Source organism: Streptomyces sp. NPDC104371 (genome assembly GCF_055583785.1).
Genome location: NZ_JBVJNF010000007.1, coordinates 229,077 through 285,911 on the forward strand (window position 1 = coordinate 229,077; position 56,835 = coordinate 285,911).

The 56,835-nt window shown below is 70.6% G+C and carries 54 protein-coding genes and 1 tRNA gene (2 of these 55 running past the window's edge); 35 read left to right on the forward strand and 20 right to left on the reverse strand.

Annotation, left to right across the window (positions count from 1 at the left end; translation table 11 throughout):
• The 3 genes from ACZ60T_RS22855 to ACZ60T_RS22865 all read left to right on the forward strand — a co-directional run.
• Positions 1–539, forward strand: partial view of a LysR family transcriptional regulator gene (locus ACZ60T_RS22855; RefSeq protein ID WP_469667527.1) — the 3' portion only. It extends 379 nt beyond the left edge of the window; 539 of the gene's 918 nt are visible here — the last part of the coding sequence; its start codon lies beyond the left edge, outside the window; its stop codon occupies positions 537–539.
• Positions 540–974: 435 nt separating this feature from the next.
• On the forward strand, positions 975–2,822 hold the full coding sequence (locus ACZ60T_RS22860) for a glycoside hydrolase family 3 protein (protein ID WP_469667528.1): 1,848 nt from the start codon (positions 975–977) through the stop codon (positions 2,820–2,822).
• 121 nt (positions 2,823–2,943) lie between these two features.
• The gene (locus tag ACZ60T_RS22865) at positions 2,944–3,561 is read left to right on the forward strand and encodes a hypothetical protein (RefSeq protein WP_469667529.1); all 618 of its coding nucleotides are present in this window, start codon (positions 2,944–2,946) and stop codon (positions 3,559–3,561) included.
• A gap of 12 nt (positions 3,562–3,573) precedes the next feature.
• Here ACZ60T_RS22865 and ACZ60T_RS22870 read toward each other — a convergent pair whose 3' ends face one another.
• The 7 genes from ACZ60T_RS22870 to tgmA form a co-directional block, all read right to left on the reverse strand.
• A complete protein-coding gene (locus ACZ60T_RS22870) occupies positions 3,574–4,998 on the reverse strand; it encodes a S28 family serine protease (protein ID WP_469667530.1) in 1,425 nt (474 codons plus the stop codon).
• 124 nt (positions 4,999–5,122) lie between these two features.
• A complete protein-coding gene (locus ACZ60T_RS22875) occupies positions 5,123–5,518 on the reverse strand; it encodes a hypothetical protein (protein WP_469667531.1) in 396 nt (131 codons plus the stop codon).
• An 86-nt stretch (positions 5,519–5,604) separates the two neighbouring features.
• Positions 5,605–9,372 (reverse strand): ABC transporter ATP-binding protein, encoded by a 3,768-nt coding sequence (locus ACZ60T_RS22880; RefSeq protein WP_469667532.1) that lies wholly within the window; start codon positions 9,370–9,372, stop codon positions 5,605–5,607.
• A 74-nt stretch (positions 9,373–9,446) separates the two neighbouring features.
• Complete coding sequence (locus tag ACZ60T_RS22885; protein WP_365618848.1) at positions 9,447–9,755, reverse strand: hypothetical protein; 309 nt, start codon at positions 9,753–9,755, stop codon at positions 9,447–9,449.
• 74 nt (positions 9,756–9,829) lie between these two features.
• Positions 9,830–10,975, reverse strand: coding sequence for an ATP-grasp peptide maturase system methyltransferase (gene tgmC / locus ACZ60T_RS22890; protein ID WP_469667533.1), 1,146 nt, complete (start codon positions 10,973–10,975; stop codon positions 9,830–9,832).
• Entirely contained in the window at positions 10,972–11,934 is a 963-nt protein-coding gene (gene tgmB, locus ACZ60T_RS22895; protein ID WP_469667534.1) for an ATP-grasp ribosomal peptide maturase, read from the reverse strand. Before tgmB ends, tgmC begins: the two co-directional genes overlap by 4 nt.
• Positions 11,934–12,206, reverse strand: coding sequence for a putative ATP-grasp-modified RiPP (gene tgmA, locus ACZ60T_RS22900; protein WP_469667536.1), 273 nt, complete (start codon positions 12,204–12,206; stop codon positions 11,934–11,936). Before tgmA ends, tgmB begins: the two co-directional genes overlap by 1 nt.
• Positions 12,207–12,439: 233 nt before the next feature.
• On the opposite strand from tgmA, the gene ACZ60T_RS22905 reads away from it, so the two are divergent.
• From ACZ60T_RS22905 to ACZ60T_RS22935, 7 genes are all read left to right on the forward strand, one after another.
• Positions 12,440–12,691, forward strand: coding sequence for a hypothetical protein (locus tag ACZ60T_RS22905; RefSeq protein WP_469667537.1), 252 nt, complete (start codon positions 12,440–12,442; stop codon positions 12,689–12,691).
• Entirely contained in the window at positions 12,666–13,181 is a 516-nt protein-coding gene (locus ACZ60T_RS22910) for a DUF6879 family protein (RefSeq protein WP_469667538.1), read from the forward strand. Before ACZ60T_RS22905 ends, ACZ60T_RS22910 begins: the two co-directional genes overlap by 26 nt.
• A gap of 8 nt (positions 13,182–13,189) precedes the next feature.
• The gene (locus ACZ60T_RS22915) at positions 13,190–14,047 is read left to right on the forward strand and encodes a helix-turn-helix domain-containing protein (protein ID WP_469667539.1); all 858 of its coding nucleotides are present in this window, start codon (positions 13,190–13,192) and stop codon (positions 14,045–14,047) included.
• Positions 14,048–14,128: 81 nt separating this feature from the next.
• Positions 14,129–14,455 carry a PadR family transcriptional regulator gene (locus ACZ60T_RS22920; protein ID WP_365618839.1) on the forward strand — a complete coding sequence of 109 codons (327 nt, stop codon included), beginning with the start codon at positions 14,129–14,131 and terminating at the stop codon, positions 14,453–14,455.
• Positions 14,452–14,808, forward strand: a complete 357-nt coding sequence (locus tag ACZ60T_RS22925; protein WP_469667540.1) for a DUF1048 domain-containing protein — start codon at positions 14,452–14,454, stop codon at positions 14,806–14,808. Before ACZ60T_RS22920 ends, ACZ60T_RS22925 begins: the two co-directional genes overlap by 4 nt.
• Before the next feature lies 1 nt (position 14,809).
• The gene (locus tag ACZ60T_RS22930; RefSeq protein ID WP_469667541.1) at positions 14,810–15,124 is read left to right on the forward strand and encodes a DUF1048 domain-containing protein; all 315 of its coding nucleotides are present in this window, start codon (positions 14,810–14,812) and stop codon (positions 15,122–15,124) included.
• A gap of 80 nt (positions 15,125–15,204) precedes the next feature.
• Positions 15,205–16,425, forward strand: coding sequence for an MFS transporter (locus ACZ60T_RS22935; protein WP_469667542.1), 1,221 nt, complete (start codon positions 15,205–15,207; stop codon positions 16,423–16,425).
• Positions 16,426–16,471: 46 nt separating this feature from the next.
• On the opposite strand, the gene ACZ60T_RS22940 is transcribed toward ACZ60T_RS22935, so the two are convergent.
• Both ACZ60T_RS22940 and ACZ60T_RS22945 read right to left on the reverse strand, forming a co-directional pair.
• Positions 16,472–16,693: a DUF397 domain-containing protein gene (locus ACZ60T_RS22940; protein ID WP_469667544.1), complete on the reverse strand. Its 222-nt coding sequence runs from the start codon at positions 16,691–16,693 to the stop codon at positions 16,472–16,474.
• Entirely contained in the window at positions 16,686–17,483 is a 798-nt protein-coding gene (locus ACZ60T_RS22945) for a helix-turn-helix domain-containing protein (RefSeq protein ID WP_469667545.1), read from the reverse strand. Before ACZ60T_RS22945 ends, ACZ60T_RS22940 begins: the two co-directional genes overlap by 8 nt.
• A gap of 128 nt (positions 17,484–17,611) precedes the next feature.
• Here ACZ60T_RS22945 and ACZ60T_RS22950 point away from each other — a divergent pair, with 128 nt between their 5' ends.
• Complete coding sequence (locus ACZ60T_RS22950; protein WP_469667546.1) at positions 17,612–17,959, forward strand: hypothetical protein; 348 nt, start codon at positions 17,612–17,614, stop codon at positions 17,957–17,959.
• Positions 17,960–18,021: 62 nt separating this feature from the next.
• A complete protein-coding gene (locus ACZ60T_RS22955) occupies positions 18,022–18,942 on the forward strand; it encodes a serine hydrolase (RefSeq protein ID WP_469667547.1) in 921 nt (306 codons plus the stop codon).
• A 14-nt stretch (positions 18,943–18,956) separates the two neighbouring features.
• Here the strand turns inward: ACZ60T_RS22955 and speB are convergent, their stop codons facing one another.
• Positions 18,957–19,958, reverse strand: coding sequence for an agmatinase (speB, locus tag ACZ60T_RS22960; protein ID WP_469667548.1), 1,002 nt, complete (start codon positions 19,956–19,958; stop codon positions 18,957–18,959).
• 111 nt (positions 19,959–20,069) lie between these two features.
• Here speB and ACZ60T_RS22965 point away from each other — a divergent pair, with 111 nt between their 5' ends.
• Both ACZ60T_RS22965 and ACZ60T_RS22970 read left to right on the forward strand, forming a co-directional pair.
• Entirely contained in the window at positions 20,070–21,620 is a 1,551-nt protein-coding gene (locus ACZ60T_RS22965) for a PucR family transcriptional regulator ligand-binding domain-containing protein (protein ID WP_469667549.1), read from the forward strand.
• A gap of 83 nt (positions 21,621–21,703) precedes the next feature.
• The gene (locus tag ACZ60T_RS22970; RefSeq protein ID WP_469667550.1) at positions 21,704–22,501 is read left to right on the forward strand and encodes a phosphatase; all 798 of its coding nucleotides are present in this window, start codon (positions 21,704–21,706) and stop codon (positions 22,499–22,501) included.
• Positions 22,502–22,567: 66 nt separating this feature from the next.
• Here the strand turns inward: ACZ60T_RS22970 and ACZ60T_RS22975 are convergent, their stop codons facing one another.
• The 3 genes from ACZ60T_RS22975 to ACZ60T_RS22985 all read right to left on the reverse strand — a co-directional run bounded on the left by ACZ60T_RS22975 (position 22,568) and on the right by ACZ60T_RS22985 (position 25,457).
• Positions 22,568–23,449: an acyl-CoA thioesterase gene (locus ACZ60T_RS22975; protein ID WP_365618809.1), complete on the reverse strand. Its 882-nt coding sequence runs from the start codon at positions 23,447–23,449 to the stop codon at positions 22,568–22,570.
• A 74-nt stretch (positions 23,450–23,523) separates the two neighbouring features.
• Entirely contained in the window at positions 23,524–24,681 is a 1,158-nt protein-coding gene (locus ACZ60T_RS22980) for an acyl-CoA dehydrogenase family protein (protein ID WP_365618806.1), read from the reverse strand.
• 164 nt (positions 24,682–24,845) lie between these two features.
• A complete protein-coding gene (locus ACZ60T_RS22985; RefSeq protein WP_365618803.1) occupies positions 24,846–25,457 on the reverse strand; it encodes an SACE_7040 family transcriptional regulator in 612 nt (203 codons plus the stop codon).
• 86 nt (positions 25,458–25,543) lie between these two features.
• Between ACZ60T_RS22985 and ACZ60T_RS22990 the strand changes: the two genes are divergently transcribed.
• The 11 genes from ACZ60T_RS22990 (at position 25,544) to ACZ60T_RS23040 (ending at position 39,608) form a co-directional block, all read left to right on the forward strand.
• Complete coding sequence (locus ACZ60T_RS22990; protein WP_365618800.1) at positions 25,544–27,160, forward strand: carboxyl transferase domain-containing protein; 1,617 nt, start codon at positions 25,544–25,546, stop codon at positions 27,158–27,160.
• Positions 27,161–27,170: 10 nt separating this feature from the next.
• Entirely contained in the window at positions 27,171–29,222 is a 2,052-nt protein-coding gene (locus tag ACZ60T_RS22995) for an acetyl/propionyl/methylcrotonyl-CoA carboxylase subunit alpha (protein WP_469667551.1), read from the forward strand.
• A complete protein-coding gene (locus ACZ60T_RS23000; RefSeq protein WP_469667552.1) occupies positions 29,219–30,157 on the forward strand; it encodes a hydroxymethylglutaryl-CoA lyase in 939 nt (312 codons plus the stop codon). Before ACZ60T_RS22995 ends, ACZ60T_RS23000 begins: the two co-directional genes overlap by 4 nt.
• Positions 30,158–30,162: 5 nt before the next feature.
• Positions 30,163–31,323, forward strand: a complete 1,161-nt coding sequence (locus ACZ60T_RS23005; protein WP_252421416.1) for an acyl-CoA dehydrogenase family protein — start codon at positions 30,163–30,165, stop codon at positions 31,321–31,323.
• 175 nt (positions 31,324–31,498) lie between these two features.
• Positions 31,499–32,545 carry an ABC transporter substrate-binding protein gene (locus ACZ60T_RS23010; RefSeq protein WP_469667554.1) on the forward strand — a complete coding sequence of 349 codons (1,047 nt, stop codon included), beginning with the start codon at positions 31,499–31,501 and terminating at the stop codon, positions 32,543–32,545.
• Between the two features lie 78 nt (positions 32,546–32,623).
• Entirely contained in the window at positions 32,624–33,466 is an 843-nt protein-coding gene (locus ACZ60T_RS23015; RefSeq protein ID WP_469667555.1) for a siderophore-interacting protein, read from the forward strand.
• A 118-nt stretch (positions 33,467–33,584) separates the two neighbouring features.
• Complete coding sequence (locus tag ACZ60T_RS23020; RefSeq protein ID WP_469667556.1) at positions 33,585–35,042, forward strand: pyridoxal phosphate-dependent decarboxylase family protein; 1,458 nt, start codon at positions 33,585–33,587, stop codon at positions 35,040–35,042.
• Positions 35,026–36,303 carry a lysine N(6)-hydroxylase/L-ornithine N(5)-oxygenase family protein gene (locus tag ACZ60T_RS23025; protein WP_469667558.1) on the forward strand — a complete coding sequence of 426 codons (1,278 nt, stop codon included), beginning with the start codon at positions 35,026–35,028 and terminating at the stop codon, positions 36,301–36,303. Before ACZ60T_RS23020 ends, ACZ60T_RS23025 begins: the two co-directional genes overlap by 17 nt.
• Positions 36,300–36,848, forward strand: a complete 549-nt coding sequence (locus ACZ60T_RS23030) for a GNAT family N-acetyltransferase (protein WP_365618780.1) — start codon at positions 36,300–36,302, stop codon at positions 36,846–36,848. The genes ACZ60T_RS23025 and ACZ60T_RS23030 overlap by 4 nt, the downstream gene beginning before the upstream one ends.
• Positions 36,845–38,635 (forward strand): IucA/IucC family protein, encoded by a 1,791-nt coding sequence (locus tag ACZ60T_RS23035; RefSeq protein WP_469667559.1) that lies wholly within the window; start codon positions 36,845–36,847, stop codon positions 38,633–38,635. The genes ACZ60T_RS23030 and ACZ60T_RS23035 overlap by 4 nt, the downstream gene beginning before the upstream one ends.
• Before the next feature lie 85 nt (positions 38,636–38,720).
• Positions 38,721–39,608 (forward strand): DUF4429 domain-containing protein, encoded by an 888-nt coding sequence (locus ACZ60T_RS23040; protein ID WP_469667560.1) that lies wholly within the window; start codon positions 38,721–38,723, stop codon positions 39,606–39,608.
• Between the two features lie 80 nt (positions 39,609–39,688).
• Here the strand turns inward: ACZ60T_RS23040 and ACZ60T_RS23045 are convergent, their stop codons facing one another.
• Positions 39,689–41,257, reverse strand: a complete 1,569-nt coding sequence (locus tag ACZ60T_RS23045; RefSeq protein WP_365618772.1) for a purple acid phosphatase family protein — start codon at positions 41,255–41,257, stop codon at positions 39,689–39,691.
• Positions 41,258–41,422: 165 nt separating this feature from the next.
• Between ACZ60T_RS23045 and ACZ60T_RS23050 the strand changes: the two genes are divergently transcribed.
• Complete coding sequence (locus tag ACZ60T_RS23050) at positions 41,423–41,680, forward strand: hypothetical protein (RefSeq protein ID WP_252421405.1); 258 nt, start codon at positions 41,423–41,425, stop codon at positions 41,678–41,680.
• A 54-nt stretch (positions 41,681–41,734) separates the two neighbouring features.
• Positions 41,735–43,552: a glutamine--fructose-6-phosphate transaminase (isomerizing) gene (gene glmS, locus ACZ60T_RS23055; RefSeq protein WP_469667562.1), complete on the forward strand. Its 1,818-nt coding sequence runs from the start codon at positions 41,735–41,737 to the stop codon at positions 43,550–43,552.
• On the opposite strand, the gene ACZ60T_RS23060 is transcribed toward glmS, so the two are convergent.
• Together ACZ60T_RS23060 and ACZ60T_RS23065 are read right to left on the reverse strand one after the other, a co-directional pair.
• A complete protein-coding gene (locus ACZ60T_RS23060) occupies positions 43,553–44,038 on the reverse strand; it encodes an NUDIX domain-containing protein (RefSeq protein WP_469667563.1) in 486 nt (161 codons plus the stop codon).
• Between the two features lie 2 nt (positions 44,039–44,040).
• Positions 44,041–44,568, reverse strand: a complete 528-nt coding sequence (locus ACZ60T_RS23065) for a universal stress protein (protein ID WP_365618741.1) — start codon at positions 44,566–44,568, stop codon at positions 44,041–44,043.
• Between the two features lie 330 nt (positions 44,569–44,898).
• On the opposite strand from ACZ60T_RS23065, the gene ACZ60T_RS23070 reads away from it, so the two are divergent.
• The 4 genes from ACZ60T_RS23070 to ACZ60T_RS23085 all read left to right on the forward strand — a co-directional run bounded on the left by ACZ60T_RS23070 (position 44,899) and on the right by ACZ60T_RS23085 (position 47,787).
• A complete protein-coding gene (locus ACZ60T_RS23070; RefSeq protein WP_469667565.1) occupies positions 44,899–45,222 on the forward strand; it encodes a hypothetical protein in 324 nt (107 codons plus the stop codon).
• Between the two features lie 378 nt (positions 45,223–45,600).
• Entirely contained in the window at positions 45,601–46,836 is a 1,236-nt protein-coding gene (locus tag ACZ60T_RS23075; protein WP_365618735.1) for a helix-turn-helix domain-containing protein, read from the forward strand.
• Positions 46,837–47,000: 164 nt separating this feature from the next.
• Positions 47,001–47,603 carry an oligoribonuclease gene (gene orn, locus ACZ60T_RS23080; RefSeq protein WP_365618732.1) on the forward strand — a complete coding sequence of 201 codons (603 nt, stop codon included), beginning with the start codon at positions 47,001–47,003 and terminating at the stop codon, positions 47,601–47,603.
• Between the two features lie 111 nt (positions 47,604–47,714).
• Positions 47,715–47,787: transfer RNA gene (locus ACZ60T_RS23085), tRNA-His, on the forward strand.
• Positions 47,788–47,848: 61 nt separating this feature from the next.
• On the opposite strand, the gene ACZ60T_RS23090 is transcribed toward ACZ60T_RS23085, so the two are convergent.
• Together ACZ60T_RS23090 and ACZ60T_RS23095 are read right to left on the reverse strand one after the other, a co-directional pair.
• On the reverse strand, positions 47,849–48,664 hold the full coding sequence (locus ACZ60T_RS23090) for an SAM-dependent methyltransferase (RefSeq protein ID WP_469667567.1): 816 nt from the start codon (positions 48,662–48,664) through the stop codon (positions 47,849–47,851).
• Positions 48,665–48,785: 121 nt separating this feature from the next.
• Positions 48,786–49,841 (reverse strand): LacI family DNA-binding transcriptional regulator, encoded by a 1,056-nt coding sequence (locus ACZ60T_RS23095; protein WP_469667569.1) that lies wholly within the window; start codon positions 49,839–49,841, stop codon positions 48,786–48,788.
• 371 nt (positions 49,842–50,212) lie between these two features.
• Between ACZ60T_RS23095 and ACZ60T_RS23100 the strand changes: the two genes are divergently transcribed.
• From ACZ60T_RS23100 to ACZ60T_RS23115, 4 genes are all read left to right on the forward strand, one after another.
• Positions 50,213–51,532, forward strand: coding sequence for an ABC transporter substrate-binding protein (locus ACZ60T_RS23100; protein ID WP_469667571.1), 1,320 nt, complete (start codon positions 50,213–50,215; stop codon positions 51,530–51,532).
• Positions 51,533–51,537: 5 nt separating this feature from the next.
• Entirely contained in the window at positions 51,538–52,560 is a 1,023-nt protein-coding gene (locus ACZ60T_RS23105) for a carbohydrate ABC transporter permease (protein ID WP_469667701.1), read from the forward strand.
• Positions 52,557–53,474, forward strand: coding sequence for a carbohydrate ABC transporter permease (locus tag ACZ60T_RS23110; protein WP_469667573.1), 918 nt, complete (start codon positions 52,557–52,559; stop codon positions 53,472–53,474). The genes ACZ60T_RS23105 and ACZ60T_RS23110 overlap by 4 nt, the downstream gene beginning before the upstream one ends.
• Positions 53,475–53,623: 149 nt before the next feature.
• Positions 53,624–55,051 carry a GH1 family beta-glucosidase gene (locus ACZ60T_RS23115; protein WP_469667574.1) on the forward strand — a complete coding sequence of 476 codons (1,428 nt, stop codon included), beginning with the start codon at positions 53,624–53,626 and terminating at the stop codon, positions 55,049–55,051.
• A 212-nt stretch (positions 55,052–55,263) separates the two neighbouring features.
• On the opposite strand, the gene ACZ60T_RS23120 is transcribed toward ACZ60T_RS23115, so the two are convergent.
• Both ACZ60T_RS23120 and ACZ60T_RS23125 read right to left on the reverse strand, forming a co-directional pair.
• Positions 55,264–56,130 (reverse strand): spermidine synthase, encoded by an 867-nt coding sequence (locus ACZ60T_RS23120; RefSeq protein WP_365618718.1) that lies wholly within the window; start codon positions 56,128–56,130, stop codon positions 55,264–55,266.
• 42 nt (positions 56,131–56,172) lie between these two features.
• On the reverse strand, positions 56,173–56,835 hold the 3' portion of the coding sequence (locus tag ACZ60T_RS23125) for a hypothetical protein (protein ID WP_469667576.1). The gene runs 312 nt beyond the window's last position; 663 of the gene's 975 nt are visible here — the last part of the coding sequence; its start codon lies beyond the right edge, outside the window — the gene reads right to left on this strand; the stop codon is at positions 56,173–56,175.

Sequence of the window (56,835 nt, forward strand, 5' to 3'; positions counted from 1 at the left end):
AGGTCGACCCGCATCTGTCCGTCGACCTCGTCGCCAAGGGCATGGTGGACCTCGCCGTGGTCCACGACTGGGACATCGTGCCGCTGCCCGCGCCGCCGGGGATCGAGCAGGCGGTCATCGGCGACGACCTGTGCGACCTGATCGTCCCCGAGGGGCATCCCTTCGCGGGCCGCTCCTCCGTGCGCCGCGAGGAGCTGAGCGGCGAGCGGTGGGTCTGCCAGCCGCCGGGCCGGGTCTGCCACGACTGGCTCGTACGGACCCTGCGCGCCGACGGCCACGAGCCGGACCTCGTCCACCAGGCCGAGGAGAACCCGACCCTGGTCGCGCTGGTCGCCGCCGGGCTCGGCGTCGCGCTCATCCCCCGCCTCGGCCGGGGTCCGCTGCCCGAGGGCGCCGTCGAGGTCCCGCTCGACCCAATGCCCGTACGACGGCTGTACGCGCTGTGGCGCACGGGCGCGGCCCGGCGTCCCGCGATCGCGGAGACCGTCCGCACACTCCAGGAGTTCTGGCCCAAGGCAGCGGCGCACGAGCCCCGTTGAACCGCGGCGCACGAGCCCCGTCGAACCGCGGCACACGAGCCCCGTCGAACCGCGGTAGACGAGCCCCGTCGAGCGGCGCGCAAGCCCGGCCCCGTCGCGCGGCACATGAGCCCCGCTGACCCGAGGCGTCCCGACTTCCGGCGGCGGGCCGGTTCCCGGGAACCCCGCCGGGTGCCTGTTCGTCCCACCGGCAAGCTGCCGGAGGAGTCTCCGCGCTGCGGTGTCGGCCTCGCCGCTGGCTGCGAACGCTGACCACCCTCTCCGCCGCACGCGGCCGGCAGCACACCGCCATCGGCGCGCCCCCTCCGACAGCGCCGATGGCGGTCCCTCGTCGGCGCTTCGATTGCCGCGCGATGCCTTGACTGGCAGAAACTTTCCGGATATTCGTGGCCCCTCGGAAGTTTCCTTCAGCGATCTCCTCCGGAAGGAGCGCATGTGCACGACTCCGGCACGGGAAGCACCAGACAGCCCAGACATCCCTCCAGACGCACCGTTCTCGCCGCCACCGCGGGCGTGACCGCGGCTCTCGCCCTCGCCCCGGACACCGCCCTGGCCGCCGGGAACGCCGCCGGGCACGACGACAAGCGGCTGACGGCCCTTCTCTCCCGTATGACGCTGGAGGAGAAGGTCGGCCAGCTCTTCGTCATGCGGGTCTACGGGCATTCGGCCACCGCCCCCGACCAGGCCGACATCGACGCCAACCTCCAGGAGATCGGCGTACGGACGGCCGCCGAACTCGTCGCCAAGTACCGCGTGGGCGGCATCATCTACTTCGCCTGGGCGCACAACACCCGTGATCCGCACCAGATCGCGGACCTGTCCAACGGCATCCAGCGCGCCTCCCTCGGCCTGCCCCGCGGCCTGCCCGTGCTCATCGCCACGGACCAGGAGCACGGGATAGTCGCGCGCGTGGGCAAGCCCGCCACCCTCTTCCCGGGCGCGATGGCCATCGGCGCCGCGGGCTCGCGCGCCCATGCCCGTACGGTCGGCCGGATCGCCGGGGCCGAGCTGCGCGCCCTCGGCATCCTCCAGGACTACGGCACGGACGCCGACGTGAACGTCAACCCGGCCAACCCGGTGATCGGCGTACGGTCCTTCGGTGCCGACCCGGACGCGGTGGCGGGCCTGGTCGCGGCGGAGGTCTCCGGGTACCAGAACTCGGGCGTCGCGGCGACCGCCAAGCACTTCCCGGGCCATGGCGACACGGCCGTCGACAGCCACTACGGCTTCCCGGTCATCACCCACAGCCGCGAGGTGTGGGACAAGCTCGACGCGGTGCCGTTCCGGGCGGCGATCCGCGCCGGGATCGACTCGATCATGACCGCGCACATCATGGTCCCCGCGCTGGACGACTCCGGCGACCCGGCGACGCTGTCGCACCCGATCCTCACCGGCATCCTGCGCGGGGAACTGGGCTACGACGGCGCCGTGGTGACGGACTCGCTGGGCATGCAGGGCGTCCGCGAGAAGTACGGCGACGACCGGGTGGCGGTGCTCGCGCTCAAGGCCGGTGTCGACCAACTGCTCAACCCACCGTCCCTGGACGTCGCGTGGAACGCCGTGCTGAACGCCGTGAAGAGCGGCGAGTTGACCGAGGCCCGCCTCGACGAGTCGGTACTGCGCGTCCTCCGGCTGAAGGCGAAGCGGGGGCTGCTCGACCAGCCCTACGTCAGCGCCAAGGGCGTCGACAAGACCGTCGGCATCCCCGCGCATCTGCGCGCCGCGGACCGGGTCGCGGACGACTCGACCACGCTGCTGGTCAACAAGCGGCACCTGCTGCCGCTCTCCCGCCGTACGCATCGCAGGCTGCTGATCCTCGGCGCGGACCCGGCTTCCCCTTCCGGCACCGACGGCCCGCCCACGACCGTACTGGCCAACTCCCTCACGGCACTGGGCTTCACGGCCACCGCGCTGTCCACGGGCACGGCCCCCTCGGCGGCGACGATCGCGAGCGCGGTCGCGGCGGCGAAGGACGCGGACGCGGTCGTCGTGGGCACGTACAACGTGAGCGCGGCCAACTCCCAGCGCACGCTGGTGGATCAACTGGTCGCCACCGGGAAGCCGGTGATCGCGGTCGCCGTCCGCAACCCGTACGACGTGGCCCAACTCCCGGACGTGGCCGCCTGCTTGGCCACGTACTCCTGGACGGACGTCGAACTGCGCGCGGCGGCACGGGTGATCGCGGGACAGGTGAAGCCGCAGGGACGGCTGCCGGTCCCGGTCCAGCGGGCGGACGACCCGGAGCAGGTGCTGTATCCCCTCGGGTACGGCCTGTCGTACTAGGCGTACGGCCGAAGCGGGACACCCCGCGCCCCCGGGCAACCGAACCACCCCGTACGTCTGGCGTGGACCGCCGCTCGCGGCCCACGCTGGACGGGGGTTTCACGGGGGCGGGGGGCTCGCGATGCGGGGAACACGTGCGCTGCCGGGTGCGCTGCTGACGGCCACGCTGGCGGTGGCGGGACTCACCGGATGCCAGGCGGCGTCCGGCGCGCCGAAGGCCCCGCCGCCGGGCGGGACGGCGACCTGGACGCGGCCCGACGGGGCGAGGTTCCTCGCGGTCGGCGCGTGCAGTTCCTTCGGGACCACGCACTTCGGCGAGGTGCCGTGCACGAGCGAGCGGGCGGCGGCGCGGGTCCTCGCGCGGCACGACGGGCGGCCCTCGGGCGGACCCGACTGCCCGGACACCACGGACTTCGTGCTCCACATCGGCAAGGACGGGCCGACGCCGCAGGGCTACGCCTGCATGCGCAACCTGGAGCGGCCCCACCCGGGCGACCCCGGAGGCGGCGGCGGACCGCGCACGATCGTCGGGGACTGCGTGTACGCGGCGGGGCAGGGGGAGGTCCGCGAGACGGCCTGCGACGGGACGGGCAAGCACGCCCCGGAGTACCAGGTCACCTCGGCGGTGACCCACCGCGCGCAGTGCCCGCCGTCGACGGAGCTGTACGTCCGGCTGGGCGGCGACAAGCCGGTGGGCTGTGCCCGGCCGAGACAAGCGGCGGCCGGGCACAGCCCATAGCTCAGCGGTGCGTCACGGACGCAGTGCGGGCTCGCGCGTCACGTCGCGGCGGTCCAGCTTCGCGTCGTAGGTCGCCAGCGGCTTCGCCACCGACGGGTTCGACGCGACCGCCGGGGACGCGACGCCCGCCCACTCCAGGATGCGGGCCGTGGCCAGGGACTTCTCGTCGGACACCAGACCCGCGACGTTCGCCCCGTGGTTCATCCCCGGCGCCGTGAAGACGTAGGAGTCATGGGCGCCCGCGCCGGGCCGGAAGCGCTCCGAGCCCCACGGGTCGTTCTGCCCGTACACGAACATCATCTGGTCCGCGTGCTTCCGGACCCAGGTGTCCACGTCCCGCATCACCGACGGCTGGAACTTCATCGGGATGGCGCGCGGCACGTAGTTCCGCGGCGGCTGGTAGCCGTAACGGATGTACTTCTTCTCGATGGTGGGGAAGTGGATCGTCGGCGCGCCCAACTGCGTACCCGCCTGGTAGTAGTACGGCGTGTACGGCTCCAGGCCCTGGTCGGTGTAGGCGGAGAAGCCGGAGATCGTGTCGATCGAGTCCCAGATCGCGTCGTCCGTGGCGTGCTTGGCGTCCGCGGGGATCGTGCCGCAGTCCGACAGCAGGCTGTACTGCCAGAAGCCCCACACGTAGTCCAGGACCACGGCCTCGTACGCGCGGTCGAGGCTGCCGACGGTGTCGAAGGTGTAGCCGTTGTCGGCCGCGTACGCCTGGTACTTCTTCTCCAACGGCTGGCGGCGCACCAGCGCTTCGCGCTGCACCGCGTTCAGCCGGTCGCGGCAGTCCTTGGTGCCGACCTGTGCGAAGAAGCGGTCGTAGGCGGAGTCCTCCTTGTCGACGACGTCGTTCGGGGCGACGTAGGCGACCACGCCGTCCATGTCCCGCGGGTAGAACCGCTTGTAGTACGTGGCCGTCATCCCGCCCTTCGAGCCGCCCGTCGCGAGCCAGTTGGCGCCGTAGATCGGCTTGAGGGCCTCGTAGATGCGGTGCTGGTCGCTCGCGGCCTGCCAGATGTCGAGCTTGGACCAGTCGGCCGGGGCGGGGCGGGAGGGCGTGAAGTAGCGGTACTCCATGGAGACTTGGTTGCCGTCCACGATCTGCGTCGGCTCGCGGCGGCTCGGGGTCGTGGAGACGCTGTAGCCGCCGGTGTAGAAGACCGTGGGGCGCGAGACGTCCTTGTGCAGCACGGTGATCCGCTGCTGGAACGTGCCCCGGTCCGGATGCCGGTGGTCCGTCGGCTGCGTGTAGTTGAGCACGAAGAAGCGATAGCCGGTGTAGGGCTTCTCCTCGATCAGGCTCATGCCCGGTATCGCGAGCAGCCGGTCCTTGATGTCGCTCGGCTCCTGCTGGACCGCGGTGGCCGTCCCGGCTGTGCCTACGGTGCCGATGAGCACCATGAGCGCGAGCAGCCATCTGAGCGCCTTGCGCATGCAACCTCCCCTTGAACACGGATGTCCGCCGGAACCTAGCGGAGCAAGTCCCGTCGCACCAGGGGAGATCGGTGATTCGCGGCGCGTCGGCCGGGGTTTCGTCCGCGCTTCGGCCGACGCCGCGTCAGCAGAGGATCCAGCCGGAGTCGGCCGACGCCTTCCCCACCGAGCCGCGTACCCGGACACAGCGGTGCCCGGCGTGGACGGTCACCGGTCCGGCGTGATGGCGGTAGCGCCCCTTGTCCACGCCGGGGCGGCTGCCGCGCGCCTGCACGCTGACCGCCATCGGCCGGGCGGCGCCCGCCTTCTTCGCGAACGTCACCGCGCAGACATAGCCGTTGCCCTTGAAGACCCACACGGAGCCGGCGGAGAACGGGAGCGTACGGACCTTCCGCCCGGCGCAGTAGCCGGCGCCGGTCGCCGCCTCGGCGCTCCGCGGGTTCACCGTCGCGAGGAGCCCGGCCACCGTGAGTACGACCAGGCCCACCAGCAGGCGCCGCCCCAACCCCAGATTGTCCACGGTTGTCCCTCCAGACCACAGGCGTACTGATGTACGACGCACGGGACGCGCCTGCGGTTGCGGCGTACGGCCGGATGAGTACGGCGTCACACCACGGAGCCGACGGGCTCCTCCGGCTCCGGTGCGCCCACGAAGGTGCGCCACAGGCGCGCGTACCGGCCGTTCCTGGCGAGCAGTTCCTCGTGGGTGCCGTCCTCGGCGACGCGGCCGTGGTCCATGACGACGACCCGGTCCGCGCGGGCGGCCGTCGTCAGGCGGTGGGCGACCACGAGTGTCGTACGGCGTCCGGCGAGGCGGTCCGTCGCCTGGTTGACCTGCGCCTCGGTGGCCAGATCGAGCGCGGCGGTCGCCTCGTCGAGCAGCAGGACGTCGGGGTCGACCAGTTCCGCGCGGGCCAGGGCGATCAACTGCCGCTGCCCGGCGGACAGATTGCGGCCGCGCTCGGCGACCTCGTGCAGATAGCCGCCCTCCAGACCGGCGATCATCTCGTGCGCGCCGACCGCCCGCGCGGCGGCCTCCACCTCGGCGTCGCTCGCGTCCGGGCGCCCGTAGGCGATGGCGTCCCGGACGGTGCCGGGGAAGAGGTACGCCTCCTGCGGGACGACACCGAGCCGGTGCCGGTACGAGGTCAGGTCGAGGGAGCGGATGTCGGCGCCGTCGACCAGCACCCGGCCGCGCGTCGGGTCGTAGAACCGGGCGACCAGCTTCACCAGGGTCGACTTGCCCGCGCCCGTCTCGCCGACGAAGGCGACGGTCTGCCCGGCGGGGATGCGCAGGTCGACCCCGGTGAGGGCCTCCTCGTCGTCGCCGTACGCGAAGCCGACGTCCTCGAAGTCGATCTCGCCGCGCACGGACGCCACCTTCACGGGCTCCTTCGCCGCCTTCGTGCCGGTCGGCTCCCTGAGCAGTTCCTGGATACGGCCCAGCGACACGGTGGCCTGCTGGTATCCGTCGAAGACCTGGGAGAGCTGCTGCACGGGCGCGAAGAACAGGTCGATGTAGAGCAGGTAGGCGACCAGCGCGCCCGCGGTCAGGGTCCCGGCCTCCACCCGGTGCGCGCCCACCATCAGCACGGCCGCCGCGGCCACCGAGGACAGGAGCTGCACGAAGGGGAAGTACACGGAGATCAGCCACTGGCCGCGGATCCGCGCCCGGCGGTAGCCGTCGCTGCCCTCCGCGAACCGGCGCGCGCCGTCCCGCTCGCGCCGGAAGGCCTGGAGGATACGCAGCCCGGACACCGACTCCTGGAGGTCCGCGTTGACGCCCGACACCCGCTCACGGGCGAGTTCGTACGCCTTCACGCTGGCCCGGCGGAAGAAGAAGGTCCCGATGACCAGCGGGGGCAGCGTGGCGAAGACGACGAGGGCAAGCTGGACGTCGAGGACCAGCAGCGCGGCCATGATGCCGAAGAACGTGACGACGGAGACGAAGGCGGTGACGAGGCCGGTCTGCAGGAACGTGGACAGCGCGTCGACGTCGGTCGTCATCCGCGTCATGATCTTGCCGGTCAACTCCCGCTCGTAGTAGTCGAGTCCGAGCCGCTGGAGCTGGGCGAAGATCTTCAACCGCAGGGAGTACAGGACGCGTTCACCGGTCCGTCCCGTCATCCGGGTCTCGCCGACCTGCGCCGCCCACTGGACGAGGACGGTGGCGAGGCCGAGCAGGGACGCGGCCCAGACCGCGCCGAGGGCCATCCGGGAGACGCCCTGGTCGATGCCGTGCCGGATCAGGATCGGCAGCAGCAGGCCCGCGCCCGCGTCGACGGTGACGAGGGCGAGGCTGGCCAGCAGGGGCGCGCCGAAGCCGCGCAGCAGCCGGGTGAGTCCGTACGACTCCTCGGGGCGGGCCGCGCGGGCCTCGTCTATGTCGGGGGTGTCGGTGGCAGGGGGCAACTGCTCGACCTGGGCGAGGAGTTCGGGGGTGGCCGGGGTGCCGGTCAGCGCGTGGTCGCGGGGCTCGCGGTCGCCGGTCCACAGATGCGGGGTGACGCCGCGCTCGGCGTCGAACTCGGCGTCCAGCTCCTCCCGGACGCTCGTGTCCTCCTGCTCCGCCGCGGGCAGGACGTGGCCCGGGGAGACGGCGCCCAGCTCGTCCGGGTCGGTGAGCAGCCGCCGGTAGAGGGCGGAGCGCTCCTGGAGTTCCTCGTGGGTGCCGATGTCGGCGAGGCGGCCCGCGTCGAGGACGGCGATGCGGTCGGCGAGGTTGAGCGTGGAGCGCCGGTGGGCGATCAGCAGGGTCGTACGGCCCTCCATGACCTGCTTCAGCGCCTCGTGGATCTCGTGCTCGACCTGGGCGTCCACCGCCGAGGTGGCGTCGTCGAGGACCAGCAGCCGGGGGTCGGTGAGGATCGCGCGGGCCAGGGCGATGCGCTGGCGCTGGCCGCCGGAGAGGGTGAGGCCGTGCTCGCCGACCTTGGTGGCGTAGCCGTCGGGCAGTTCCGCGATGAAGCGGTCGGCCTGGGCGGCGCGGGCGGCCCGTTCGATCTGCTCGTCGCTCGCGTCGGGGCGGCCGTAGGCGATGTTGGCGCGGACCGTGTCGGAGAAGAGGAAGGAGTCCTCGGGGACCAGGCCGATCGCGGCGCGCAGCGAGGAGAGGGTCAGCTCGCGCACATCGTGGCCACCGATGAGGACGGCGCCGTGCGTGACGTCGTAGAAGCGGGGCAGCAGCAGCGAGACCGTCGACTTGCCGGAGCCGGAGGAGCCGACGACGGCGAGGGTCTCGCCGGGGCGTATCTCGAAGGTGAGTCCGTCGAGGACCGGGGTGCTCTTCTTCGTCGCGCCGCTGCCTTGGTACGCGAAGGAGACGTCGTCGAACTCGACGGTCGCGGGGGCGTCGGCGGGCAGGTCGAGGGTGCCGTCCTGGAGCGAGGGCTCGGTGTCGATCAGCTCCAGGACGCGCTCGACGCCCGCGCGGGCCTGCTGGCCGACGGTGAGGACCACGGCGAGCATGCGGACCGGGCCGACGAGCTGGGCGAGGTAGGAGGAGAAGGCGACGAACGTACCGAGCGTGATGTGCCCGCGCACCGCGAGCCAGCCGCCGAGCGCGAGCATGGCGACCTGGCCGAGGGCCGGTACGGCCTGGAGGGCGGGGGTGAAGCGGGAGTTCATCCGTATGGTGCGCAGCCGCCCGGCGAAGAGCCGACGCCCGACCTCGCGGAGCTTGCCGGTCTCCTGCTCCTCCTGCCCGAAGCCCTTGACCACGCGGACGCCGCTGACGGCGCCATCGACCACGCCCGCCACGGCGGCGGCCTGGGCCTGGGCGTACCAGGTGGCCGGGTGCAGCTTGGAGCGGCTGCGTCGGGCGATGAGCCACAGCGCGGGCGCGACGGCCAGCGCGACCAGGGTCAGCGGGATCGACAGCCAGGCCATGACGACGAGGGAGACCAGGAACAGCAGGACGTTCCCGATGGTCATCGGGAGCATGAAGAGCAGGCCCTGGATGAGCTGGAGGTCACTGGTGGCCCGGCCGACGACCTGCCCGGTGGAGAGCTGGTCCTGACGCCGCCCGTCGAGCCGGGTGATCGTCTCGTACATCTCCGTACGCAGATCGTGCTGGACGTCGAGCGCGAGCCTGCCGCCGTAGTAGCGCCGGATGTAGGTGAGGACGTAGACGACGACGGCCGCGCCGATGAGCGCGGCGGCCCAGGGCGCCATGGACCGGCTGTGATCGCCGATGACGTCATCGATGATCACCTTGGTGATCAGCGGCACGAGCGCCATGACGGCCATACCGCCGAGCGAGGACCCGAGCGCGAGGACCACGTTCTTGGGATACCGCCAGGCATACCCCACGAGCCGATGCGCCCAGCCGCGCGTCTCCTCCTCGTTCGCCACCACACCGGTCCCTTCCACCACGCCGATCTTCCCGCCGTCTCTCCCCAACACGGGCGGGGGCGGAATTCATCCCTCGGTGGCGGAAGGTGAGGCGCTCAACCGTGCTCGGCGGCTCCGTCCGGCGATTCCGGCGGCCTGGCGTTGCGGCGTTCCTCGGGAACCAGCCGCTCGTACAGAGCGAGAATCGGCTCCTTCCCCTCCCGGAGTGCGAAGCGGGTACCACGGTCCCCGGGGTAGGGCATCCGGTGGTCCACACCGCCGAGGTAGATGTCGGGCGGAATACCGTCGGGGAAGGCCTCGCAGTAAGGGATCCACTGGTCGCGCGACGTCCTCCCCTCGGGGTTGTGGCGCGTCGCCTTCTCCCTGGCGCACGAGTCACAGATGTTGGCGATCCGGCGTCGCACGGCTCATCGCCTCCTGTCGGCTTGCCCCGTGTGGGCCTACTGGCCTGGCGGACCGCCGTGTGTCGGATCGTCTGTCAGACCGGCAGGTCCCAGCCGGGCCCGTCCTCGGTGCCGGACCATACCCGCTGACCGGCCGCCGAGACCGTGATGCCGAATGCCTCCTGGTGGGGCTCGCCCATGTCCTGCCAGCTCCGCACCGCCCGCTCGACCCGGTCCCACAGGCGGACGGGTCCCCGCTGTACTACGACCCACCCGCCGCCCGGGGCAGGGGCCGTCCGGGCCTGCGAACCGGTGGACACGTCCCAGAGGATCTGTTCCGCTCCCGTCCCCATGCGTTCGGCCGCGGGCACCGCGAGCTGCGCGACCCAGCCGCCGGTCCAGTCGTCGAGCTTCGCGGGGTCGATCAGGCTCGGGCGTTCGTCGCCGGGCAGCAGGGTCAACGTCGGGCGGGGCGGCCGGTCGTGCGGCCGGGCGATCATGAAGCTGGTGTACCCGGGCAGGAATCGGCCCGTGGCCTCCCCGGGGGCGGTCACGTCCAGCAGCGCAAGGGCGTTGGCGTAGCTCCAGCCGGACAGGGTGACCAGGATCTTGCCGCCCGGCCGCACCTGGTGCAGCCACGGCAGAGGGATGTACCGGACCGAGCACGTGGCGATCAGCCGGTCGTACCGGGCGCCCCCGTCCGGGTCGCCCCGCAGCCCGTCACCGATGATCAGCCGGGGCGCGAACCCGGCCGCTGCGAGCGCGGTGGCAGCGGCCCTGCCCACCACGGGGTCGTGCTCGATGCTGGTGACGTCGGCGTCCCCGAGACGGTGCGCGCCGAGCGCGGTCGAGTACCCGGTCCCGGTGCCGATCTCCAGCACCCGGTGCCCGGCCTCGGCGCCGAGCCGCTGCCACATGCGCAGCACCAGCGACGGCAGAGTGGACGATGACGACGGGGAACCGGTCACCGTCCCCTCGGTCACGTCGTCGGGCCTGATCCGGCCGTCCAGTTGGGTGATCAGCGTCTCGTCGGAGTAGACCCCCTCCAGCCATCCGGACTCGCCCTCGTGAACGGGCCGGTAGCGGGTCGGGGCGGTGCCCGCCACCGGTCTGAAGTAGGACCCTGTGAACAGCTCCCGGGGAACGGCCCTGGCGGCGCTGCGCCACTCGGCTTCCGTCAGGGTGCCGTCCTCGGTGAGACTGTCCGTCAAGGTGTCGCGGAGCCGAGCCGATGTACTCACGTGTCGGGGCCTCTCTCCAGCTCGTCGGCGATGGCGTGGGCGATCGCCATGGTGGTCTCCGTCGGCTGCCACGCCCATTGGCCGTTGGGGTTGCACTCGAGGAAGTGCCAGTCACCGGCGGTGGTCACGGCGAAGTCGAACGCGCCGAAGATCAGGCGGAGTTCGGCGAGGTAGGCGACGACCGCGTGCGCGATCGGCTCGGGCACCTCGACCGGTGCGCATGTCATCACGTCCTGACGGTGACGCCAGTCGAGATCGGGGCTGTCGATCCGGATTCCGTACGGCCGGTCACCCACGGCGGTCACTCGCGCGTCGAACGCCTTGTCCACCTTGGCTTGAAACATGTGCGGACAGACGGAGACGGCATCGGTGATCTCGTCCCCGCGCACCTCCCGGACCCACACGCTGTGCGGTCGGCCACCCACCTGGTAGGGCGTGTTCCACAGCGGCTTGTAGACCACTCCGCCAGGATGGCAGTCGGCGAACTCCCGTGCTGCGCCAGGGTCGTTGGTGATCACCGTGTCGGGCACCTGGAATCCGCAGCGTCGTGCGGTCGCGAGTTGCGCGGGCTTGAACTCGGCGGCCCGGTTGTTCCACGGATGATTGACGTAGTGCGTGCCCGGCAGAGACGCGAGGACACCGCCGACGCCCCACAGCGCTTGTTCTGCGGCGAACCGGCGGTCCTGGTCACTCAACCCCTGCGGTCCCTCGTAGGGCGTGGGCCTGCGCACCCAGACCGACCGGATCCGGGTGGTGTCGAGTTCTCGGCTTGCCGTGCGCAGGGTGCCCCGCTGGTCGCCCGTACGGTACGTGGCGGTCAGCGAGGCGACCGTGTGCAGGTCGGCGCCGGGGTCGACACGGGTCACGGGAACCCGGCGTTCCGCGAGAAGCCGCAACACCACGTCCGCCGTCACGTCGTACGGGTTGGTCAGCACCAGTACCGACCTGCCGTCATCCATCAGCCGGAACCCTGGTCCTGGTCGTACGACTCGGTGCTGTCCGCGTCGGTCGCGCCGCCCGGACCGGACCCGTCGCCGGGGGTGGTCGTGGTGGGCGTCAGACCGCTCGTGCTGGTGCCGTGGTTGCCCAACTCGACCGTTCGGCCATGCTCGTCCACGATGACCGCGATCTGCGTTTCGGGGTCGATCACGGGCGTGTGCTTCGGGACCGCGACGGTGGCCGCGTACGGCCCCATCCGTTGCGTGCCCCACGGTGCGGGCGTCTGCGTCATCTGTGCTGCGCCTCCGTTTCCCGGTGGTACCGACAGTTCGCTGCTTCGCCGGGGTTGTGCGGTACTCCCCTGACGCTAGGAAGCACAACGCTGCCGTGGCTACGAAGTTGCACCGAATTACAGGGCAGTTGCAGTAGCTGGTCATGGCCGGTATCCACCCTTGACCTCCATGATGTGCGGGCACGACGGTGATGCAAGTCGCTGCAACCGACTGGCGCGGGAGGCACACCACCATGAACATTCACTTCGTCGGGATCGACCCCGAGACGGACGAGGACGGATGCCCCACGGTCTGGGTGGACACGCACGCGAAAGACCTGCTGATCCAGAGCTATGTGGCCGACGACGAGACGACCGCGACATGCGATGCGCTGTCTCCGGCAAGGGCGCCGATCCCGCCCGGCGAGACAGTCATCAGGATCCCGGCCCGTATGGTCCCGACCATCAGGAAGGCATGCGATGAGCTCGATCCCGGAGTTCACTGAACTCCTCGCCGACGTACGGACGTCGGCCGTCCATCTGGAGATGCGGGACGCCTACTACAGCAACCCCCGCTTCGAGGCCTGGCAGGACGGTCACCGCGTCGACTGGGACGACCGCGACTCCTGGTGGCGACCCTTCCACCAGGACATCGCGGACGCCGTGGCCCGCGGCGTCACGGTGCGGCGAGCCCGGATCGTCTCCGAGCCGGTCACCGGCTACATCAAGTGGGAGCACTACCAGACCCGCGCCAACATGGAGGCCGGTGAGCAGGTGCGCTGGCTGCCCCGGCATCAGGCCTGGGATCTGCTGCTGCCGGGCAGCGACCTGTGGATCTTCGACGGGCGACTGATGCGCGTCCACCACTTCTCCGGTGACGGCGAGTGGATCAGCAAGGAGCTGTGCGACGATCCCGCCACCGTCGAAAGGCACGCAATGGCCTTCGAGCAGGTGTGGGAGCGGGCCGTCCCCCACGACGAATACGAGGTCAAGTAGCCAGAGTCATGTCCACCTTCCCCACGTCCGGCGTGCAGAACGCGCGCGCGGCTCTCGGGGCCCGGCTGCGGGAGCTGCGCCTGGACGCGGGCCTCACGGGCAAGGACGTCGCACGCCTGGCGGGCTGGTCGGTCGCCAAATCCTCGCGGATCGAGAACGCTGTCACCGCCCCGTCCGACGCGGATATCCGCGCCTGGTGCACGGCCTGCGGCGCCGACAGCCACGCGGACGACCTGATCGCGGCCAACCGCCAGGCCGACGCCATGTACCTGAACTGGAAGCGGCTCCAACGCACGGGCATGAAGCAACTCGCGGAGACGTCCGTCAAGTTGTACGAGCGCACCCGCCTGTTCCGCGTGTACGCCTCCCACGTCATACCCGGCTACCTTCAGACGCCTGGCTACGCCACCGCGCTCATGAGGACGATCGCCGGGTTCCGTGGCACCCCGGACGACACAGCCGAGGCAGTCAAGGTCCGTATGCGGCGCGGCCGGGTCATTCACGAGGGCGATCACCGGTTCGCAACGCTGATCGAGGAGAACGTCCTCACCCACAGAGTCGGCGACCAGGACGTGATGGCGGGCCAGTTGGGCAACCTCCTCGCCGCGATGACCCTGCCGTCCATGTCGATCGGCATCATCCCCGCCAGGGCCGCTCGTGAGGGCGTCATGTGGCCGCTTGAGCAATTCACGGTCTTCGATGACTCGCGCATCCACGTAGAACTGCTCGCGGCGAAGGTGACGATCACGGCACCGAGTGAACTCGACACCTACCTCCGCGCGTTCACCCGGCTTGCACAGCTCGCTGTGTACGGAGCCGACGCACGCGCGCTGGTCCTGCGGGCGATCGAGTCCGGGTGTGAGTAGTCGCGACACACCCCGCTACTCGGTGATACCGTGTAGCAGTACTTGGTATCACGCAGTAGCGCAGTTCTGCAGGAGGCCCCGGTGGACGACCTGACGGAGATGTTGAAGGGCACGCTCGAAGGGTGTGTGCTCGAGATCATCGGCAGCGAGGAGACCTATGGGTACGCCATCACCCGTCAGCTCAACGAGCTGGGCTTCACCGACGTCGTCGAGGGGACCGTGTACACCATCTTGCTGCGGCTGGAGAGGAACGGACTCGTCCAGGTGACGAAGCGTCCCTCCGGAGTCGGTCCGCCGCGCAAGTTCTACGCGCTCAACGACGCCGGACGCGAAGAGCTCGCGAAGTTCTGGGCGAAGTGGCAGTACGTCTCATCACGCATCGACAAGCTCAAGGGGGGCGGGAGATGAACTTCTGGGAGAAGGTCACAGGCAGCGATCTCACCAGGGACTGGAAGGCGTTCGAAACCCGGGCCGCGGCCCTGCCGGACGACCACCGGGTGGCGTGGCAGCAGATCCAGGGCCAGCTCTTCCCCTATGGGGACTTCACCGGCCGCAACCTCATGCCGATCCTCGACGCCGCCCTGGGGCTGCTCGAAGAGACCGCGGCGGACGGGCAGAGCGTCCACGAGGTGCTCGGCGACGACATCCCGGGCTTCTGCGCGGCGTTGGCCGGTGGCGAAGGGGCGCGGACCTATCGCGACCGGTGGCGCGAGCAGTTGAACCGGAACGTCGCACGGAAATTGAGCCGGTTGGGAGGCTGATGTGAGCATCCACGACATCATCGAGGGCAAGAAGCAGTGGCGGGCGCACATGGCTCGGGTCAAGGCGCTCCCGCCGGACTACCGGATCGTCTACAAGGAGTTGCAGAGGTACCTGTTCAAGGTCGGCCCGGTCGACCTGCCTGACCTGCTCCCCGGGATCGTCGACTTCTTCGAGCAGGGCGCCGCCGCGGGCAAGGGGGTGCTCGAACTCATCGGCGACGACGTCGCCGCGTTCTGCGACGGCCTCGTCAAGGACTCTCCCACCTACGCGGGCATCTACCAGGAGTCCGTCAGCGGACCGACAGGGGAAGGGTGAGGTCGCAGAGTTGCCAGCGTTCGTTGTGCAGGGCCTGTTGAACTGATCACTCAACGACAGGCCCTCCACAGGACGGAATCATGACCTCCACAGACACCGCCACCACCTACGACGGAGTCGGCTTACCGGCTCGATCCCCGCTGATCGGGTGGCTGGCCGTCGTTTCGGTCATGCTGGGGATCTTCTCGATCGTCACGACCGAGATCCTGCCGATCGGCCTGCTCACCGAGATCGGCTCCAGCTTCGCCATCTCCGACGGGGTGGCCGGGCTGATGATGACCTTGCCCGGAATCCTCGCGGCCGTCTCCGCACTCGTCATCACCGTGGCGACCGCACACATCGACCGCCGTCTGATGCTGTGCGTGTTCATGCTCATGCTGGCCGGGGCGAACTTCCTGGCCGCCGCGGCACCGGACTACTGGCTGGTCCTGGTCTCCCGTGTCATCGTCGGCATCGTCATCGGGGGCTTCTGGTCGATCGGCGCCGGACTGGCCCAGCGGCTGGTGCCCGCTGAGTCGGTCGGCCGTGCCACGTCGGTGATCTTCTCCGCGGTACCGCTGGGCTCCGTGCTCGGCGTACCGGCGGGCACGTTCATCGGGGACCTGGCGGGCTGGCGCACGACGTTCGTCGTCATGGGTGCCCTCACGGTCGGCGTCCTCGTCCTACTGCTGCTGGTCATGCCACCGCTGCCCCCCACCCAGCCGACTCGTCCGAGCGTGCTGCGCGGCATGTGCAAGAGCGTCAACACGCGTTTCGCGCTGCTGTTGACCTTCTTGATCGTGCTCGCGCACTTCGGGACCTACACCTACGTCACTCCGTTCCTGGAGCAGGTCACCGATGCCGGCCCACGACTGATCACCGTCTTCCTGTTGGCCTACGGTGTCGCGGGGATCGTCGGCAACTTCCTGGGCGGAGCGGCGGTCACCCGCTACCCCCGAGCCGTCTTCGGTCTCGCCGCCGGAATGATCGCGGCCGTCACCTTGCTGCTGCCCGTACTGGGGCGCTGGCAGATCGGCGCCGTCGCGTTGCTGATCGTCTGGGGCGTCGCCTACGGCGCCGTCCCCGTCTCCTCCCAGACGTGGTTCGCCAAGGCGACCCCCTACGCGCCCGAGGCCGCGGCGGTGCTGTTCACCGCCTCCTTCCAGGCCACGTTCTCACTCGGCGCGCTGACCGGCGGTGTCATCGTGGACCGCACATCCCCGTCAACGGTCATGATGCTCGGCGGCGTTGTCGCCGCGTTGATGGTCGTCGCCGCATGGGCGCACTTCGCCCGGCGTCTGAGCTGGCCGGACAACAGCTGAGAGCTCCCGACCAGCCCTTCGTACGACCGTGGTCACACCGAAGGGCTCAGCCGGGGAGTTCGCCCTTCTTGACGGCCGTGACGAAGGACGACCAGTCGGCCGCGGAGAAGACGACCGCCGGGCCGTGCGCGTTCTTGGAGTCCCGTACGGGGACACCGGCGGGGTGACCGTCGAGGACCTCGAGGCAGCTACCGGCCTCGCTCCCGCTGTAAGACGACTTTCGCCAGCCGCCGAGTGTGGCAGCGTTCCGGATGGTCCGGTCAGTCATAGTGTCCGTAGTCCTTCGCGGTTGCCTTCAACAGGGCCAGTGACTCTTGCAGCGAGAGCGCGTCACTCAGGGCGAGATCGTAGCGACTCTGCAACTGGTGGACCACGGAAGGGAATTCGTGCAGTTTGCCCATCTGCAAGCCCTCGCCGTACGCCAGGGGCGGTTGGTCCTCGAACCACATGAGCGTGAGCATGCTCTCCATCAGTGGATGGAAGCCCCTGTCGAACGGCATCACATGCACCCGGACACGTCCGGTCTCGACCAGGCGAACGATGTGCGTGATCTGCTCTGCCATGACGTCCTCGCTGTGCACAGGACGCCGCAACACCGCCTCGTCCAGGAGCGCCCACACCACAGGCGTGACCGGATCATCGAGGAGCTTGGCGCGTTCGAGGCGTGTGAAGAGGCGTTTGTCACGTACCTCTTCACTCACCGGAGGGAACGCCGCGCCGAGCACGGCATGCGCGTACCGCCTCGTCTGGAGGATGCCCGGCACGAACGAGAGGGCGAACTCCCTGATCATCACCGCTTGTTGTTCGAGCAGTCGAACTGCCTCGAAGTAGTCAGCCGCGGCCACATCGTTCTGCGGCAGGAAGCTGGTCAGCACATCCCCCGTGCCCAGCGCCTTGTCCAGCCGTCGTGCGTCCTCCCGTGACGGGATGCGTCTGCCCGCCTCGATGTGCGCGATGTGCGAGCGCGTCATGTACGCCATGTCCGCCAGTTCCTGCTGTGTCAGCCCCCTGGCCTCGCGCTGTGCCCTGAGCCAGTTGCCGTAGATGTTGGTGCCCAATGTGCCGACTCCTCGTGACATACGTGCCGTCACCAGCACTTCTCTGGCGAGCCTAGCCCGAGCCGTCTCACCCTGTGAGTGGATTGCTACCGATAGCAACCCCAGAGTGAATTCGAGGAGTTGACGACGTGAGCGGCATCGAGATTCCCCGGCTGTTGCCGTGGACCGGCCTGGAAGGCAAGGCCTGTTACCTCATCACCGACGGGTCCGGGCGGCTGTCCCGGATGGCCGATACCGCCGAGCGCGTGCAACTCGGGATGGCCGGTGATCTGCTCGGGCACGCCGTCGACATGCTCGCCGACGATCGCGCGACCTCGGTCCAACTCCGGTATCTCCTCGCGGGGATGCACCGGTCGCTGACCGACGTCCTTCGGATCGCCGAGAGCCGCGGGGCCCGACTGCTCGCGTTCGAGTACGACGACCTGGAAGAACAGGAAGACGAAGAGGGCGCGTGCAACTGTCCGTCCCCTAGGTGAGTCAGTAGAGGCGAGCGTGTGCGGAGCGCGCTTGCCGACGCTCGAGGGAACGGAGACCCTTCATGACTCACCACACGTCACGGCGCGCCCGTGTGCTCGCGGCCGGACTCGGGGCCGGGATGCTCATACCGCTCGGGGTCGCGGCCACGCCCGCCGCTGCCGCCACGCCCGCCGTGAGCTGCACCTCGGGCAAGGCGGGTCTGGCCGCCAAGTTGAAGAAGGACATCACCGCGGCGATCGGCAGCCGCAAGGGCACTGTCGCGGTCGGGCTCTACGACCGCAGCACCAACACCACCTGCACGCTGCGCGCCACCAGCGCCTACGACTCCGCCAGCGTCGTCAAGGTGACCGTGCTCGCCACCCTGCTGTGGGACGCCAAGAAGCACAACCGCTATCTGACGAGCCGCGAGAACACCCTCGCCACGGCGATGATCACCAAGTCGGACAACAACGCCACCAGCACGCTGTGGAAGCAGCTCGGCATGACGAAGATCAAGGGCTTCCTCTCGGCCGCGGGCATGACCAAGACCAAGCCGGGTGCCAACGGCTACTGGGGGCTGACCCAGATCACCGTGCAGGACGAGCAGAAGCTGCTGAAGCTCCTCACCGCCAAGAACTCCGTACTGAGCGACAACTCCCGTGACTACGCCCTGAAGTTGATGGGCAAGGTCATCTCCTCGCAGCGCTGGGGCACCCCCGCCGGAACGCCCTCCGGCGTCTCCGTGCACGTCAAGAACGGCTGGCTGTCGCGCTCGACGCACGGCTGGCGCGTGCACAGCGTCGGTACGTTCAAGGGCGCCGGGCACGACTACATGATCACCGTGCTCACCCATGGCAACAGCACCATGAACTACGGCGTCACCACGATCCAGAACGTGGCCAAGGCCATTCACAAGGATCTGGTGCCCAAGGCGTCCGTCGCGAGCGTGTACGTGCCCACGAGCAAGCCTCAGGAGGCGGTCCCGGCGGTCCCCAAGAACTGACAGGAACTGACCGGTCAGGCGCCCGCGTTCGCCCCGCGCGCCGCCGCGATCTGCCGGGACATGATCGTCGTCAGCTCGTACGCCGTGTGGGACGCGGCCACCGACGTGATCTCCGCGTGGTCGTACGCGGGCGCCACCTCCACGACGTCCGCCGAGACCAGGTTGCAGGACGCCAACCCCCGCAGGATCTCCAGGAGTTCGCGCGAGGTCATGCCACCGGCCTCGGGCGTGCCGGTGCCGGGCGCGTGGGCCGGGTCCAGGCAGTCGATGTCGATGGAGATGTACAGCGGGCGGTCGCCGATGCGCTGACGGAGCTGGTCGGCGACCTCGTCCGCGCCGCGCCGGTAGACGTCCGCCGACGTGACGATGCCGAAGCCCAGCTTCTCGTCGTCCGTGAGGTCCTGCTTGCCGTACAGCGGGCCGCGGGTGCCGACGTGGGAGAGCGCGGAGGTGTCGAGGATGCCCTCCTCGACGGCCCGGCGGAACGGCGTGCCATGGGTGTACTCGGCGCCGAAGTACGTGTCCCAGGTGTCGAGATGGGCGTCGAAGTGGAGCAGCGCGACCGGGCCGTGCTTCTTCGCCACCGAGCGCAGCAGCGGAAGCGCGATCGTGTGGTCACCGCCGAGCGTCATCAGACGGGCGCCCGTGCCGAGCAGATCGTCGGCGGCGGCCTCGATCGTCTCCACGGCCTCGTTGATGTGGAACGGGTTCACCGCGATGTCGCCCGCGTCCGCGACCTGCGCGAGCGCGAACGGGGAGGCGTCCTGGGCCGGGTTGTAGGGGCGCAGCAGCCGGGAGGCCTCACGGATCGCGTTGCCGCCGAAGCGGGCGCCGGGGCGGTAGGAGACGCCGGAGTCGAACGGCACACCGACCACCGCGACATCGGCGGCGCCGACCTCGTCCAGGCGGGGCAGCCGGGCGAAGGTCGCGGGGCCCGCGTAGCGCGGGACGCGGGACGAGTCGACGGGGCCGCGCGGCCGGTCGCCGCCCGCTGCCGGGTTCTCGGTGCTGCTCATCGTCGGGCTCCTCCACGTCGTCTGCCGTGCCTCGGCTGCCGGTCCCGACCGACCCTAGGTGGCCGTACGACGCGGCTGAAGTGTACGTTTCCTCCACTCAAGCCGATCGGTATGGAGGAATCGTCCATCATGCGGGACTCGCTCTCCCCGGCGGTACCTCCCACCCCGCCGGTACCGCTGTCCGCGCTGCTCTCGCGGGAGGACCTGGCCCTGCGGCAGATCGCCGGGCCGACCGACCCCGGCACGGTCGTCCACGGGGCGCACACCTCGGAGATGGCCGACCCGTATCCGTATCTGCTGGGCGGCGAGCTGCTGTTGACGGCCGGTGTGCAGATCTCCGGCGCCGCGGACTCCCCGGCCCGCTTCGACGCGTACGTCTCACGGATCGTGGATGCGGGCGGCGCGGCGCTCGGCTTCGGTCTGGCGCCCGTGCACGACGCGGTGCCGCCCGCGCTGGTGGCGGCCTGCGACCGGCAGGGGCTGCCGCTGCTCGAGGTCCCGCCGCGCACGACGTTCGCGGCCGTGGCCCGTGCCGTGTGGCAGCTCATGGCCCAGGCCCGGCTGGCCGAGCTGCGCCGGGTCACGGAGGCCCAGCAGAGCCTGGCCGCGGCGGCGGCGCGCCCGGCCCCGGTGCCCTCGGTGCTGCGCCGACTGGCCCAGCGGGTGGGCGGTCGTACGGTCCTGTACGGGCCGGACGGCGCGGAGTCGGCGGGCGCGGGCCGGGCCTCGGAGCAGGCGCTCCGGGCGCTCGGGGACCTGGCGGAGGTGGTACGGCCGCGGGGAGCCGGGTCCGCCCCGTCCTCCGCCACGGACACCGTCGCCGGTACCCATCTCGCCGCGTACGCCCTCGGCACCGGGCAGGGCTTCGTGCTCGGGGTCGCCTCCCCGCGCCGCGAGCCGGGCGACCACACGATCTCCTCGGTCGCCGCCGTGCTGCTGTCCCTGCTCACCGGCGAGCACCAGAGCGCCGACGGGGCGGCCCGCGCCTCGGCGCTCGTCCGGCTGCTGCTCGGGGCCCCGCCCGAGGAGGTCGCGCCGCTGCTCGGCGGGGACCGATGGCGCGTGGTGCACGCCCGGCCCACCGGGGACGAGCCCGCGCCGGACGCGGTGGCCGCCTCGGCGCTCGGCGCGGCGCTGGGCTCCACGCTCGTGGACGCGGCCGGGGAGGTCGTACGGGTCCTCGTCCCGGCCGAGCGGCTTCCGGCCGAGCGGCTCCCGGCTGAGCGAGTCCAGGCTGACCGCGTCCCGGCCGCCCAGCCCGGCTGGACACTCGGTGTCAGCGCGGCGGTGGAGCCCGGCGCGTGGGCCCGCGCCGACGCGCAGGCCGCCGGAGCGCTGGCCCGCGCCCGCGCGACCCGCGTGCCGCTGGTGCGCCACGGCGAACGCGCGGGGCTGGCCGCCCTGGTCCCGCCCGCGGAGGCCGCGCTGCACGCGAGGACGCTGCTCGCGCCGATCGACCGGCCGCCCGCGCTCGCGGAGACGTTGCGCACCTGGCTGTCCCTGCACGGCAGTTGGGACCGCACCGCGGTGGCGCTCTCCGTGCACCGCAACACGGTCCGCCAACGCATCGCCCGCTGTGCCGCGTTGCTGGAGGCGGACCTGGACGACCCGGACGTCCGCATGGAGCTGTGGTTCGCGCTGCGGCACGCGCGTCAGAGCTGACCGGCCGGGTCCGTCCCCTTGTGTCGGAAACGCGCCGGAAGCGCGAGGGACACGGGCGGCGGCGCACCGGCAGAATGGGTGCCATGCCGATACCCGGGATGCCCAGCCGCGCCGAGCTCGTCGACCACCTCGTACGGACCCGTATCGCGGGCCATGTCGCGACCCCCCGTGAGAACAACCTCTCCCACTACCGGGGCCTGGCCAACGGCGACCGCGCGTTCTGGTTCGGCCTGGAGTTCGGCGACCGCTGGAGCGACGAGCAGGACGTCCTCGCGGTCATGGCGGAGCGCTGCGGGGTCAGCGACGACCCCGAGCACCGCTACGGCCAGGACACCATCGACCCGGAGCTGACGGTCGACGCCGTGGAGCGCCTCGCGGCCCGGCTGCGCAAGGCCGCCGACGGCGAACAGCGGGTGCTGCTGGCCACCGGGCACCCCGGCGGGCTCCTCGACGTCCACCGGGCCACCGCCGCGGCGCTGCGCGCGGCCGGGTGCGAGATCGTCGTCATCCCGGACGGGCTGCGGACGGACGAGGGGTACGTGATGCAGTTCGCCGACGTGGCCGTCCTGGAGCACGGCGCCACGCTGTGGCACACCCACTCCCCCGAGCCGATGCGCGCGATCCTGAACGGGCTGCACGCCGAGGGCCGCCCGCTGCCGGACCTCGTCGTCGCGGACCACGGCTGGGCGGGCTGCGCGGGGCAACTCGGCATCGACTCCGTCGGGTACGCGGACTGCAACGACCCGGCGCTGTTCCTCGCGGAGGCGGAGGGCACCCTCCAGGCGACGGTCCCGCTGGACGACCATGTCGCCAGCCCCCGCTACTACGACCCGCTGACGGCCTACCTGCTGGGGCAGGCCGGTCTCACGGCCACCGGCTGAGACGCGGGCCCCGCGGGGACGCGGGGCCTCAGCGGGGAGTACGGATCTCAGCGGGGAGCGCGGGCCTCAGCGCGGGATGCGGACCACGCCCTCCTGGATCACCGAGATGGCGAGCCGTCCGTCGCGCGTGTAGATCCGCGCCTGGCCGAGCCCGCGCCCGCCGGACGCGGACGGCGACTCCTGGTCGTACAGCAGCCACTCGTCGGCCCGGAAGGGGCGGTGGAACCACATCGCGTGGTCCAGCGAGGCGCCGACCACGTCGCCGGTCGTCCAGCCGCCGCGCCCGTGCGCGAGCAGGATCGAGTCGAGCAGCGTCATGTCGGAGACGTACGTGGCGAGGACGACGTGCAGCAGCGGGTCGGCCGCGTACTCGTCCAGCTTGCCGTTGGTGCGGAACCACACCTGGGAGCGCGGCTCGCGGACCGTCCCGGCGGTGGCGAACGGCGGCTCGTCCACATAGCGCAGATCGACGGCCGCGCGGGCCTCCAGCAGCCGCTCCAGGACCTGGGGGTCGCGGAAGACGTCCGCGTAGCGCGGCAGCAGCTCCTCGCCCCTGGGCAGGGTCTCCGGGTCGGGCGCGGGCGGCATCGGGGCCTGGTGCTCCATGCCCTCCTCGTACGTCTGGAAGGACGCGGAGAGATGGAAGATCGGCTGGCCGTGCTGGATCGCGACCACCCGGCGGGTGGTGAAGGAGCGGCCGTCGCGGATGCGGTCGACGGTGTAGACGATGGGCGCGCCCGGGTCCCCGGCGACCAGGAAGTACGCGTGCAGCGAGTGCGCGAACCGGTCCGCGGGGACCGTCCGCCCGGCGGCGACCAGCGCCTGGGCCGCCACCTGCCCGCCGAAGACGCGCGGGACGACGGAGGCCTGGGACCGGCCGCGGAAGATGTCCTGCTCGATCCGCTCCAGGTCGAGCAGTTCGAGCAGGGACTGAAGTGCCTGAGTCATGGCGTCGGTTGACGGATCCCCTCGGCTGACGGCGGTCATCAGCCGCCGGCCGAGGGGTGATCCGGTCGCGGGCCTTACAGGCCCATGTCCTTGGCGATGATCGACTTCATGATCTCGCTGGTGCCGCCGTAGATGCGGTTGACGCGGTTGTCGGCGTACAGGCGGGCGATCGGGTACTCGTTCATGAAGCCGTAGCCGCCGTGGAGCTGGAGGCAGCGGTCGATCACGCGGTGCGCGACCTCGGTGCAGAACAGCTTGGCGGAGGCGGCCTCGGCGGCGGTCAGCTCACCGGCGTCGAGGGCCTCGGTGGCGCGGTCCACGACGGCCTCGGCGGCGTCCACCTCGGCCTGGCAGGCGGCCAGTTCGAACTTGGTGTTCTGGAAGGAGGCGACGGGCTTGCCGAAGACGGTGCGCTGCTGCACGTACTCCTTGGCGAACCGGATCGCGGCCTTGGCCTGCGCGTAGGCGCCGAAGGCGATGCCCCAGCGCTCGGAGGCGAGGTTGTGGCCGAGGTAGGAGAAGCCCTTGTTCTCCTCGCCGAGCAGGTCCTCGGCGGGCACCTTGACGTCCACGAAGGCCAGTTCGGCGGTGTCCGAGACGCGCAGGCCGAGCTTGTCGAGCTTGCGTCCGATGGAGTAGCCCTCGGCCTTGGTGTCCACGACGAAGAGGGAGATGCCGTGGCGGCGGTCCTCGGCGGTGGGCGCGTCGGTGCGGGCGCAGACGATCATGCGGTCGGCGTGGACGCCGCCGGTGATGAAGGTCTTGGCGCCGTTGAGGACGTAGTGCGTGCCGTCCTCGGAGAGCTTGGCGGTGGTCTTCATGCCCGCGAGGTCGGAGCCGGTGCCCGGCTCGGTCATCGCGATGCCCCACATCTCCTCACCGGAGACGAACTTCGGCAGGTACCGCTTCTTCTGCTCGTCGGTGGCGAGCAGCTTGATGTACGGCAGGCCGAGCAGCGTGTGCACGCCGGAGCCGCCGAAGGTGACACCCGCGCGGGCGGTCTCCTCGTAGAGGACGGCCTCGAACTTGTGGGTGTCCAGGCCCGCGCCGCCGAACTCCTCGGGGACGTTGATGCCGAAGATGCCCAGCTCGGCGAGCTGGTAGTAGAACTCGCGCGGCGCCTGGCCGGCGGCGAACCACTCGTCGTACACCGGCACGACCTCGGCCTCGATGAAGGCGCGCAGGGTCTCCCGGAACGCCTCGTGATCCTCGTTGAACACCGTACGGCGCACCGCCGCCACCTCCGTCGGGCTATGTCTAAGCGCTTGCTCAGACAGCACGGTACCGGCGAGTAAGGACGGGAGTCCAGAGCGCGGGACCGGTGGGACCCGTAACGCTCGTCACGCTGCCGGAGCAGCCCCGGCGCCCCGCCGAGGCCGCGCGCGCTCCGCCCGGCTCACGCCGTGCCGGCCGCGGCGAAGGCGCCTCTGGCCATGCGGTGCAGGAGCGTCGCCATCGCCTCGCGGCCCGGCAGGGGGGAACCCGGGCGGCCCAGATGCGGCGTGGAGTTGAGCAGGCCGAACACCGAGTGGACCGCCGAGCGCGCGCTCGGCTCGGCGAGCGCGGGGTACAGCTCGCGGACGATCTCCACCCACAGCTCGACGTACTGCCGCTGGAGCTGGCGCACCAGCTTGCGGTCGCTGTCGCGCAGGCGGTCCAGCTCGCGGTCGTGCAGGGTGATCAGGGGACGGTCGTCGAGCGCGAAGTCGATGTGCCCCTCGATCAGCGAGTCGAGGACCTCCTCGGGGTCGCGGCCCGAGCCGCCCCCGTCGGCCTCGGCGAGCCGCCGTCTGGCCCCCGTCAGCAACTGCCCGCTGATGCCCACGAGCAGCTCGGCGAGCATCGCGTCCTTGCCCGCGAAGTGGCGGTAGAGGCCGGGTCCGCTGATGCCGACGGCGGCACCTATCTCGTCGACCCCGACGCCGTGGAAGCCGCGCTCGGCGAACAGCCGCGCGGCCTCCTTGAGGATCTGCTCACGACGGGTGGGGCCGTCGATTCTGGTGGCCATGGAATCGATTCTAGACAGGGAGGTTAGCGGTCGTTAACCTGAAGGGTGTGCGTTAACGCTCATTAACACGGTGAGGGGATCGCAGGATGCAGGAGGCACCGGAGCTGACGAGCGCGGCCGAGCCCGCGTCGGAGGCCTGGCGGGCCAACGAGGAGGCGCATCGCGCGCTCGTCGAGGAGCTGCGCGGCAAGCTCGCCGCGGCCCGGCTGGGCGGCGGTGAGAGAGCCCGCGCGCGGCATACGGCGCGCGGCAAGCTGCTGCCGCGCGACCGCGTGGACACGCTGCTCGACCCGGGTTCGCCCTTCCTCGAGCTGGCGCCCCTCGCCGCCGACGGGATGTACGACGGGCAGGCGCCGGCCGCCGGAGTGATCGCCGGGATCGGGCGGGTCAGCGGCCGCGAGTGCGTGATCGTCGCCAACGACGCCACGGTCAAGGGCGGTACGTACTACCCGATGACGGTGAAGAAGCACCTGCGGGCGCAGGAGGTGGCGCTGGAGAACCGCCTGCCCTGTGTCTATCTGGTCGACTCCGGGGGCGCCTTCCTGCCCCTCCAGGACGAGGTCTTCCCCGACCGCGAGCACTTCGGGCGGATCTTCTACAACCAGGCGCGGATGTCCGGCGCCGGTATCCCGCAGATCGCGGCCGTCCTCGGCTCCTGCACGGCGGGCGGCGCGTATGTCCCGGCGATGAGCGACGAAGCGGTGATCGTGCGGAACCAGGGCACGATCTTCCTGGGCGGCCCGCCCCTGGTGAAGGCGGCCACGGGCGAGGTGGTCACGGCCGAGGAACTGGGCGGCGGCGAGGTCCACTCGCGCGTCTCGGGGGTGACGGACCATCTCGCGGAGGACGACGCGCACGCGCTGCGCATCGTGCGGACCATCGTCTCGACGCTCCCCGCGCGCGGGTCGCTGCCCTGGGAGGTCGTCCCGGCGGTGGAGCCGAAGGCCGACCCCGCGGGGCTGTACGGCGCGGTCCCGGCCGACTCCCGTACGCCCTACGACGTCCGCGAGGTCATCGCGCGCGTGGTGGACGGCTCGCGCTTCGCCGAGTTCAAGGCGGAGTTCGGGCAGACCCTCGTCACGGGCTTCGCCCGGATCCACGGCCATCCGGTCGGGATCGTCGCCAACAACGGCATCCTGTTCTCCGAATCGGCCCAGAAGGGCGCCCACTTCATCGAGCTGTGCGACCAGCGCGGCATCCCCCTGGTGTTCCTCCAGAACATCTCCGGCTTCATGGTGGGCCGCGACTACGAGGCGGGCGGCATCGCCAAGCACGGCGCCAAGATGGTGACCGCCGTGGCGTGCACGCGAGTACCGAAGCTCACGATGGTGATCGGCGGCTCCTTCGGCGCGGGCAACTACTCGATGTGCGGCCGGGCGTACTCCCCGCGCTTCCTGTGGATGTGGCCGAACGCCAAGATCTCCGTGATGGGCGGCGAGCAGGCCGCCTCGGTCCTCGCGACCGTCAAGCGCGACCAGTTGGAGGCGCGCGGCGAGTCCTGGCCCGTCGAGGACGAGGACGCCTTCAAGGCCCCGATCCGCGCGCAGTACGAGCGCCAGGGCAACGCCTACTACGCGACGGCCCGCCTGTGGGACGACGGTGTCATCGACCCGATGGACACCCGGCAGGTGCTGGGCCTGGCCCTGACCGCGTGCGCCAACGCGCCACTGGGCGAGCCCCAGTTCGGCGTCTTCCGGATGTAAGGGGGAGTCCATGTTCGACACGGTGCTTGTGGCCAACCGGGGCGAGATCGCCGTACGCGTCATCCGCACGCTGCGGTCGATGGGCGTGCGCTCGGTGGCCGTCTTCTCCGACGCCGACGCGGACGCCCGGCATGTACGGGAGGCCGACACGGCGGTCCGGATCGGTCCCGCTCCGGCGGCCGAGAGCTATCTGTCCATGGAGCGGCTGCTGGAGGCGGCGGCGCGGACCGGCGCCCAGGCGGTGCACCCGGGGTACGGCTTCCTCGCGGAGAACGCCGAGTTCGCGCGGGCGTGCCAGGAGGCCGGGCTGGTCTTCATCGGCCCGTCGGCGGACGCCATCGCGCTCATGGGCGACAAGATCCGCGCCAAGGAGACGGTGCGGGCGGCCGGGGTCCCGGTCGTCCCCGGCTCCAGCGGCAGCGGGCTCAGCGACGCCGAACTGGCCGATGCCGCCCGGGAGATCGGGATGCCGGTGCTGCTCAAGCCCAGCGCGGGCGGCGGCGGCAAGGGCATGCGGCTGGTGCGGGACGCCGCGCTCCTCGCGGACGAGATCGCGGCGGCCCGCCGCGAGGCCACGGCCTCCTTCGGCGACGGCACGCTGCTCGTGGAGCGCTGGGTCGACCGCCCCCGCCATATCGAGATCCAGGTCCTGGCCGACGGCCACGGCCATGTGGTGCATCTCGGCGAGCGCGAGTGCTCCCTCCAGCGCCGCCATCAGAAGCTCATCGAGGAAGCGCCGAGCGTGCTCCTCGACGACGACACGCGCGCGGCGATGGGCGAGGCGGCGGTCCAGGCGGCCCGCTCGTGCGGCTACCGCGGCGCGGGCACGGTGGAGTTCATCGTGCCCGGCGGCGACCCGTCGTCGTACTTCTTCATGGAGATGAACACCCGCCTCCAGGTGGAGCATCCGGTCACGGAGCTGATCACGGGCCTGGACCTGGTCGAGTGGCAGGTGCGGGTGGCGGCGGGCGAGCGACTGCCCTTCGCGCAGCAGGACATCACGCTCACGGGACACGCGGTCGAGGCCCGTGTCTGCGCCGAGACCGTGTCGGTCAAGGAGGGCGCCCGCGGCTTCCTGCCCAGCGGCGGCACGGTGCTCTCGCTGCACGAACCCCAGGGCGAGGGCGTGCGCACGGACTCGGGGCTCTCCGAGGGCACCGAGGTCGGCAGCCTCTACGACCCGATGCTGTCGAAGGTCATCGCCTACGGCCCCGACCGCGAGAGCGCGCTGCGCAAGCTGCGGGCGGCGCTGGCCCGGACCGTCACGCTGGGCGTGCCGACCAACGCGGGCTTCCTGCGCCGGCTGCTGGCCCATCCGGCGGTCGTGGCCGGTGAGTTGGACACAGGGCTGGTGGAGCGGGAGATGGACGGCCTCGTGCCGACCGAGGTGCCCGAGGAGGTCTACGCGGCGGCGGCGCTGCTGCGCCAGGCCGCCCTGGGCGCCGAGGTGCGCGGCTGGGTCGATCCGTTCTCCGTGCCCGACGGCTGGCGGCTGGGCGGCGAACGCGCCTGGACGGTCCACCCGCTGCGGGTGCCGGGCCAGGACCCGGTGACCGTGCGCGTGCGCGGCACGGCGGACGGCGCCGTCGAGGTGCTCCTCGACGGCAAGGAGCCGCTGCGCGGGTCCTCGGGTCTGCCGTCGGGCCGCGCCGGGGAGTCCCGGTTCACGTTCGCGCTCGACGGCGTCACGCACACGTTCGCCACCGCGGCGGACGGCGCCTGGCTGGGCCGGGACGGCGACGCCTGGCAGGTCCGCGACCACGACCCGGTCGCCGCCTCGCTGGCCGGTGCCGCCCGCGCAGGCACGGACTCGCTGACCGCGCCCATGCCCGGCACGGTGACGGTCGTCAAGGTGGCCGTGGGCGACGAGGTGACCGCGGGGCAGAGCCTGCTGGTGGTCGAGGCGATGAAGATGGAGCACGTCATCTCCGCCCCGCACGCGGGCACCGTCGCCGAACTCGACGTCACCCCCGGCACCACGGTCGCCATGGACCAGGTGCTGGCCGTGATCGCACCCCACGAGGACGAGACCGACCCCGGGACCACGGAGGCACAGCGATGACCGACCGGCATCTGCCCATGGTCGTACCGGCCCAGGACCTGCCCGCGCGGGTCAGGATCCATGAGGTCGGCCCGCGCGACGGATTGCAGAACGAGAAGCGCGTGGTACCGATCGAGGTGAAGGCGGACTTCATCCGCCGGCTCGCCGAGGCGGGTCTGACCACCGTGGAGGCCACGAGCTTCGTGCACCCCAAGTGGGTGCCCCAACTCGCCGACGCCGAGGAGCTGTTCCCGCTCGTCGCGGATCTGCCGGTGCAGCTTCCGGTGCTCGTCCCGAACGAGCGCGGCCTGGACCGGGCCCTCGCGCTGGGCGCCCGCCGGATCGCCGTCTTCGCCAGCGCGACCGAGTCCTTCGCCAAGGCCAACCTCAACCGCACGGTGGACGAGGCCCTCGGGATGTTCGACCCGGTGGTCCGGCGCGCGAAGGACCACCGGGCGCATGTGCGCGGCTATGTCTCCATGTGCTTCGGCGACCCCTGGGAGGGCGCCGTCCCGATCCACCAGGTCGTCCGCGTCTGCAAGGCCCTCATGGACATGGGCTGCGACGAGCTGAGCCTCGGCGACACGATCGGCGTGGCGACCCCGGGCCATGTCCTGGAGCTGCTGTCCGAGCTGAACGAGGAGGGCGTGCCGACCAGCGCGCTCGGTGTGCACTTCCACGACACCTACGGCCAGGCCCTCGCCAACACCCTGGCCGCGCTCCAGCACGGCGTGACGACCGTCGACGCCTCCGCGGGCGGGCTCGGCGGCTGCCCGTACGCCAAGTCCGCCACGGGCAACCTCGCCACCGAGGACCTGGTGTGGATGCTCCACGGCCTCGGTATCGACACCGGGGTCGACCTCGACCGCCTGGTCGCCACCAGCGTGTGGATGGCGGCGCACCTCGACCGCCCCAGCCCGTCCCGTACCGTCCGAGCCCTCTCCCACAAGGAGTGATCCCCATGGACCACCGCCTCTCCCCCGAGCTGGAGGAACTCCGGCGCACGGTCGAGGAGTTCGCCCACGACGTCGTCGCCCCCAAGATCGGCGACTTCTACGAGCGCCATGAGTTCCCGTACGAGATCGTCCGCGAGATGGGCCGCATGGGCCTGTTCGGGCTGCCGTTCCCGGAGGAGTACGGCGGCATGGGCGGCGACTATCTGGCGCTGGGCCTCGCGCTGGAGGAGCTGGCCCGCGTCGACTCGTCCGTGGCCATCACCCTCGAAGCGGGTGTCTCGCTCGGCGCGATGCCGATCCACCTCTTCGGGACGGAGGAGCAGAAGCGGGAATGGCTGCCGCGCCTGTGCTCCGGCGAGATACTGGGCGCCTTCGGTCTGACGGAGCCGGAAGCGGGCTCGGACGCGGGCGGGACCCGTACGACGGCCCGGCTGGACCCGGAGACCGATGAATGGGTCATCAACGGCACCAAGTGCTTCATCACCAACTCGGGCACGGACATCACGGGCCTGGTGACGGTCACCGCGGTGACGGGCCACAAGCCGGACGGCCGGCCGCTGATCTCCTCGATCATCGTCCCGTCGGGCACCCCGGGCTTCACGGTGGCGGCCCCGTACTCGAAGGTCGGCTGGAACGCGTCGGACACCCGTGAACTGTCGTTCGTGGACGTCCGCGTGCCCGCGGCGAACCTCGTGGGCGAGGAGGGCCGCGGCTTCGCCCAGTTCCTGCGCATCCTGGACGAGGGCCGGATCGCCATCGCCGCGCTGGCGACGGGTCTGGCGCAGGGCTGTGTGGACGAGTCGGTGAAGTACGCGAAGGAGCGCCGGACCTTCGGGCGGCCCATCGGTTCGTACCAGGCCGTGCAGTTCAAGATCGCGGACATGGAGATGAAGGCGTACACGGCCCGGCTGGCCTGGCGGGACGCCGCGTCCCGGATGGTCGCGGGCGAGCCCTTCAAGAAGGAGGCGGCGCTGGCCAAGCTCCACTCCTCCACGATCGCGGTCGACAACGCCCGCGAGGCCACGCAGATCCACGGCGGCTACGGCTTCATGAACGAGTATCCGGTGGCCCGGATGTGGCGCGACTCCAAGATCCTGGAGATCGGCGAGGGCACGAGCGAGGTGCAGCGGATGCTGATCGCCCGGGAGTTGGGACTCACGGACTGAGTTCCCGCGCACCGCACGCTGTGAGGGCCCGCGCCTGGCGCGGGCCCTCAGGCATGAGGCGCCCCGTCCGTGCACGAGGGGTGCCCCACCCCTGGGACTATAACTAAGGTTAGGCTAACCTTCCTTCGGATTCATCCGGCGGACGCTCCGCCCTGTTCGAAGGCAGGCCACACCCATGTCCCACACCCGTGCCCTCCGCCCCACCCGCCGCGCGCTGCTCGCCGCCGGTGGCGCCCTCGGCCTCGGTGCCGCGCTCGCGGCCTGCGGGGACGGCAAGTCGTCCGGCGGTGGCGGCGGCTCGGCGACCGCCGCGAAGTCCGGGCCCTGGTCCTTCAAGGACGACCGGGGGCAGACCTCGAAGGCGGACCGGACCCCGTCGAGCATCGTCGCGTTCGTGGGTGCCGCCGCCGCGCTCCATGACTACGGGGTCGAGGTGAAGGGCGTCTTCGGGCCGACGAAGACGAAGTCCGGCAAGGCCGACGTGCAGGCCGGTGACCTCGACATCGACAAGCTCACGCTGCTCGGCAACGAGTGGGGCCAGTTCGACATCGAGAAGTACGCGTCCCTCGCCCCCGATCTGCTCGTCACCACGATGTTCGACGACGCGGGCACCCTCTGGTACGTGCCCGACGAGTCGAAGAAGAAGATCCTCGCCGTCGGCGCGCCGAGCGTCGGGATCTCCGTCTACGACCGCCAGTTGACCGAGCCGCTGCAGCGCATGCTCGAGCTGGCGAAGGGGCTCGGCGCGGACCCCGCGTCCGCGAAGATCACCCAGGCGAAGAAGCGGTTCGAGGACGCGGCGGCCCGGCTGCGCGCCGCCGTGAAGGCCAACCCCGGCATCAGGGTGCTGGTCGGCTCCGCGAGCCAGGAGGTGTTCTACGTCTCCGGCTCCAACCTCTCGATCGACCTGGAGTACTTCAAGGCGCTCGGCGTGCACATCGTCGAGCCCTCCGCCTCCGCGCTCAAGGCGAGTGGCGGCTGGTACGAGAGCCTGAGCTGGGAGAACGTCGACAAGTACCCGGCCGACGTCATCATGATGGACAACCGCACCTCGGCCGTCCAGCCCGCCGACATCACCGAGGCGACCTGGAAGAAGCTCCCCGCGGTCAAGGCGGGCCAGGTCGTCTCCCGTACCACCGAGCCCATCCTCTCGTACGACAAGTGCGCGCCGCTGCTCGAGGACCTGGCCAAGGCGATCGAGAACGCCAAGAAGGTCGGCTGACGCCTCCCTCTGTCGACACCTGACAACCCCCGCTGCCGCCCAGCGCCGACCCCCTGACGTCACCTCAGGAGTACTTCCATGACGACGGCCACAGCCGCCCCGTTCCGCTTCTTCTCCCTCCAGGTCGCACGGACGAGGCGGCTCGGGCCGTCCCTGGTCCGGATCACCTTCGCGGGCGACGACCTCAGGACGTTCCACTCCGAGGGGCGCGACCAGAGCCTGTCCCTCTTCCTTCCGCACCCCGGCCAGCCCGAGCCCGTCATCCCGATCGACCGCGGCGACCAGTGGTGGCAGGAATGGCGCGAACTGCCCGACGACGTACGGGCGGTGATGCGCTCGTACACGCTCCGCGCCCTCAGGCGCGACCCCGACGAGATCGACATCGACTTCGTGCTGCACGGTGTGGCACCGGACTCGAAGGCCCCCGCCGGGCCCGCCTCCCGCTGGGCCTCCCGCGCCACGGCGGGCGACCGCGTCGTCCTGCTCGGACCGGCGGTCGAGGACAACCGCGCGATCCGCTTCCGCCCGCCCGAGGACACCGACCTCGTGGTGCTGTGGGCCGACGAGACCGCCGTGCCCGCCGCCTCGGCGATCCTCACCTCGCTGCCCCCGCGCACACGTGTCCGCGCCTGGCTCGAAGCCGGTCGCCCCGGTGACATCCAGGACCTCGCGACGGGCTCCGCCACCGAGATCACCTGGCTGGTCCGCGCCACCGGCTCCCCCACGGCCCTCACCGCGCTGCGCGACGCCGTACTCCCCGAGGCGCGGGCCCCGTACGTATGGATCGCGGGCGAGTCCGGCCGCGTCAAGGAGCTGCGCCGGCACTTCGTCGGTGAGCGCGGGATCGACCGCCGTCGCGTCACCTTCGTCGGCTACTGGCGCCAGGGCCTGAGCGAGGAAGAGCTGCGCACCCGCGAGTGACGACGGCCACGGCCCGGCGCGCCTCGCAGAGATCATAGTTAGGTTAGGCTTACCTAAGTTGAACTCTCCGATGCTTCCCCGTCCCGCACGGACCCGTCCCCACCGGGAGGACCCCCCTATGCGCTCGCACCTGCTCAATGACCTGACCACGGAGGGCTACCGCCGCTCCGTGACCGAAGGGGTAGAGCGGGTGGCCACCCAACTCGCCGCCACCGAACGCCCGTTCACCGGCACCACGGTCGAGGCCCTCGCCACTCGCCTGGACCGGGTCGACCTGGACCGCCCGCTGGGCGAGATCACCGCGGCGCTGGACGAGTTGGAGGAGGTCTACCTCCGTGACGCCGTCTACTTCCACCACCCGCGCTACCTCGCCCACCTCAACTGCCCCGTGGTGATCCCGGCGTTGGTGGGCGAGGCGGTCCTGACCGCCGTCAACTCCTCACTCGACACCTGGGACCAGTCGGCGGGCGGCACGCTCATCGAACGCCGGATCGTCGACTGGACCACCGAGCGCATCGGCTTCGGGCCCGGCGCCGACGGCGTGTTCACCAGCGGCGGCAGCCAGTCCAACCTCCAGGCGCTGCTGCTGGCCCGCGAGGAGGCGCTCCCCGACGGGGCGGACCCGGCGAGCCTCGCCCGGCTGCGGATCTTCGCCTCCGAGGCGAGCCACTTCAGCGTCCGCAAGTCGGCGAAGCTGCTGGGGCTGAGCCCGGACGCGGTGGTCACGATCCCCGTCGACAGCGACCACCGCCTCCAAACCGTCGCCCTGGCCCACGAGTTGGAGCGCTGCACCCGGGACGGGCTGGTGCCGATGGCCGTCGTGGCCACCGCCGGTACCACCGACTTCGGATCGATCGACCCGCTGCCGGAGATCGCCGAACTGTGCGCCCGCCACGGCACCTGGCTGCACGTGGACGCGGCGTACGGCTGCGGGCTGCTCGTCTCCACCCGCCGCCGCGACCTCCTCGCCGGTATCGAACGCGCCGACTCGGTCACCGTCGACTTCCACAAGTCCTTCTTCCAGCCGGTGAGTTCCTCCGCCGTGCTGGTCCGGGACGGCGCCACCCTGCGCCATGCGACCTACCACGCGGACTACCTCAACCCGCGCCGCGCGCACCGCGAGGGCATCCCCAACCAGGTCGACAAGTCCCTCCAGACCACCCGGCGGTTCGACGCCCTCAAGCTGTGGCTGACCTTGCGCACGATGGGCGCCGACGGCATCGGGGCGCTCTTCGACGAGGTCTGCGACCTGGCGGAGCAGGGCTGGCGGCTGCTGGCCGACGACCCGCGCTTCGAGGTGGTCGTGGAGCCGCGGCTGTCCACGCTGGTCTTCCGTTACCTCCCGCCGGTCGTCACCGACCCGGCGGAGATCGACCGCGCCAACCTGGCCGCCCGCAGTGCCCTGTTCGCCTCCGGTGACGCCGTGGTCGCGGGCACCAAGGTCCTCGGCCGCCACTACCTGAAGTTCACCCTGCTCAACCCCGAGACGACGGTGGACGACATCGCCGCCGTGCTCGATCTGATCGCCGCTCACGCCGAGCAGTACCTGGGAGAGTCTCTTGACCGCGCTTCCTGACACCCCTGGCAAGATCTACGACTTCGTGGGGATCGGGCTCGGCCCGTTCAACCTCGGACTCGCCTGTCTCACCGAGCCGATCGCCGAACTCGACGGTGTCTTCCTGGAGTCGAAGCCGTCCTTCTCCTGGCATGCCGGGATGTTCCTGGACGGCGCCCACCTCCAGACCCCGTTCCTGTCGGACCTGGTCACGCTGGCGGACCCGACGTCGCCGTACTCCTTCCTCGCCTATCTCAAGGAGCGGGGCCGGCTGTACTCGTTCTACATCCGGGAGAACTTCTACCCGCTGCGCGTCGAGTACGACGACTACTGCCGCTGGGCGGCCTCGAAGCTGAGCAACGTCCGCTTCGGCACGACGGTCACCGAGGTGACGTACGAGGACGAGCTGTACGTCGTACGGACTGCGGCAGGGGACGTCCACCGGGCCCGCCATCTGGTCCTCGGCACCGGCACCACACCCCATCTCCCGGAGGCCTGCCGTGAGTTGGACGGCGACGTCATCCACACCTCCCGCTATCTGGACCACAAGCACGCGCTCCAGGCCAAGGAGTCGATCACGCTGGTCGGCAGCGGCCAGTCCGCCGCCGAGATCTACCGCGATCTGCTCGGCGAGATCGACCTCCACGGCTACCGGTTGAACTGGGTGACCCGCTCCCCGCGCTTCTTCCCGCTGGAGTACACCAAGCTCACGCTGGAGATGACCTCTCCGGAGTACATCGACTACTTCCACGCGCTGCCCGAGCAGACCCGCTATCGCCTCACCGAGGAGCAGAAGGGCCTGTTCAAGGGCATCGACAGCGCCCTGATCGACGAGATCTTCGACCTGCTCTACCAGAAGAACCTCGACGGCCCCGTCCCCACCCGGCTGCTCACCAACTCGGCGCTCACCAGCGCCCGTCACGAGGACGGCGCCTTCACCCTCGGCTTCCACCAGGAGGAGCAGGGCAAGGACTTCGAGCTGCGCTCCCAGGCCCTCGTCCTCGCCACCGGCTACACCTTCGTCGAGCCGGAGTTCCTGAAGCCCGTCCGGGACCGGCTGCGCTACGACACCCACGGCAACTTCGACGTGGCCCGCAACTACGCCATCGATGTGACGGGCCGGGGCGTCTTCCTCCAGAACGGCGGCGTGCACACGCACAGCGTCACCAGCCCCGACCTGGGCATGGGCCCCTACCGCAACGCGTCCATCATCCGGGACCTGCTCGGCAGCGAGTACTACCCCGTCGAGAAGACCATCGCCTTCCAGGAGTTCGCCGTATGAGCACCGGAACCGCCGCCCTCGGCACCTTCACCTTCCGCCCGGTCGACCCCGTACGGGACGCCGCGCTGCTGCACCGCTGGGTCACCCACCCCAAGGCCGCGTTCTGGATGATGCAGGACGCCCGGCCGGAACACGTCGAGCGGGCCTACGGGGCGATAGCCGCCGACGAGCACCACCACGCGTTCCTCGGGCTGTGCGACGGCGTCCCCGCCTTCCTGATGGAGACGTACGACCCGGCGCACCGCGAACTGGTCGGCCTGTACGAGCCGGAGCCGGGCGACGTCGGGATGCACTTCCTCGTCGCACCGACCGACACACCCGTGCACGGCTTCACCCGGGCCGTGATCACCGCCGTGATGCGGCGTCTGTTCGCCGACCCGACGACCGCGCGGGTCGTCGTGGAGCCCGATGTGCGCAACACGGCCGTGCACGCGCTGAACGCGGCGGTCGGGTTCGTGCCCGAACGCGAGATCCAGAAGCCGGAGAAGACGGCGCTGCTCAGCTTCTGCACCCGCGAGCGGTTCGCGAAGGCGGTCGCCGCATGAGCCTCACCGACGCCGTCGCCCATCTGTCCCCCGAGCACTGGGAGCACGCGGACCGCCTCCTCGTCCGCAAGGCGCTCGCCGAGTTCGCCCACGAGCGGCTGATCACACCGCAGGCCGAGAACGCGGGTACGGATACGGGCACGGGCGCGTACGTCGTCCGCGGCGACGACGGGCTCACCCACTACCGGTTCACCGCCACCGTCCGCGCCCTCGACCACTGGGAGATCGACCTCGGCTCGATCACTCGCCACCGCGAGGACACTCAACTCCCCTTGTCCGCCCTGGACTTCTTCCTCGAGTTCCGGACGCAGCTCGGGCTGAGCGACGAGGTGCTCCCGGTGTATCTGGAGGAGATCTCCTCCACCCTCTCCAGCACCTGCTACAAGCTCACCAAGCCACCGGTCACCTCCGCCGAGCTGGCCCGGCGCGGGTTCCAGGACGTCGAGACCGGGATGACCGAGGGGCACCCGTGCTTCGTCGCCAACAACGGGCGCCTCGGCTTCGGCGTTCACGAGTACCTGTCGTACGCCCCGGAGACGGCGAGCCCGGTCCGGCTGGTGTGGCTGGCCGCGCACCGCTCACGGGCGGCGTTCACGGCGGGCACGGGGATCGCATACGAGTCGTTCATGCGCGCGGAGTTGGGGGCCGCCACCGTCGAGCGCTTCCACCGCCTGCTCACCGACCAGGGCCTGGACCCGGCCGACTACCTCCTCGTCCCGGTCCACCCCTGGCAGTGGTGGAACAAGCTCACGGTCACCTTCGCCGCCGAGGTCGCCCGCCGCCACCTCGTCTGCCTGGGCGAGAGCGACGACACGTATCTGGCGCAGCAGTCCATACGGACGTTCTTCAACTCCTCGCACCCCGAGCGGCATTACGTGAAGACGGCCCTCTCGGTCCTCAACATGGGGTTCATGCGCGGGCTCTCGGCCGCGTACATGGAGGCCACCCCGGCGATCAACGACTGGCTGGCCCAACTCATCGAGAACGACCCGGCGTTGAAGGCGACGGGCCTCACGATCCTCCGGGAGCAGGCCGCCGTGGGCTATCGCCATCTGGAGTACGAGGCCGCCACCGACCGCTCCTCCCCGTACCGCAAGATGCTCGCCGCGCTGTGGCGGGAGAGCCCGGTGGCCCGCCTCCAGGAGGGCGAGACGCTGGCGACGATGGCGTCCCTCGCCCATGTGGACCACGAGGGCGCGTCGTTCGCGGGCGCGCTGATCGCGCGGTCGGGTCTCGCGCCGGCCGAGTGGCTGCGCGGCTATCTGCGGGCCTATCTCACCCCGCTGCTGCACAGCTTCTACGCCTACGGCCTGGCCTTCATGCCGCACGGCGAGAACGTGATCCTCGTCCTGAAGGACGGGGTGGTGCGGCGCGCGATCTTCAAGGACATCGCCGAGGAGATCGCGGTCATGGAAGCGGACACGGCGCTGCCGCCCGAGGTCGAGCGGATCCGGGTGGAGGTCCCGGAAGAACAGAAGCTGCTGTCCCTGTTCACAGACGTCTTCGACTGCTTCTTCCGCTTCGTCGCCGCGCATCTCGCCGCCGAAGGCACCCTGGCGGAAGAGGACTTCTGGCGCACGGTCGCCGAGGTCGCCCATGAGTACCAGGACGCGCACCCCCACCTGGCCGACCGGTTCCGGACGTACGACCTGTTCGCGCCCGAGTTCGCCCTGTCCTGCCTCAACCGGCTCCAACTGCGCGACAACCGGCAGATGGTGGACCTGGCCGACCCGTCCGGTGCGCTGCAACTCGTGGGGACGCTGCGCAACCCGATCGCGGGACGGTAGCCGCCCCAGCCGCCACAAGAACGGGCGGGCGCCCCGGTGTACGGTCCACCGGGGCGCCCGCCGCGCGGATGGAACAATCACTCCCATGGCGGAAATCATCCAGAAGGACGGCACATGGACCTTCGACGGAGAGTCACTGCGGCTGACTCCCGGACGGGACAAGAGCGTTGGACTGCTACGGGCCACGCTGGGTGAACTCACCGTCCCGCTCGCCGCGTTGGCGGGTATATCGCTCGAACAGGGCAGGAAGAACGGGCGGCTCAGGCTGCGGCTGCGCGACGGCGCCGACCCGCTGATCCAGGTGACTCACGGCGGGCTCTCCGACAGCGACGACCCGTACCGGCTGACGGTCGAGTCCGACCGCTTCGGCGTCGCCGAGTACCTGGTGGAGGAGGTCCGTACCGCGCTCCTGCTGAACCAGGTGCCCTCCGACCCGGTCGACGCCTATCTGCTGCCCGGTCCCGCGGTGCCGCTCTCGGTGTCCGCCGGGGACGGCACGGTGAGCTTCGACGGCGAGAACGTACGCCTGACCTGGGGCTGGAAGACGGACGACGCGAAGGCGGCGTCGGGCGCCCGCACGCTGCCCGTGGCCGACATCACCGCCGTCCGGTGGCAGCCGTCGGTGGGTCTGGAGCACGGCTTCCTGCGCTTCACCGTGCGTGGCATGGAGACCGAGGCACCGGCCAAGTACGACCCGCACGCGGTGGAGTTGTGGGGCTTCAAGAAGGACCCGCTGATGGCGCTCGTCGCGGCGGCCGTGCAGGCCCGGCTGCCGCACCCGTCGGCGCCCGCGGCCCCCGCGCCGCCGCCGGTCCTGGAGCCCGCGGCGCCGACGCCGGAGCGCGGGGCCGCGGAGAGCGATCACGACGCCCTGCTGCGTCGGCTGCGCGAACTGGGCGAGCTGCACCAGGCGGGCGTGCTGACGGAGGAGGAGTTCACGGTGGCCAAGCAGGCGGTCCTCAAGCGCATGTGAGGAAGCGCAGGTGAGAACCGCCCGCCGCCGCGCCCCGTACCGGGCGCGGCGGTCATGGCCCGACTCGGCCCCGCCCGGCCCTACTTCGCGCGGCGCGCGATCGTGAAGTGGTCGACCTGCTCACCGGTCTCGGCGATCCCGCGGACGTTCAGCGTGGCGTGCCGCCCCTTGGCTGCGGGCGCGACGTCGACGCGCAGGAACGAGTAGTCGAGGTAGCGCACCCGCGACCAGGTGACGGCCTCGTTCTGCCGCTCGCCGTCCTTCAGGCAGACGAAGGAGTCCACGGACTCCAGGTCCTTCTCGTGGCCCTCGTAGGACTGGTCGGCGCTGAAGGTGTAGAGGCTCTTGCCGGCCGCGCCCGCCGTGACGTAGACGATGCCGTCGGTCTCGGAGTAGGCGGTGCCGCCGATCGGCAGCTTCTTGGTGACCTTGTCGCCCTTGATGACGTCGGTGCGCTCGTAGACGTGGTTGTGGCCGTTGATCACCAGGTCCACGGTGTACTTCTCGAACAGCGGCACCCACTCCTTGCGGACCCCGCCTTCCGAGGCGTGCGCGGTGGAGGTGCAGTAGGCGCAGTGGTGGAAGAACACGACGACGAAGTCGATCTTCCGGTCGGCCCGGAACTTCTTGAGCTGCGCCTCCAGCCACCTGGTCTGGGTGCCGCCGGACAGGCCGAGGTTGGCCGGGATCTCGAAGGAGACGTCGTTGGCGTCGAGCGAGATGAACGCCGCGTTGCCGTGCACGAAGGAGTAGACGCCCGGCAGGTTCGTCCGGTCGGGGCCGTTCTCCGGGAGCTGCCAGCGGGCCTGCTCGCCGCCGTAGCCGTGGGGCGCGTACCAGGCCTCCATGTCGTGGTTGCCGTACGACACCATCCACGGCACCTGCTTGGCGACCGACTCGGTCTGGTGCAGGAACTGGTCCCAGACACGCGAGTCGAAGCCGGTGTCGGAGGTCTTGCCCTGGCCCGCCGGGTCGCCGTAGGCGATGTCTCCGGCGTGCAGATGGAAGGCCGGGTTCTGGGCGAGGATCAGGCTGTCGTTGGCGAGGCCGTGGTAGCTGACGCCCTGGTCGCCGAAGGCCGTGAAGGTGAACGGCTCGGCGCGGTCGGGGGCGGTGGTGAACGTGCCGAGGGTGCCGAGCAGATGCGGGGCGGCCGGGTCGAAGCCCTCGTGGCCGACGCCGTAGTAGTAGGTGCGGCCGGGGCGCAGGTGGGTGAGGCGGGCGTGCAGGTAGTACTGCGTGTGGTCGCCGCTCGCGCCGACACCGGCCGGGGTGTGCAGGGTGCGGACCTCGGCCTCGATCTTGCGTGAGAGGTCCCAGGGGTGGGCGCCGATCCGGATGAAGGGCTTCCGGACCGCGACGGGGACCTGCCAGGAGATCGTCATCTGGGTGCGCGGGTCGTCGCCGTACGCGAGGTGGCGGCCGAAGGGGGCGACGAGGGCGCCGTCGACCTTGGGCGCCGAAGGGGCCGCGCCGCGGGCCGGGGTCGCGGCCTGAGCGGTGGCACCGGGGACGAACGCGCCGCCCACGACGGCGCCGAGCGAGACGGCCCCGCCTCTGATCATCGTGCGTCGCGAGAACTTCGAGCGCAGGTATTCGTGCTGCTCCGCCATGCTCATCCGGGCGGCGAGCTGCTGCGGTACTCCCATGCGAGGTGTGTCCATGGCGCCCGAAGTTCTCCCACCCGGGCGACGTGGCGCAAGACACAGCATGGACGGCCGGCGAACAAGAACCCATAAGAGTTACAACGGCGATCTGCCCGAAATCGGGCAGGCTCCTTGCGTTACCGTCGCCGGTCCCCGAGGATCTACCGCGTGCACGACGAACTTGTTGATCATTTGACGCGGTCCACGACCCTCAGCCGGGGCGAGGCGCTGCGGGTGGTCCAGGACGTGCTCGCCTTCTTTGACGAGACGACCGAGGAGTTCGTCCGCCGACGCCATCGCGAACTCCAGGCCCGGGGCCTGGTGAACGCGACGATCTTCGAGCGGATCGAGGCGGACCTGAAGTACCGCGCGGTCGCACCGCCCGAGCTCACGCTCCGGCAACTGCGGCGCATCGTCTACGGCTGAGACGCGCAGCGGACACCTCACGCTCATGAGTACACAAGGGATATAGGGAAACATATGTGCGGAATCGTCGGATACATCGGTAAGCGCGATGTGGCACCGCTGCTGCTCGAGGGCCTGCAGCGGCTGGAGTACCGCGGCTACGACTCCGCGGGCATCGTGGTGACCTCCCCGAAGACGGCCGGTCTGAAGATGGTCAAGGCCAAGGGCCGGGTCCGCGACCTGGAGGCCAAGGTCCCGGCGCGCTTCAAGGGCACCACCGGTATCGCGCACACCCGTTGGGCCACCCACGGCGCCCCGTCCGACGTGAACGCCCACCCGCACATGTCGGCCGACCAGAAGGTCGCCGTGGTGCACAACGGCATCATCGACAACGCCGCCGACCTCCGTAAGAAGCTGGAGGCGGACGGCGTCGAGTTCCTCTCCGAGACCGACACCGAGGTCCTCACCCACCTGATCGCCCGCTCCGAGGCGGAGACGCTGGAGGAGAAGGTCCGCCAGGCGCTGCGGGTCATCGAGGGCACGTACGGCATCGCCGTGATGCACGCCGACTTCGCGGACCGGATCGTGGTGGCCCGCAACGGCTCCCCGGTCGTCCTCGGCATCGGCGAGAAGGAGATGTTCGTCGCCTCCGACGTCGCCGCGCTGGTCACCCACACCCGTCAGATAGTCACCCTGGACGACGGCGAGATGGCCACACTCAAGGCCGACGACTTCCGCACCTACACCACCGAGGGCACCCGGACGACGGCCGAGCCGACCACCGTGGAGTGGGAGGCCGAGTCGTACGACATGGGCGGCCACGACACGTACATGCACAAGGAGATCCACGAGCAGGCCGACGCCGTGGACCGCGTGCTGCGCGGCCGGATCGACGACCGGTTCTCCACCGTGCACCTCGGCGGCCTGAACCTCGACGCCCGTGAGGCGCGCGCGGTGCGCCGGGTGAAGATCCTCGGCTGCGGCACCTCGTACCACGCGGGCATGATCGGCGCCCAGATGATCGAGGAGCTGGCCCGCATCCCCGCCGACGCCGAACCGGCCTCGGAGTTCCGCTACCGCAACGCGGTGGTCGACCCGGACACGCTGTACGTCGCGGTCTCGCAGTCCGGTGAGACGTACGACGTGCTGGCCGCCGTCCAGGAGCTGAAGCGCAAGGGCGCGCGGGTGCTGGGCATCGTCAACGTCGTCGGCTCGGCAATCGCGCGTGAGGCGGACGGCGGGATGTACGTCCACGCCGGTCCCGAGGTGTGCGTGGTCTCCACGAAGTGCTTCACCAACACGACGGTCGCCTTCGCGCTGCTGGCCCTGCACCTGGGCCGCACCCGTGACCTGTCGGTGCGCGACGGCAAGCGGATCATCGAGGGCCTGCGGAAGCTGCCCGCGCAGATCTCCGAGGTCCTCAAGCAGGAGGAGGAGATCAAGGAGCTGGCGCAGCAGTTCGCGGACGCCCGCTCGATGCTCTTCATCGGACGCGTGCGCGGCTACCCGGTGGCCCGTGAGGCCTCCCTCAAGCTCAAGGAGGTCTCGTACATCCACGCCGAGGCCTACCCGGCGTCCGAGCTGAAGCACGGCCCGCTGGCCCTGATCGAGCCCGCCCTGCCGACGGTCGCGATCGTCCCGGACGACGACCTGCTGGAGAAGAACCGCGCGGCCCTGGAGGAGATCAAGGCCCGCAGCGGCAGGATCCTCGCGGTCGCCCACCAGGAGCAGGAGAAGGCCGACCACACGGTCCTCGTCCCGAAGAACGAGGACGAGCTGGACCCGATCCTGATGGGCATCCCGCTCCAACTCCTCGCCTACCACACGGCATTGGCCCTGGGCCGCGACATCGACAAGCCGCGCAACCTGGCTAAGTCGGTGACGGTGGAGTAGTCACTCCCCCGCCAATGCCTCCCGCAGGGTGTCCAGTTCGCCTGTCACAGAGCGTTCTTGGACACCCTGTTCTGGTTCGGGGCGGTGCTCTGCCAAGAGGAGGGCCAACGGCCCGGCGGGCAGAAGGAATCGCCCGCCATGAGCGGCCTCCAGGGCATCACCCATGGACCACCACATGAGCTCGAAGTCCGCTTCGGTCTCGGTGAGTTGCTGCGGACCGCAGGTCAACTCACGGGCCTCGAACAGATGGACGCGCGCCTGCGAGCCGAGGGTGATCGCGTACGACCCGAGAGACCGCCAGCGCTCGGCCGTGACCCCGGCCTCCTCACGAAGTTCGCGGCGGGCACAGTCAATCGGGGATTCCCCCGCCTCGAAGCGACCGCCGGGGAGGAAGAGGTACTCGCCCCCGTGATCGACGAAGTCGGCGCTCAGCAGGGCCACCAGGCCCTTCGCGTCGCGGGCGACGACCACGGAGGCGTCACGCACGGTCAGGGGATCACGATCACCGGGCGCTTCGCGCGCTTGGCCAGGCGGCCTGCTACCGAGCCGAAGATTCGGCCCACGACTCCGTGGGTGGAGCCGACGACGATCGCGTCCGCCTCGTACTCCCGGCCCACCTCCTCGAGTTCGTGGCAGATGTCGCCGCCGCGCTCGACGAGGATCCACGGGACTTCGGACAGATGGTCCGCGCAGGCCAGTTCGAGGCCGAGGACCTCCGTGCGGTGGTCGGGGACGTCGACGAAGACGGGGGGCTCGCAGCCCGCCCAGACCGTGGTGGGCAGTCGGTTGGCGACATGGACGATGATCAGGCCCGTACGCGAGCGACAGGCCATGCCGATCGCATACGCGAGGGCGCGTTCGCTCGAAGTGGAGCCGTCGAAGCCGACGACCACGCCGTGTTTGAAGGCGGGGTCGCAGGACGGGCGTGACTCTTCCGCCGCCAAGGGCTCGGCCGCCGTGGGATCGGCGACGGGGCGCTTGCGGTCCGCGGGATCGGAGAATTCGTGACCGGCCATGGGTGTCTCGGCGTTGTGATCCTCATGGGTGGGGGCAACGGTGTGCGGCGGAGCTGTGTCCGGGAATCATCTTCCCAACCCCATACCCCCAAGGGTACGGCGGCACGCATCCCCAGCCCAGATCCCGCGCACACCGCACAGGGGTTCCAGGGAGCATGCCCGAGGGTGACCCGTAACGCAATGCTCGTCCCCTCGTAGTGGTGGATTACGTCGTGTTCACCCTGGAATAGGACGAAACTTCGGGTATGGCCGCGACCGGGGAGGCAGGGAGTGACCGGCCCGCCAGAGGGCCCGTTGGATCCAGTGAACCGACGCCCCAGGGAGCACCCCGTGCCCGTATCCCGCACCGCATCCCGGCAACACCCCGTGCCGAACGCCACGGACGCCGTGGTTCGCTGGGCCGCCTTCAGTTGCGGCCTGGTCCCGGTGATCCTCGTCTGCTGCGGCATCTCGTTGCCCGCCGCGATCAGCGCCACGCTGGGGCTCGCGGCCGTCACCGGGACGTGCCGTCTGCTGCTGCTCCAGTCCGAACGGGGCGCGGCCCGGCTGAGAGCCGCGGAGCGCGCGGCGCGGTACCGCGGACGGCAGGGCGGCGCGGCGGCAAGAGCGCACGGGAGCGAAGGGTGTAACGAGAGAAGCACCCCGCGTACCTGACCGGTTTCCGCGCACGCCCCCGCCTCTTTTCAGCCAAGTTCTCACCCCCCTCCCTCCTTGGGTCGAACGGCCCCCCACCCCCCGTTCGACCTGCACTGAAAGGGTCCCGAAGGGCTCGCGCACCCTACGGGGATTGGCCACGGGGACGAGGCGCACTTCCCTGCGCGGCGCGCGAGTGCAACGCTTCGTGATCGAATGCTTCACGCCAAGTTGCCATGTCGACAATGTGCCGGATCGTGAACTGGCCACGCCGGCGCCACGGGACACAGTAGATTCGATCATGACTGTCTTACGGCGGGGAACTCGTGCAGGACCGAGGGGAAACGTGCAGGAGCGACACAACCGAGGAGCCGCGACCACCGAGGGGGGCTTAGCAGGATGAGCCACGACTCCACTGCCGCATCGGATGCCGCGGCCCGGAAGCTATCCGGGCGACGCCGCAAGGAGATCGTCGCGGTGCTGCTGTTCAGCGGCGGCCCCATCTTCGAGAGTTCCATACCGCTTTCGGTGTTCGGAATCGACCGCCAGGACGCGGGAGTTCCCCGCTACCGGCTGTTGGTCGCCGCAGGCGAGGAAGGCCCACTGCGGACCACAGGGGGCCTGGAACTGACCGCGCCGCACGGCCTGGAGGCGATCTCGCGGGCGGGCACGGTCGTCGTGCCGGCCTGGCGATCCATCACCTCGCCGCCGCCGGAGGAGGCGCTCGACGCCCTGCGCCGCGCGCACGACGAGGGGGCCCGCATAGTCGGGCTGTGCACGGGCGCCTTCGTCCTGGCCGCCGCCGGGCTGCTGGACGGACGCCCGGCCACCACGCACTGGATGTACGCGCCGACGCTGGCCAAGCGCTATCCGTCGGTACATGTCGATCCGCGCGAACTGTTCGTGGACGACGGCGATGTGCTCACCTCCGCGGGCACGGCGGCCGGAATCGACCTCTGCCTCCACATCGTGCGCACGGACCACGGCAACGAGGCGGCCGGTGCGCTCGCCCGCCGTCTGGTGGTCCCGCCGCGCCGCACCGGCGGCCAGGAGCGCTACCTCGACAGGTCTTTACCCGAGGAGATCGGCGCCGACCCGCTGGCCGAGGTCGTCGCCTGGGCCCTCGAGCATCTCCACGAGCAGTTCGACGTGGAGACGCTCGCCGCACGCGCGTACATGAGCCGGCGGACCTTCGACCGCCGCTTCCGCTCCCTCACCGGGAGCGCGCCGTTGCAGTGGCTGATCACCCAGCGGGTGCTCCAGGCGCAGCGGCTGCTCGAGACCTCCGAGTACTCGGTCGACGAGGTGGCCGGGCGCTGCGGCTTCCGCTCCCCGGTGGCGCTGCGCGGGCACTTCCGGCGCCAGCTCGGCTCGTCGCCCGCGGCCTACCGCGCCGCCTACCGGGCGCGCCGCCCGCAGGGGGAACGGCCGGTCGAGGCGGACGGCCCGGCCGGACCCGCGGCACCGCAGGTCGTACCGGAGGCCGCCCCGGTCCCCGCGCAGTCCCGCCGCACGGCGGCGGCGAGCGCGCTCGGCCCGACGGCGTCCATGTCCACGGAACACCCGGGCAAGGGTGTGCCGGAGCTGTACTCGACGGGCCGCCCGAGCCTGCCCGGCCAGCGCAGCGCGCCGTAGCCGCGGGCGTCAGGCGTAGGCGTCAGGCGAGCGAGAACGCGAGCGCGGGCGGGATCCACGATGTGGTGCGGACCACGGATCCCGCCCTTTCGGCATGCCGTCCGCGATGTTCCCCACATGCAGGGCAGGTCCGCCCGGACCCCTTGGGCCATAAGGTGGGACACATGAACGATCGCATGGTGTGGATCGACTGCGAGATGACCGGACTCTCGCTGTCCGACGACGCGCTCATCGAGGTGGCCGCGCTGGTCACCGACTCCGAGCTGAACGTACTCGGCGAGGGGGTGGACATCGTGATCCGCCCGCCGGACGCCGCGCTGGAGACGATGCCGGAGGTGGTGCGCCAGATGCACACCGCCTCGGGGCTGCTCGAGGAGCTGGCGACGGGCACGACGCTCGCCGACGCCGAGGAGCAGGTCCTCTCCTACGTACGGGAGCACGTCAAGGAGCCGGGCAAGGCCCCGCTGTGCGGCAACTCCGTCGGTACGGACCGCGGCTTCCTGAGCCGCGACATGCCGACGCTGGAGGACTACCTCCACTACCGGATCGTGGACGTCAGCTCCATCAAGGAGCTGGCCCGCCGCTGGTATCCGCGGGCGTACTTCAACAGCCCCGAGAAGAACGGCAACCACCGGGCGCTGGCCGACATCCGCGAGTCGATCGCGGAGTTGCGCTACTACCGGGAGGCGATCTTCGTACCCCAGCCGGGCCCCGACTCGGAGACGGCCCGCGCGATCGCGGCCAAGCACGTCCTGCCCGCGCACTGACGTCCCGCACAGGGTCCGGACCGGCCGCGGAGAAACGCGTGCGCGAGCACCCCTTCGGACCCTGTACACTTTTTCTCGGCCGGTACGGGAAACCGAAGAACGCCGGTCATGGTGGGTGTAGCTCAGATGGTAGAGCACCTGGTTGTGGTCCAGGATGTCGCGGGTTCGAGTCCCGTCACTCACCCTGAGTAGTCAGCCGGTGACCCGAGCAGTACGGGTCACCGGCTGACTGCGTTTCGGGGACGTCAGGGCTTGCGGCCGAGTCCGCCGTGCTCGCCGAGCAGCGCCGGTTCCCCGGCACCGTCCTCCGGCCGCCATAGCGGCAGGGTCACGACGCCCGGCTCCACCAGTTCCAGGCCGTCGAAGAAGCCCGTGATCTGCTCGACCGTACGCAGGATGTACGGGATCGCGCCGCTCTTGTTGTACGCCTCCTGGGCCCGCTCGTACTCCGGGTCGATGCCGAGGGAGCCGTCGTTCACGGACAGATAGCTGCCGGAGGGCAGGCCTTCCATCAGCCGACGGACGATGGAGCACGCCTCGTCGTAGTCGCCGACATGGCCGAGGATGCCACTGAAGATCAGCGCCGTGGGCCGGGTCAGGTCGAGCGTCTCGGCGGCACGCGCGAGGATGCGCTCCGGGTCGTACAGATCGGCGTCCACGTACGCGGTCGCACCCTCGGGGGTGGAGGTGAGCAGGGCGCGCGCGTGGGCGAGGACCAGCGGGTCGTTGTCGACGTAGACGATCCGGGAGTCCGGGGCGACGCTCTGGGCGACCTCATGGGTGTTGTCCACCGTCGGCAGACCCGTCCCCACGTCCAGGAACTGCCGGATGCCCGCCTCCCCGGCCAGATAGCGGATGCTGCGCCCGAGGAAGGCACGGCTGCCGCGCGCGACGTCGACGATGCCGGGGAAGACGGCGGCGTAGGCGTCACCGGCCTCTTCGTCGACCGGGTAGTTGTCCTTGCCGCCCAGCCAGTAGTTCCAGACCCGCGCCGAATGCGGCATCGACGTGTCGATCGTGCGGCTCACCACCGGTCCGGACATGGGCGTGTGGTCGGTCATGGGCGAACTCTCCTCAGCCGAGCGAATAGATCTCGGAGTCAACCTAGATCCAACTCGCCCTGTTCGCACGGCAGTTCGCACATCCGTCCCGCGTGTCCTCGGCCCGTACGACCCGCGTGGTTCAGGACGACGCCCGCACCATCAGCTCCGTGCGCAGCACCACCTGGCGGCGGTCCAGGCCCCGCGAGGCCGCCGGGCGGTGGTCCGCTATCTCCTCGAGCAGCAGGTCGATCATCGCCCGGCCCATCTCCTCGATGGGCTGGCGCACGCTCGTCAGGGGCGGGTCCATGTGCCGGGCGATCACCGAGTCGTCGTACCCGACCAGCGCCACGTCGTCGGGTATCCGACGGCCCGCCGCGCGCAGCGCCTGGCGCGCGCCCGCCGCCATCACGTCCGACTCGGCGAACACCGCGTCCACCTCCGGACGGAGGTCCAGCAGACGGTCCATCGCCCGGCGACCGCCCTCCTCCGTGAAGTCACCGGGGACGATCAGGGCATCGTCCACCTCGCGGCCCGCGTCGCGCAGGGCGGCCCGGTAGCCGTCGATGCGCCGCTGGGCGCCATAGACGTCGAAGGGGCCCGTGATCGTGGCGATACAGCGGCGGCCCCGGGCGATCAGATGCTCGACCGCCGAGCGTCCGCCGCCGTGGTTGTCCGAGTCCACCGACGGCAGCGTCTCCCGCTCCGAGCGGGGGCCGCTGATCACGGTGGGGATGTCCAGTTGGGCCAGGAGGTCCGGCAGCGGGTCAGCCGCGTGGACCGAGACCAGCAGGACGCCGTCCACCCGATGCGCCGCCAGATACTGCGCCAGCCTGCGCCGTTCACGGTCGCCGCCCGCGAAGATCAGCAGGAGCTGCATCTCCGTCTCGGCCAGCTCCGCGCCCACGCCGCGCAGCATCTCCGAGAAGTACGGCTCGGCGAAGAAGCGGGTCTCGGGCTCGGGGACGACGAGGGCGATCGCGTCCGTACGGTTGGCGGCCAGCGCCCGCGCCGCCGTGTTCGGGACGTACCCCAGCTCCGCGACCGCCGCCTCGACGGCCGCGCGGGTCGCGTCGCTGACCCGGGGCGAACCGTTGATCACCCGGGAGACCGTGCCACGGCCCACACCCGCCAGCACGGCGACCTCTTCCAGGGTCGGCCGCCGGCCACTCCGGCCCCGCGTTCCGTGGCCTGCCATGGCCGCCTCCTGTCACCCCACACGCTCCGCCTGGCCTGGAATGTAACAGCAGCGTCGGGGCCGCCGCCCGGCCGGATCCGCGGGCGGGCCCGGACGACTTCCCGGCGTCGACGTCAACTCATGGGCGGCGAACGGCACTCGAGAGTTGGCTTTGCCAACGTTCCGGTAACTGAAGACAGTTCGCTTCGCTCGGTCCCTTGACACCCCCGCTCGGACCAACGACCCTTCAACACATCACTTATGGGAGCGCTCCCACAGCATCTGACACATACACATCCCGCACGTTCCCCGCCCGAGCCGCAGCGACAACTCACGGGCGCAGCACAGTAGTTGGCCGGGGGGTCGGTACGTCAGGGCAACAGGAGGACGACATGCGAGGTACTCGCTCGGCCCACAGAGCGTTGGCCTTCGCGGCGATCGCCGCACTGGGCGCCGGTCTGCTGACCGGCTGTGCCGACGACGGCGGCGGCAGCAGCGACGGCGACTCCGGCGGCGGCAAGGGGAAGACCACGATCAGCCTCGGCCTCTTCGGCACCTTCGGCTTCAAGGAGGCCGGACTCTACGCGGAGTACGAGAAGGCGCACCCCGACATCAAGATCACCCAGAACGTCACCGAGCGGAACGAGAACTACTACCCGGCGCTCGTCAACCACCTCACCACCGGCAGCGGCCTCCAGGACATCCAGGGTGTCGAGGTCGGCAACATCGCCGAGGTGGTCGACACCCAGGCGGCCAAGTTCGAGGACCTCTCCAAGGTCTCGGGCGTCAACAAGGGCGACTTCCTGGACTGGAAGTGGAAGCAGGCCACCACCAAGGACGGGCAGACGATCGGTCTCGGCACCGACGTGGGCCCGATGGCCATCTGCTACCGCAAGGACCTCTTCGAGAAGGCCGGTCTGCCCACCGACCGCGAGCAGCTCGGCAAGATGTGGGCCGGTGACTGGAGCAAGCTCGTCGACGTCGGTGAGACGTACCAGAAGAAGGCGCCGAAGGGCACCACCTTCATGGACTCCCCCGGCGGCATGCTGAACGCGATCCTCAGCAGCGAGAAGGAGAAGTTCTACGACGCCTCCGGTGAGGTCGTCTACAAGACGAACCCCGCGGTCAAGGCCGCGTTCGATCTGACCGCGAAGGCGGCCAAGGAGGGACTGGTCGCCTCCCAGACCCAGTTCCAGCCGACCTGGAACCAGACCATCGCCAACTCGAAGTTCGCCGCGGTGGCCTGCCCGCCGTGGATGCTCGGCACCATCAAGGGCAATTCGAGCGCGGACGCCAAGGGCAAGTGGGACGTGGCCCCCGCGCCCAAGTCCGGTAACTGGGGCGGCTCCTTCCTGGCCGTGCCGAAGGCCGGCAAGCATGTGAAGGAAGCCCAGGAGCTGGCCGCCTGGCTGACCGCGCCCGCGCAGCAGGCGAAGCTGTTCAGCGTCCAGGGCAGCTTCCCGAGCGCGCAGGCCTCGTACAACCTCCCCGAAGTCACCGGCGCGAAGAACGAGATGACCGGTGACGCCCCGATCGGCACGATCTTCGCCGAGGCCGCCAAGTCGAGCCCGGTCCAGTACAACGGCCCGAAGGACCAGATCATCCAGCAGGGCCTGACCGACAACGGCGTCTTCCTCGTGACCAAGGGCAAGTCGGCCGAGGACGCCTGGAAGACGGCCCTCAAGACCATCGACAACAACCTGGACAAGTGACCGGTATGTCCACCCGGCACGAGTCCGCCGCGCCCCCCGCGAAGGGGGGCGCGGCCCCGGGCCGCTCGCCCGGGACACCGACCGAGGCGGAGCTGCGGCGCCGCGCACGGCTCTCCCGCCGCTGGCGCCGGGACATGCGCTTCAGCCCGTACGCGTTCGTCTCGCCGTTCTTCCTGCTCTTCCTCGCCTTCGGGCTGTTCCCGTTGCTCTACACCGCGTGGGCCTCGCTGCACACGGTGGAGCTGACGGCGCCGACCGACATGGAGTGGGCGGGGCTGCGCAACTACACCCGGATCTTCGACGACGACTTCTTCTGGAACGCGGCGAAGAACACCCTGACCATCGGGATCATCTCGACCGTCCCGCAGTTGCTGATGGCGATGGGACTCGCCCATATCCTCAACTACAAGCTGCGCGGCTCGACCTTCTACCGCGTCGTGCTGCTCGCCCCGTACGCGACGTCGATCGCCGCGGCCTCGCTGGTGTTCGCCCTGCTCTTCGGGCGCGACTACGGGATGATCAACTGGGTGCTGCACTTCGTCGGGATCGACGCCGTCGACTGGCAGAACGACAAGTGGCCCTCCCAGCTCGCCGTCTCCTCGATCGTCATCTGGCGCTGGACGGGCTACAACGCGCTGATCTACCTGGCGGCGATGCAGGCCATCCCGCAGGATCTGTACGAGTCGGCGGCCCTGGACGGGGCCGGCCGCTGGCAGCAGTTCTTCCATGTCACGCTGCCGTCGCTGCGGCCGACGATCCTGTTCACCTGTGTCGTGTCGACCATCGGCGCGAGCCAACTCTTCGGCGAGCCACTGCTGTTCGACGCCAACAAGGGTGCGTCGGGTGGCGGCGAGCACCAGTTCCAGACGCTGGGGCTGTATCTGTACGAGCAGGGCTGGGTGAACCAGCACCTGGGCCGGGCCTCCGCGATCGCCTGGACGATGTTCCTGATCCTCATCGTGATCGGGATCGTCAACTACGTCATCTCGCGCCGGCTGCGCGCCAGTAGTGGGGAGAACCGGTCGTGACGAGGACCCTGACGAAGCCCGAGGACGCCCGGTCGCAGGGCGCGGCGCCACGGCCCAGGCGCATCGGCCGGTCCAAGGCGTCGCGGGCCGGTGGGCAGTTCCACGCCGGTCCGCTCGCGTACGTCGCGTTGGTGCTGTTCGCCTTCGGTTCGCTGTTCCCGCTGGTGTGGTCGGCGATCGCGGCCTCGCGCGACAACAACCGGCTGGCGCAGACGCCACCGCCCTTCTGGTTCGGCGCGAACCTGTTCCACAACATCAAGGTCGCCTGGTCGGACGCCAATCTGGGCGAGGCGTTCTTCAACACCACGGTGGTGGCGGGCATTTCGGCCGTGACCATCGTGTTCCTGTCGACGATCGCCGGGTTCGCCTTCGCCAAGCTGCGCTTCAGAGGCCGGGGCGCGCTGATGCTGATCGTCATCGGCACGATGATGGTGCCGCCCCAACTCAGCGTGATCCCGCTGTACATGATGGTCGCCAAGCTCGACTGGAGCGATCAGTTGCAGGCGGTGATCCTGCCCTCGCTGGTCAGCGCGTTCGGCGTGTTCTTCATACGGCAGTATCTGATCCAGGCGCTGCCGGACGAGATCATCGAGGCCGCCCGGGTGGACGGGGCGAGCAGTTGGCGCGTGGTGTGGCACGTGGTGTTCCCGGCGGCGCGGCCCGCGATGGCGGTCCTCGGCATGCTGATGTTCGTCCAGACCTGGAACGACTTCCTGTGGCCGTTCCTGGTGCTGACCCAGAACGGCAATCCGACCGTGCAGGTGGCGGTCGCGGGCCTGGGCCGCGGCTACACCCCCGACCAGTCCCTGATCATGGCGGGCGCGCTGCTCGGCACGCTGCCGCTGCTGCTGGTCTTCGCGATCTTCGGCAAGCAGATCGTGGGCGGCATCATGCAGGGCGCCGTCAAGGGCTGACGCCTTGACCCGATCCACGGGGCCTGGCGCCCTGACCCGATCCACGGGGCCTGGTGCCCGCCGGGGCGCTGGGTCCCGGCGCCCCGGCCCCGCCCCTCCCCTGTCCGGCCATCCGTCGGCTATCCACGACCACCCATGGGAGCGCTTCCATGTCTGACAACGTTACCCCGGTGACCTTTCCCCCCTCCTTCCTCTGGGGCACGGCGACCTCCGCGTACCAGATCGAGGGGGCGGTGCGGGAGGACGGCCGCACCCCGTCCATCTGGGACACCTTCAGCCATACGCCGGGCAAGACGGCGGACGGCGACACCGGTGACACCGCCGTCGACCACTACCACCGCTACCGCGAAGACGTCGCGCTGATGGCCGAGTTGGGCCTCACCGCGTACCGTCTTTCGGTCTCCTGGCCGCGGGTGCAGCCGATGGGCCGGGGCCCTGCGGTGCAGCGGGGCCTGGACTTCTACCGCCGCCTCGTGGACGAGCTGCTCGCGCACGGCATCAAGCCCGCGGTCACCCTCTACCACTGGGACCTGCCACAGGAGCTGGAGGACGCGGGCGGCTGGCCGCAGCGGGACACGGCGTACCGGTTCGCCGAGTACGCGCAGATGGTCGGCGAGGCGCTCGGCGACCGCGTGGAGCAGTGGATCACGCTGAACGAGCCGTGGTGCAGCGCGTTCCTCGGCTACGGCTCCGGGGTGCACGCGCCGGGCCGTACGGACGCGGTGTCCGCGCTGAGGGCGGCGCACCATCTGAACCTGGCCCATGGGCTCGGCACCACCGCGCTCAGGTCGGTGATGCCGGCCCGCAACACGGTCGCCGTGAGCCTCAACTCCTCGGTGGTACGCACCGTTTCGCAGGATCCCGCGGATCTCGCGGCGGCCCGGAAGATCGACGACCTCGCCAACGGCGTCTTCCACGGCCCGATCCTGCACGGCGCCTATCCGAAGACCCTGCTGGACGCGACGGCGCAGCTCACCGACTGGTCCTACGTCCAGTCCGGGGACCTGGAGGCGATCCATCAGCCGCTGGACGCGCTGGGCCTCAACTACTACCGCCCGGAACTGGTGTCGGCGGCCTCGGCGGCGGACAAGGACCGGCCGCGGGCGGACGGGCACGGGGCGAGCGTGTACTCGCCGTGGCCGGGGGCGGACGACGTGGCGTTCCACCAGACCCCGGGCGAGCAGACGGAGATGGGCTGGACCGTCGACCCGACCGGGCTGCACGAACTGCTCATGCGCTACAGCCAGGAGGCGCCGGGCCTGCCGCTGTACGTGACGGAGAACGGCGCGGCGTACGAGGACGTGCCGGGCCCGGACGGACAGGTGGACGACCCGGAGCGGATCGCGTATCTGCACGGCCATCTCGCCGCGATCCGGCGGGCGATCACGGACGGCGCGGATGTGCGCGGCTACTACCTCTGGTCCCTGATGGACAACTTCGAGTGGGCGTTCGGCTACGCGAAGCGGTTCGGCATCGTGCACGTGGACTACGCGACGCTGAAGCGGACCCCGAAGGCGAGCGCGCGGTGGTACGGGCGGGCGGCGCGGACGGGGGAGCTGCCGCCGCTGGAGGGCTAGGGTCTTTCGTTTGGATCAGGCCGGATCAGGGAGCGGGGTCTGGTGCCGTGCTTCGCAAGGCGGAGGAGGGCGGCAGGGCGGAGTCCTGCCAACCGACGACAACGCGGCGAGGTGCGGTGCCAGACCCCGCGAGCCCGGCATGATCCAAACGAGAGGCCCTAGCAGTCGGGGGCGCGGCGCGGGAGGGGGGTGCCGCGCCCCCGGCGCCGGCCTCAGTGGAAGACCGAGGGCGGGGGTGCCGGGGAGGCCACCGCCGCGGCGTCCGTGACCGCCGGGGCGCCGCCGGTGAAGTCGAGCAGCGCCCTGCCGTGCTCCACGCGCGCGGAGTGCGGGTCCGAGGCGGCGCGGCGGGTCAGTTCGGCGACCGGGATCGGGTGGCCGGAGCCGACGAGCACCGCGTTGCCGAAGCGCCGCCCGCGCAGCACGGCCGGGTCGGCGACGAGCGCGAGTTCGGGGAAGACGGCCGCCGCGGTCGAGATCTGGCTCCGCAGATGGGCGAGCGGCGGGCCGTCGGCGAGGTTGGCCGCGTACAGACCGCCGTCCTTCAGCGCCCTGCGGACGTCCGTGAGGAACTCGACCGAGGTCAGATGCGCCGGGGTGCGCGCGCCGCTGAACACATCGGTGATGACCAGGTCCGCCCAGCCGTCCGGCACCTTGGCGAGCCCCGCACGGGCGTCCATGGAGCGCACCCTGATCCGGGCGCCCGGGTCCAACGGCAGGGCGCGGCGCACCAGTTGGACGAGCGCGGCGTCCCGTTCGACGATCTGCTGGGTGGAGCGGGGGCGGGTGGCGGCGGTGTAGCGGGCGAGGGTGAACGCGCCGCCGCCGAGATGCACGACGTGCAGGGGACGGCCGGGCGGGGCGGCCAGGTCGATGACATGGCCGAGGCGGCGCTGGTACTCGAAGCTCAGATACGCGGGGTCGTCGAGGTCGACGTGCGACTGCGGGGCCCCGTCGATGAGGAGCGTCCAGGCACGCGCACGGTCGCGGTCGGGTACCAGCTCCGCGAGCCCGCCGTCCACCGCTTCGACGACGACCTCGACGGCTTCCTTGCGCCGTGTGTTCCGTGACCTGCCCATCTCCCTATTATCGGGGCGCGTCGGCGGTCACGGCACATCCGGTCAGTAGCCCCGCAGCACGACTCCGTGGCGGGTGCGCAGACGGCGGATCTCCCACCAGGCGATGGCCGTCACCGACGCGGGACCGCCGATCACCGTCGCGATCTGGATCAGCGGCGGACCGGGCGGCAGACCGCCCGCGAACAGACTGATGATCATGAACTCCCACACCAGGACCCCGGTGAGCAGCGCGGGCAGCGCGGCATGCACCTCGGAGGTGTTGAAGGCGCTGCGGACCGCGGGCCGGGAGGCGAACACCACGAACAGCACGGCCCAGATCATGGGGATGAACATGACGGCCACGGCGGGCACCTGGAGGGCCGGAGAGCGGACGTGCGCCGTCGTCCACGGCATGGCCTGGATCGTCGCCCATCCGAGCAGGGGAATCAGGAAGAGGGCGCCGAAGTAGCAGAGCGCCGACCGCCCCGCTCTGCGCACCTGCGGTCGCATGGTGTGCCGCACATGCGGCGGGGCCCAGCGGAAGAGCAGCGCGACCACGACGGGGGCCGTGAGCAGGAGCAGCCACGGGGTCACCGTCAGCCGCATGAAGAACTGCTCCTGGGCCTCGCTCACGTCTCCCGGCTTGCCGTACGCGGCGAGGATGAGGAGCGACATGACACCGGCGCTCCAGGCGCGCGCCTTCTGGACGCGCATCACCTCGGGGTC

Coding starts and splice junctions, on each gene's coding strand:
- ACZ60T_RS23015 (WP_469667555.1), top strand. CDS start 32,624: ATGACGACGGCCACAGCCGCCCCGTTCCGCTTCTTCTCCCTCCAGGTC.
- ACZ60T_RS22865 (WP_469667529.1), top strand. CDS start 2,944: ATGCGGGGAACACGTGCGCTGCCGGGTGCGCTGCTGACGGCCACGCTG.
- ACZ60T_RS23000 (WP_469667552.1), top strand. CDS start 29,219: ATGACCGACCGGCATCTGCCCATGGTCGTACCGGCCCAGGACCTGCCC.
- ACZ60T_RS23005 (WP_252421416.1), top strand. CDS start 30,163: ATGGACCACCGCCTCTCCCCCGAGCTGGAGGAACTCCGGCGCACGGTC.
- ACZ60T_RS22925 (WP_469667540.1), top strand. CDS start 14,452: ATGAACTTCTGGGAGAAGGTCACAGGCAGCGATCTCACCAGGGACTGG.
- ACZ60T_RS22970 (WP_469667550.1), top strand. CDS start 21,704: ATGCCGATACCCGGGATGCCCAGCCGCGCCGAGCTCGTCGACCACCTC.
- ACZ60T_RS22985 (WP_365618803.1), bottom strand. CDS start 25,457: ATGGCCACCAGAATCGACGGCCCCACCCGTCGTGAGCAGATCCTCAAG.
- ACZ60T_RS23095 (WP_469667569.1), bottom strand. CDS start 49,841: ATGGCAGGCCACGGAACGCGGGGCCGGAGTGGCCGGCGGCCGACCCTG.
- ACZ60T_RS23065 (WP_365618741.1), bottom strand. CDS start 44,568: ATGGCCGGTCACGAATTCTCCGATCCCGCGGACCGCAAGCGCCCCGTC.
- tgmB (WP_469667534.1), bottom strand. CDS start 11,934: ATGGATGACGGCAGGTCGGTACTGGTGCTGACCAACCCGTACGACGTG.
- ACZ60T_RS23040 (WP_469667560.1), top strand. CDS start 38,721: ATGGCGGAAATCATCCAGAAGGACGGCACATGGACCTTCGACGGAGAG.
- ACZ60T_RS22910 (WP_469667538.1), top strand. CDS start 12,666: ATGAGCTCGATCCCGGAGTTCACTGAACTCCTCGCCGACGTACGGACG.
- ACZ60T_RS22905 (WP_469667537.1), top strand. CDS start 12,440: ATGAACATTCACTTCGTCGGGATCGACCCCGAGACGGACGAGGACGGA.
- ACZ60T_RS23020 (WP_469667556.1), top strand. CDS start 33,585: ATGCGCTCGCACCTGCTCAATGACCTGACCACGGAGGGCTACCGCCGC.
- ACZ60T_RS22940 (WP_469667544.1), bottom strand. CDS start 16,693: ATGACTGACCGGACCATCCGGAACGCTGCCACACTCGGCGGCTGGCGA.
- glmS (WP_469667562.1), top strand. CDS start 41,735: ATGTGCGGAATCGTCGGATACATCGGTAAGCGCGATGTGGCACCGCTG.
- ACZ60T_RS22995 (WP_469667551.1), top strand. CDS start 27,171: ATGTTCGACACGGTGCTTGTGGCCAACCGGGGCGAGATCGCCGTACGC.
- ACZ60T_RS23100 (WP_469667571.1), top strand. CDS start 50,213: ATGCGAGGTACTCGCTCGGCCCACAGAGCGTTGGCCTTCGCGGCGATC.
- ACZ60T_RS23115 (WP_469667574.1), top strand. CDS start 53,624: ATGTCTGACAACGTTACCCCGGTGACCTTTCCCCCCTCCTTCCTCTGG.
- ACZ60T_RS23090 (WP_469667567.1), bottom strand. CDS start 48,664: ATGACCGACCACACGCCCATGTCCGGACCGGTGGTGAGCCGCACGATC.
- ACZ60T_RS23035 (WP_469667559.1), top strand. CDS start 36,845: ATGAGCCTCACCGACGCCGTCGCCCATCTGTCCCCCGAGCACTGGGAG.
- speB (WP_469667548.1), bottom strand. CDS start 19,958: ATGAGCAGCACCGAGAACCCGGCAGCGGGCGGCGACCGGCCGCGCGGC.
- ACZ60T_RS23045 (WP_365618772.1), bottom strand. CDS start 41,257: ATGGGAGTACCGCAGCAGCTCGCCGCCCGGATGAGCATGGCGGAGCAG.
- ACZ60T_RS22990 (WP_365618800.1), top strand. CDS start 25,544: ATGCAGGAGGCACCGGAGCTGACGAGCGCGGCCGAGCCCGCGTCGGAG.
- ACZ60T_RS22870 (WP_469667530.1), bottom strand. CDS start 4,998: ATGCGCAAGGCGCTCAGATGGCTGCTCGCGCTCATGGTGCTCATCGGC.
- ACZ60T_RS23075 (WP_365618735.1), top strand. CDS start 45,601: ATGAGCCACGACTCCACTGCCGCATCGGATGCCGCGGCCCGGAAGCTA.
- ACZ60T_RS22915 (WP_469667539.1), top strand. CDS start 13,190: ATGTCCACCTTCCCCACGTCCGGCGTGCAGAACGCGCGCGCGGCTCTC.
- ACZ60T_RS23010 (WP_469667554.1), top strand. CDS start 31,499: ATGTCCCACACCCGTGCCCTCCGCCCCACCCGCCGCGCGCTGCTCGCC.
- ACZ60T_RS22975 (WP_365618809.1), bottom strand. CDS start 23,449: ATGACTCAGGCACTTCAGTCCCTGCTCGAACTGCTCGACCTGGAGCGG.
- ACZ60T_RS23030 (WP_365618780.1), top strand. CDS start 36,300: ATGAGCACCGGAACCGCCGCCCTCGGCACCTTCACCTTCCGCCCGGTC.
- ACZ60T_RS23105 (WP_469667701.1), top strand. CDS start 51,538: ATGTCCACCCGGCACGAGTCCGCCGCGCCCCCCGCGAAGGGGGGCGCG.
- ACZ60T_RS22965 (WP_469667549.1), top strand. CDS start 20,070: ATGGAGGAATCGTCCATCATGCGGGACTCGCTCTCCCCGGCGGTACCT.
- orn (WP_365618732.1), top strand. CDS start 47,001: ATGAACGATCGCATGGTGTGGATCGACTGCGAGATGACCGGACTCTCG.
- ACZ60T_RS22935 (WP_469667542.1), top strand. CDS start 15,205: ATGACCTCCACAGACACCGCCACCACCTACGACGGAGTCGGCTTACCG.
- ACZ60T_RS23120 (WP_365618718.1), bottom strand. CDS start 56,130: ATGGGCAGGTCACGGAACACACGGCGCAAGGAAGCCGTCGAGGTCGTC.
- tgmA (WP_469667536.1), bottom strand. CDS start 12,206: ATGACGCAGACGCCCGCACCGTGGGGCACGCAACGGATGGGGCCGTAC.
- ACZ60T_RS22955 (WP_469667547.1), top strand. CDS start 18,022: ATGACTCACCACACGTCACGGCGCGCCCGTGTGCTCGCGGCCGGACTC.